We start from the raw sequence: 56477 nt of genomic DNA on the forward strand, positions 1-56477 counted from the left end.
CATCGGAATGACGATCTATTGCGACGAATCGGGCGGACTCAACGCGGGCGCGATGACCTTCTCGGCCGTCATGTTGACGCCGCAAGCCGCGACCGAAATCCACGACCGGTTCCGGGGCGTTACGGGGCTGCGCGGCGAGCTCAAAGGCAGCCGCATCAGTATCGTCGAGCGCGCCTACCTGCTTGAACTGTTCGACCGCGCCGGCGGACGAGCGTGGGTCGCGGTCGCCGAACGCGACAAGCTCGCGCGGAACCCCGGCGGTACGTTGCCGAGCGACCTTGCGCTTTATGCCGCCCTGCTCGATCTCGCGATCGGACGCTGGCTGCCCGAGACGGGCGGCGTCTGCACCGACGTCGTGATCGACGATGGACGTTACGATCCCAAGATACTCGCGGACGTCCGCGAAGAGATACAGGCAGGCCTTGGCCAATGGGGCCGCGCTTCTCTCGCCGACAGTCGTCGCAGCGACGGCGTCCAGATCGCCGATGTGATCGCGAACAGCCTGTTCAACATCGCGGTCGGCTCGCAGCGCGCGCACCGCATCCAGCGCATCCTCGACCCCATGCTGACATCGCGGGCAATCCGCGTCGCCGAACTGACGCACCTCGAATGAGAAAAGGGCCGCAGTTGCCCGCGGCCCTTTTGGGTGATCGATTGTCGGCCGCTCTTATTCGAAGTCGCCGCCACCACCGGCAGGGCTGCGCGGCGGCGCTGCGGCGGTCAAGCGAAGCGCTTCCGCCGAGCGGCTGATCGAGCTGATTTCATCGGGCGTATCGTCATCGTCGACGACAACCTTCTGCATCGAACCGACGAGCGTTTCCTGTAGCTCCTTGGGGCGAATCGTCTGCTCGGCGATCTCGCGCAGCGCGACGACGGGGTTCTTGTCGCGGTCGCGATCGATGGTCAGTTCCGAACCGCCCGAGATTTCGCGCGCGCGATGCGCGGAGAGCAGAACCAGGTCGAAGCGGTTGGGAATCTTGTCGACGCAATCTTCGACGGTAACGCGGGCCATATTGTTTCCTTAGATATCGGAGAGGCCAGCCCATGGGGCATGGCGGCAAGCGCTGCGCGCTAGCAGCCCGGCCCTTCGATGTCAATCAAACCCCGTCACCGAAGCCGCCCGCAGATGCAGCCGGAGGCCGTCAGGACAATTGCCGGATTGCTCCTAGTCGGGCGATCCCAGCGCTGGGAGGCCCGGCGCCGCGTTCCCATAAACGTCGGGCTGGGCCGGCCGCGCAGCGAGCGTCCGAGCGGTTTCCGGATACCAGGTGAACCGGTGGTTTTCCGCAAGAACGGCTTTCACGGACGTTCCGGCCGGAAGCTCGGCGCTGGTGCCGTGAATGAAAAATCCGCCGAGCGGTGAGACAAGAAGCATGGTGGCGACCGATGCGGCAGTGCCGCTCTTGCCTTCATCATAGGCCGAACCTGCCAGCCGAACCGGACCGTTGGGCGTTTCGACATAGAGCAACCGGATTTCCAGCTTCCCTTTCTTGCCGACATGGCCGTTGCGCTGCGCCCGCGCTACCTCGCCGACGACCGGAGCGCCGATCGGGATGACGGTCTTTCCGCGAAACGAGATATTTTCGGTGACCTCCAGATAAACCCGATCGCCAGGCTTGTTGTGCTTTGTCGAAAGATCGGTTCGCGTACGCAGCATCACCGGAGTGCCCATGGGCATATAATAACGCTTCGCCTCGCCCGTCGGAGGTGCCTCGGGCGCAGGCCAATAATATGTCGTTTGCGCCTGTGCTGTTCCAGCGACCATCAATGCAGCCAGCGCCGCCCCTGCTTTCCAAGCCCGCATCTAACTTCCCCTTGGTTTTCAACCCCATGGAAGCCGGGTAACGGCTAAAAGTTAAAAAATATGGGGCGGATCCGCCGCGGACCGGCATGGCATGACAGGCTGGAGCGGTTATCCCGGCACCGTTCTCCATTTCAAACGACTTCGCCGCCGACGCACTTGCGGCCGTCGCGGCCGCCCGCCTATGGACGGTCAATGAGTGACGCCTGTCCCCCCGCCGACCTGCATCAAAGTCTGTCGGCGGATGTCGCGGGCCACCGCATCGAACTGCTCTTCGACGGCAGCGACCGGTTGGCTCGCCTGCTCGACCTGATAAACGGCGCCGCGCACAGCGTCGATATCATCATGTATATTTTCGAGGGCGATGGTGCCGGCCAACGCATAGTCGATGCATTGCTGCTGGCGGCGAAGCGCGGCGTCCGCGTGCGCGCCGTTATCGACAGTTTCGGTTCGGGCGATACGCCCGACAGCCTGTTCGCCCCGCTGCGCGAGGCGGGCGGCAGCGTCACCTTTTTCTCGCGCCGCTGGCGGTCGACCTATCTGATCCGCAATCACCAGAAGCTGATCCTGATCGACGACTATATCGCGGTCACCGGTGGATTTAACATCGCCGACGACTATCTGAGCCCGCCCCGCAGCGACTGCTGGTTCGACATCGGAATGATCGTAAAGGGTCCGACTGTCGCCAACGCCGCGCGGTGGTTTGCCGAGATTCACGACTATACCGTCCACGACGACGGCAAGGTGCTGACTCTGCGGCGGCTGATCCGCGAATGGCCTGCCGATGGAGAGGCCGTCTCATGGCTCGTAGGAGGGCCAACGCAGCGCCTTTCGCCCTGGGCGCGCGCGGTACGCGCCGATCTGGAGGGCGCGCGGCAACTCGACATGGCGATGGCCTATTTTTCCCCCGGCCAAGGCATGCTGCGCCGACTTGGCCGCGTCGCACAGCGCGGGCGCGCGCGTTTCGTAATGGCCGGCAAGTCGGACAATCCGGCGACGATCGGCGCGTCTCGGCTGCTCTACGGCTATCTGCTGCGAAAGACCGCCGACGTCTGGGAATATCGGCCGTGCCGGCTGCACATGAAACTGATCGTCATTGACGATGTCGTCTATATCGGATCGGCGAATTTCGACGTTCGAAGCCTGTTCGTGAACGTCGAGGTGATGGTGCGGATCGCCGACGCGGGTTTCGCCGGAAAGATGCGCAATTTCCTCGCCGCGCTGCGGCCCGATTGCGAGATTATCACGCCGCAATCGCACAAGGCACGCGCCAGCTGGTTGACCCGGCTGCGCTGGACGCTCGCATGGTTCGTGGTCGGCGTTGTCGACTATACGGTGTCGCGGAAACTCAATTTCGGGCTCGGCGACCCCGACCCGGACGTTTAATCCTTCCAGCCCCAAAAGAGGAAGCAGGGCGGGACATTCACCCATTCGAACGCGTTGTCGATGCGTTGGAAATGCGCCGCGAGGAAGTCGCGCGCGCGCGCGCGGAACTGATAAACCAGAAAGGCGCCGCCGGGGCGAAGCACGCGATGTGTCGCGGCGGCGATCGCCGGACCGACGCCCTCCGGCAACGTCGAGAATGGCAGGCCCGAGAGGACGTAATCGGCCTGCTCGAACCCGTGCGCGCGAATGATCGCCTCGACATCGGCGGCCGAGCCATGAACCGCGATAAAGCGGCTATCGCGAATATCCTTGCTCAGATAGTCGATGAAATCCTCGTTGGTGTCGATCGCGATCAGCGTCGCGTCGCCCGCCATCCGTTCAAGGACGGGGCGGCAGAAGGTGCCGACGCCCGGGCCGTATTCGACGAAGAGTTTCGTGTTCTTCCAGTCCACCGGCTTCAGCATATGGCGGATCAGCGTCGGCGACGACGGCACGATCGATCCCACCATGACCGGATGCTTGATGAAGCCGCGCACGAACATGCCCCACGGCCCGAAAAAGCGCTTGAGGCCCACGCGCAGCCGGCGGGCCAGCGGGGCTTTCGTTTGTTGGGCCTGCGCCCGCGGATTGGTCATGATGGCTTTCGGGTTGTTGCGGTTGATCAAATGCGTGGCAAAATCGTGACGGTCGCGCAAGGAAAGAGTCTGTCTTGACTCTGGACAGACAGGCGCGCGCGTGTAGGGAAAGGCGGCGTTAACGACTGCAAACGAAGGGGGCGGACATGGCGACAAAATCGCGTTCCATCCCTCCGGATCGCATGGCGGTGCTGTTCGCGGTGATGCTCGTCGCCGCGGCAGGCAATACCGCGATGCAGTCGATCCTGCCGGCGATCGGGACCACGCTCCATATCCCCGACGTCTGGGTCAGCCTCGCCTTCAGCTGGTCGGCGCTGCTGTGGGTGCTCACCGCGCCGCATTGGGCGCGCCAATCGGACAAGCGCGGACGCAAGGCGTTGATGGCGCTTGGGGTGGTCGGCTTCCTTTCCTCGATGGCGCTCTGCGGCCTTGTCCTTTGGGCAGGGCTCAAGGGCCTGATCGGCGCCGGGGTCACCTTCATCGTCTTTGCTCTATTCCGCAGCCTATATGGTGGACTGGGCTCCGCCGCCCCGCCCGCCGTGCAAGCCTATGTCGCCTCGCGTACCGACCCCGACGAGCGAACACAGGCACTCTCGCTCGTCTCGTCGTCCTTCGGACTCGGCACCGTGATCGGGCCGGCGATCGCGCCTTATTTCATTCTCCCCGTCGTCGGCTTGGCCGGACCGATGCTCGTTTTCGCGCTCATTGGCCTGCTCGTTCTGCTCATGCTGCGCTGGCGCTTGCCGAATGACACGCCGCGCTTCGCGGCGCGCGGTGCGATCGCGCCCTACCCCTTGTCGGCGGGGCCTTCGGAACCCACTGGCGAGGAGGAGAACGAGCCCGACGCACCGCCCCAAGAGCGACTTGGGTGGCGAGATTCACGCGTGCGCCCCTGGTTGGTCGCTGGCTTTCTCGGAGGACAAGCTCAGGCCATGATGCTCGGCGTCATCGGATTCCTCATTCTCGACCGCCTGCACCTGCGCGCAGAACCCGATACCGCCGCCAGGCTGACCGGAACGGTCCTGATGGCTGGCGCCTTCGCGACCTTGCTCGCACAATGGGGATTGATCCCGCTATTCAAGCTGACCCCGCGTCCGACGGTCTTGTGGGGCTCAGCGCTCGCCATATGCGGCATATTGATGACGGGCCTCGCCGAGGATCTGCACGGGATCGTGATCGGCTTCGCACTCGGATCGCTCGGCTTTGGCCTGTTTCGTCCCGGATTTACCGCGGGCGCTTCGCTATCTGTGCCGCGCCGCGATCAGGGGAGCGTCGCGGGCATGACCGCGTCGATAAACGGATCTGCCTACATCGTCTCGCCAGCGATCGGCGTGCTGCTCTACAACTGGCACCCGATGGTCGCTTACGGCCTGATGGCAGGTTTTTGCGGATGGCTGGTCCTGTGGGGCTGGAAAGCGCTCCGTCAGGACCAGCCAACCACCTAGTCCTTAACATCGTCATGTTTGCGCTCGCGAACGGGCTTCAGCATGCCCGGCGCGAAGAAGCCGATCGGATCGACGCTCATCGCGGCCTGCTTGATCTCGCCCTGGATCCTTTCATAATCCTTCTCCATCGCTTCGGTGACGGAGGCACGGGTATCCTTGAGCGCGGTATCAAAATCCCCCATCGTCACCGTCTCGCTGTCCATCGAGCGCTTGAGCGCGGCGAGGCCTGCGCGGCGCGTCAGATCCTCTAGGTCGGCGCCGGTAAAGCGATCGGACTTTTCGGCGAGCACGCCCAAATCGACATCGTCCGCCAGCGGCATCTTCGCCGTCTGGATTTCGAGGATGCGCTGGCGCCCCTCCGCGTTGGGCACCGAGACATAGATGAGTTCGTCGAGCCGTCCCGGACGCAACAAAGCCGGATCGATCAGGTTCGGACGGTTGGTCGCGCCGATGACGACGACCGACTGCATCTCCTCGATCCCGTCCATTTCGGCGAGGATCGTGTTGACGACGCGCTCGGTCACCTGCGGTTCGCCTGACGTTCCGCTGCCGCGCGCGGGAACCAGGCTGTCGAGTTCGTCGATGAAGATGATCGTGGGCGCGACGGCGCGGGCGCGTTGGAACAGGCGCGCAATCTGCTGCTCGCTCTCGCCATACCATTTCGACAAGAGGTCCGACGATTTGATCGAGATGAAATTGGCGTCGGACTCGCGCGCGGCCGCCTTCGCGAGCAAGGTCTTGCCGGTTCCGGGCGGACCATAGAGCAAAAAACCTTTGGCCGGACGAATTCCGAGGCGCCGGAACGCAGCGGGGTTTTTCAGCGGCAGTTCGATCCATTCGATCAGCTTGTCGCGCGCAGCGTCGAGCCCGCCGATGTCGCTCCAGCGGGTCTTGGGGGCCTGCACCATCACTTCGCGCATCGCCGAGGGCTGGACGCGCTTCAGCGCATTGTTGAAATCCTCTCGCGTGACGCGCAATTCCTCGAGCACCTCTGGCGGGATAGTCCCTTCCTCAAGGTTGAGCTTGGGCATGATCCGCCGAACCGCTTCGATCGCCGCTTCGCGGGTCAGCGCCGCCATATCGGCCCCGACGAAACCGAAGGTCGTGCGCGACAGTTCGTCGAGATCGACATTTTCGCCAAGCGGCATACCGCGCGTGTGAATGCCCAATATCTCGCGGCGCCCCTTCTCGTCGGGGACGCCGATCACGATTTCGCGGTCGAAGCGGCCGGGACGGCGCAGCGCCTCGTCAATTGCATCGGGGCGGTTGGTCGCGGCGATCACGACCAGGTTCGTTCGCGGTTCAAGCCCGTCCATCAGCGTCAGAAGCTGCGCCACCAGCCGCTTTTCCGCCTCGCCCTGCACCTGTCCGCGCTTCGGCGCGATCGAATCGATCTCGTCGATGAACAGGATCGACGGCGCGGATTTCGCCGCCTGCTCGAAGATGTCGCGCAGTCGCTTTTCGGATTCGCCATAGGCGGACCCCATGATTTCCGGCCCGTTGATCAGGAAGAATTGTGCCTCGCTCTCGTTGGCGACCGCACGCGCGAGCCGAGTCTTGCCGGTTCCCGGCGGCCCGTGCAGCAGCACCCCGCGCGGCGGATCGACGCCAAGGCGGCGGAACAGTTCGGGATAGCGCAGCGGCAGTTCGACCATCTCGCGCAGTTGGTCGATCGTCTCCCCAAGGCCCCCGAGATCATCATAGGTGACGTCGGTGCGGCGCGCGTCCTGCGGCTCCTGATATTCGGGGAGTAGTTCGATTTCGGTATTCTCGTCGATGAAGACAACGCCCTTGGGGCTCGCCGACACGACGAGCAACCGCACCTCGGCGAGCGCGTAAGCCGGCGCGTTGAGCATCTGGCGAAGCTGCGGCGGCATGTCGCCCGACGGCAGTCGCTGCTGCCCCGCGGTCGCAACCGTATCGCCCGCGACGACCGGGCGGCCGAAGAAGCTGCGTTTCAGCGCGTTGGCCGAGCCTTGAAGCCGCAGATTTTCTTGCGCGGGTGCGAATACCACGCGGGTCGCGGGGCGCGTCTCGGCGCGGCTCAGAACCACCATGTCGCCCGCCCCTGCCCCGGCATTGGCGCGCTGCAGGCCGTCGAGCCGGATAACCTCGAGCCCCTCATCCTCGGCATAGGGCGCGACGACGCGCGAGGCCGTCTGCCGCTTGCCGTTGATCTCGATGATATCGCCTTCGGTCACGCCGAGTTCGGCCATGGCAGAGCGCGGGATTCGGGCGATGCCGCCGCCGCTTTCCTCGGCACGCGAATTCGCCACCTGCAGTTTCACCTGTTTTTCTTTCACCGCCGCTTCGGCCAATGCGCGTCTCCCTCAAAAGGTCAGAATGCGAAACATAGGTTGTCGTTCCCGATTTGCGACCCCGCATCCCCGTCAAATCTATGACGCACTGCACAAAATTCTGGCATGTCCGCCACGCCCATGTCATCATCGCCAACCGTTATGCCACGCCTCCCCCCTCTCAGCAGCATGGAAGCCTTTCTCGAGGTCGCGCGCCATGGCACGGTCAAGGCGGCCGCGCTCGAACTCGGTCTGTCGATGCCCGCCCTGTCGCGCCGCATTCAGACGCTCGAACATGCGGTGGGGCGTCCGCTGTTCAACAGGCACCACCACGGGCTCAGCCTCACCGAGACCGGGCGCGCTTTGCACGAGCACTTATCGCCGATTCTCGATGAACTTCGCGCGGTGATCGGCCAGGCGGGCAGCCCCGACGCGTCGCTCCGCCTCCATCTCAACGTGCTGCCGCTGTTCGCGCAGCAGCGGCTGTTCCCGCGTCTGCCCGACCTGCGGCGACAACATCCCGAACTGCATATCGATATCGACACGATGTCGCATGGCGAAGCGCGCCTTGGCGAAGGCATTGACGCGGCGATCGCCCTCGCCCGCTCGATCGATCCGATGCTCTATGCCGCGCGCCTCGATCAGGACAAGGTCTTCCCGATTGCGTCGCGGACGCTGACCGACGGCAACCGCGCGATTACGGTGCCGGAGCAGATGCAGCGGATGACGGTATTGCTTCATCGCGAAATGCCCGAAACCTTCTCCGAATGGAAAAAGGCGATCGGCATGCCCTATCTGGAGCCGGCCGGGATCGACTATTTCGATTCGGGCCCGCTGATGCTGGAGGCGGCGGCGCAGGGGATTGGTGTCGCCTTCATGCACGGCCATCATTTCGACGATGCGCACGACCCGCGGCTCGTCCGCCTGTTCGACTTCGACGTCGACAGCCCATACAGCTATTGGTTTGTCTGCCGCCCGCGCGCGCTGCGCCAGCCGGCGGTGAAGCTGTTCCACGACTGGTTGCTGGCCGCCAGGATCTGACGCGCCTGCCGTCTCGAAGTGAGGGGAAGTGGTGCTGCTGGACAGGATTGAACTGTCGACCTCGTCATTACCAATGACGCGCTCTACCACTGAGCTACAGCAGCAACCGGGATGCCCGCCAACGCATGTTCGCTGGGCAGGCGCGGCCTATGGCGGGGCGCCCCTCGCCTGTCAAGATGCGAGGCTTGACGATGCGGCGATTTCGCGGGCATGGCCTCGGCGTGAGCAAGACGCCCTCCCCCGCTGACCTCGAACGCGAACGCCGCCTCGCCGAAGCGTTGCGCGCCAATCTGCGCAAGCGCAAGGCGCAAGCCCGCGACGCGAAGGCCGAAACGCCGCCGCCTAAAGACTGACCGTCACGGTTACCTCATCGCCTTCGGCCAGGCCCTCCGCTTTGCGGACCGCGGCCTTGACCGGCAGCAGCCAGCCGCCACTCTCCTTGTGCGGGAACACCGAAGTCCGCCACCGGGTGCCGCCGATTCTCGCCTCGACGCGCGCCGAGCCGAATCCCTTTCGTCCGTCCATCCACTGGCCGGTCATTGCCGCCATGCGAATCCCGTCGGCTTCGTCGCCCGCGATCGTCACAAAGAACCAGGCGGCAGGCGCCGTCGCAGATTGCCAGCGCCAGAGCGGCGTCGTGACCGTGAAGTCCTCCACCACCCCTATTTCGCTGCGACCGGACGAACGGGAACCGGGATATTGCAGATATCGGCACCGCCTGCGGGCTGGATGAAGAAGGGATCGCGCCGGTTCGCGCGCGCATCGGCATAGCGTGCAAAACTGTCGCTTTCGGTCGACAGAAATTCGAACCGCGGCTGCTCTGCGGCCGGCAATTCGCTCGCGATGCGGATCGAGACGATCGGCGTGCGCTCGGCCTCGGTTCCATAAAAGCCAAGCGCCTCCGTCCCGCGCGGCAGGCTTGAAAGATGCTCGATCCCGCTGATGACCCGCCCGACGACGGCGATATTGCGATCAAGATGGCGCGGCGCATGGCCGATGACAGCGTAGAGTTCGGCGCCGCTGCCGGTATCGGGTGACATATTCCGTCCGACCCCGACGGCGCCGTAACAATGGATGGGCCACAATCCCGTACTGCCCGCTATCGGCCAACCGTGCGCAAAGCCTTGAAAGTCCGCATAAGGGTCAACTTTTACCCGCATATCTGGTGCATAGATCTTGGGGGGAGCCGACCGTCGCTGCTGCCTGATCAGTTCCTCGATGCGCACCTTGTTGTCGTGCATCGTCTCGATAATCGACATAAGCCGGGCATTATCCCGAACCTGATATTCGGGCTCGGGGACGGCTGCCAATCCTTGGGGCAACGCCTTCTTCTCGGTCGCATCGCCCCATTGCACGACATAATTGTCCTGCACCCGGTTGATGCTCGTCCCGTCCCACCAATGCGCGGAGGCGAGTTTGCGGATATTGCCGATCCAGCCTTGACTGAACGGCGCGGGCATCAGCTGGATGACGATGCGTCGCGGCTTGCCCCCCGCATCGGGCACGAGTTCAATCACCAACAGGTCGGATGGCGCGATCGCAATCCAGTCGCTCACCGGCGCCGCCTCGGCGATTTCTCCGGGCGACGGGATCGGCGACGACTCCAAAGCGCTGACGGGGAGGATGAGCGACGCGGCTGCGGTTGCCGCCAGCAACAGATGTTTCATGCCCGATGTCTGCCACGCCCAATCGGCTTGCGAAAGCCCCGCCAAGCGATTAGGGCGCCCCTTCCAGAGCAAATGCGGAGCGGTGGCCGAGTGGTCGAAGGCGCTCGCCTGGAAAGTGAGTATACGTCAAAAGCGTATCGAGGGTTCGAATCCCTCCCGCTCCGCCACCTCGCTTCAACATTCCGAACTTCGGTGAAGCGCGACGGAAGCTCGGGCGCTGCCTTTTCATGCCGGCCTATAATCCATGTTGCAGGCGAAGCGGCGGGAATGGGCTAATAGATGCTGCACTGACACCGGCCTAGCGACCCTGGACGGTGATGGGCATCCTCTTGCGTAGCCATATCCAAGAGGATTGAAGGGCCCTGCCGCGACGCAGGGCCCTTCTTGCTTTCCGGGCTTCCCGATCGCTAACCCGCCCGATCGGAACCTCGGACAGCGTTTACGGCAGCCGGTCCGCAACCCTCAGCGACTTTGTGACGTTCGGCAAGGTAAGGCGGGAAGGCACCGGCATTTCCGGCGCCATCGGCCGCCGGGAGAAATGGAAAGCAGAGGGATGAACACGAAATCCGAACAGCCGGGGCTGGACATTTTCCTGCGCAAGCTGCTCAGCCACAGCCCGCTTCCGGCGGAGGACCAGGCAGCCATCGCGGCGCTACCCCACAGCGTACGCCACCTCGAGCCCAACAGCTATATCCTGCGCGAAGGCGAACGATCGGGCGTATGCCCGATATTGTGCGCCGGCTTCGCTTATCGGCAGAAATCCACGCAAGAGGGCGGTCGACAGATCGTGGCGCTCAAGATTCCGGGCGACGCCCTCGATTTCCAGTCGCTGTACGTACGAACGATCGATCACAACCTTCAGGCGCTCACCACCGTCGATCTTGTCATCGTCGCGCTGTCCGATTTCGAAAAGTTGATTGCGAACCGCCCTGCGATTGCCCGTGCGATCATCGTCGACATATTGATCGAAGCATCGATCGGCCGCGAATGGCTATTGAATCTCGGCCGCCGGAACGCGCTATCGCGGCTCGCCCATCTTCTTTGCGAACTTCATTACCGCCTTCTCGATACGAAGAGCGACGGACTCGACGCACGCGATGTCCCGATGACGCAGGAACAATTGGCCGATCTTCTGGGCCTGACGCCCGTGCATATCAATCGCACCTTGAAAGAGCTCGAGCGCCGCGGCGCGGTTGCCCGCCACGGGCGCGGCGTTCGCCTTGGCGCGATTGCGACCCTGCGTTCGCTTGCCGACTTTTCCGACACCTATCTCCACCGTAGCAACCTGGCCGATTGAGAGCATCTCATTGGAGTGCGATGACATGACGCGCTATTACTTCCATACCAGCGACGGGTCGCGCCAGTATGACGACGTCGGCGTCGAACTGGCCGACGACGCCGCCGCACGGCGGGAGGCGGTGCGCTACATCGGCAGCCTGCTGCAGGATGAACCCGACATCATCGAGAACGAGCATGGTTTGCGGGTCAATGTCGTTGACGAGGCGGGACGCGTAAAATTTGCGATCGCAGTCACGGCGCTCGACCCGCGATGGGATGCCGCCGAAGAATAATCAGGTCTTTCGCGCCCTCACGGCTTCGGCCATCAATGCAAGCGCGGCGGCGACCGAATGCTCGAGCACGGCTTCGCGCCCGACCTCTCCGAAATGACATTCCTGTTCCCAAAGGCCATCGCCACGGTCTGCGCAGGCGAGGAACACCAACCCGACCTCCTCATCCTTTTCCTGCGGTCCGCAAAACCCGGTAGCGGCGATGGCGATGTCGGCCATGCTATGTCGAAGCGCACCGCGCGCCATCGCCACCGCGACCGCGCCGGATACGCCTTCGTTTCTTTCGGCCAGGGCACGCTCGACCCCCAGTTGCTCGCATTTCGCGTCGGTGGAATAGGCAACGAAGCCACGCTCCAGACGGGGTCCGAGCGCGGCGTCGCCTGCGAACACGGCGGCGATCCTGCCGCCGGTGCAACTTTCGGCGGTCACGAAGCGATCGGATCGATCAGAAAGACGACGAGCAAGCTTTGCTTTCCGCCGTTCGATCTCGACACGCGGCATCGCTACATTGTGACCAGTTCGGCAGGGGGCAGCCCAGCGGTTTCCGCCTGCCGCTTCAACTCGTCCTTGCGCGCAAGCAATCGCTCGCCGAGCGCTTCGAGGTCGACATCGGCCGCACGCGCCTGCTGGAACATATTGTCGTGCTGCTTTTCTTCCTCCTTTACGTGATGTTTGATCTCTTCCGACAGCACCGTGACCTTGGCTTCGAAAAATTCATCGTCGGGTCCCGACGCCAAAATGTCGTTTATCAGCAGCTTCGCGCCGTCGTGCTCGACATAGGCCTCTTTCAACAGATCGTCGTCGATTTTGCCTTTCAGCGCCGGGTAGAAGACCTCTTCCTCGACTTGCGCGTGGATCTTCAACTCGGTGCAAATTTTTTCGGCGATTTTCGCCTTCCTTTCGGTGCTGCTCGCCTTTTCGAATTCTTCGAACAGCGCTTCGACGGCCCGGTGATCGGCCGCCAGAATATGGGTAACGTCCTTGTCGGTCGGTTGCATTGCAGTCTCCATCCTTGCCCCCGCACCGGCTCAGCGAAAACCGGGCCGTGCCGCAAAAACGCAGCCCGACCACCAAAGTTCGACGACTTCGGCAATTCTTGCTGCACGCCGACCCGGCGCGTATCGCTCCCGTCAGACGGCCGGCGAAATCGTTCCGTCATTCGGGCGATCCAGCGGGCGATCCAGCTTGTAGGCCTCGGGCGAAAACAGCATCCGCACCCGTTCGACCAGCGCCGGCGCTTCACCCAGATGGAGATAGGTCGCATTGAACGACGCCAATGCCGCCAGCTGAGCGAAATCGGGTATTTCCAGACGCATATTACGGATTTCCACCGCACAGCGGAGGCGCAATTGCTGGACGATACGGTTCACATGGACCTGCGTCAGACCCATGGCCTCCGCGATCTGTCCTTGGGTCAGCAGAAAGTCGCAGGCCCCGCCGGCAGTGGACGGGACGTCGCGCTGGCGGACATAGATTTCGCAAAGAAGCTGCGCCACGCGCTCCAGCGCATTCCGTTGGCCGATGTTTATGGTCCATTCGCGCTGCACCGCCGTACCGACGATCGCGGCCCAGCATAGCGCCGGTGCCAGATTCGGACATTTCTCGAAAAGCCGTTGCGCTTCCCCACGGCTGATTTCCGCAACCGTCAGGCGCCGCACCGCGGCTAGCGAATGATCGGTGCGCGCGACGGTGAAGAGATCGAGGTCGCAGAGTTCGCCCGGCAGGACGACCCCCAGTATTTGCCTCCGGCCATCGGGCATCTGCTTATATTTCTGCGCCCAGCCAGCCAATATCACCCGGAGTGCGCCGGGCTTTTCGCCTTCGCGGGCGAGATCCGCACCCTTCATATAATCGCGCGCGTTGCGCGCCAGGCTGGCTTCCCAGACCAACCGCTCCCGCGAGGTCAGCAGCCCGTTCACGATTTCACCCAGCCCCATGCGTCCCCCTTGAATTAGGGGGATCAGATGCGCGTTGCGCGCCGCGCCGACATTCACCCATGTTAAGTTGCCGCAACACTGATGATCGCGCGCGGGGCGGGCATTAACCTATGTTGATGATAGCGGCCGATCTCGCGTCCGACAGAGGCCGGTCTCGCTGAAGCCGCCGGGGCCCGCAGGGGCCGCGGCTACCGCAGTTCGACCCGAATACTGTCGTTATTTGGCATTACATGCCCCGGTCCGGGGACATCGTCGTTCGACGGAAGCAGCTTCCAGACATTATCGGCCGTTTTGGTCATACGCGCCAAAAGCGCCTCGCCTTCCCAAAGTTCGACATGGACGCCGTCGATCTCGTTGCGTGCCACCTGAAAGGCATGGTCGGGACTTTCCGCCTGGAATTCGACGCGACGCGGCGCATTCGACTGATCATCAAGCATCATCATATGAAAAGAACGCATGGCTTGCTCCAAGACCGTCGGGAGCAAGCGCGACCAGGCTCTCGGTATCATCTGATCGGCTGACCCCTTCCAACGGAAAGGCGATAAAGGCTAATGCCGGAACCACGAAAAGCCGAAAAATGTGGAACCGCAGCCGTGAAGCGACAATAGCATCGAACGCTAACCCGCCCTACGCAATTCGTCGTAACATAGATCAACTTTTGGCAGTTTTCGGCCGTTTCTTCATCGACACGCGGCCGATTGCCACTGAGTCAGCGAATCACCAATCGCCGAAATACGCCCTTCCATTCCGCCATATGACAACGACGAGGAAGGAATGGCGCACCCGGAGCGATTCGAACGCCCGACCCTCAGATTCGTAGTCTGATGCTCTATCCAGCTGAGCTACGGGTGCGTGGAGAGGCGCCTTTAAGGGCCCGTGCGCGGGGGCGCAACCCCCTATTTCGGATTTGTGACCGGCGTGCAGGAAGATTGGCGCCGCGCTGCGCCCAGCGCTCCGATTTCCGAGGGATCCTTGAGCAGCAGGCGGATCAGCGCGATGCCGCGATCGTGGTTCGTGCGGACGATTTCGGCGCCCGCGGACACCGCCTGCCCTTCGCGCGCGACGATGATTCGATAGGGCTTGCCGCGCGCCTCGACATCGTTGCGGACGAAAATGACGTCGGTCGCGGCGTCGAAGATGCTGAGCGAGCTGTAGCGCCCCGCCACCGGCGCGACGTCGATCGCGATCGGGCCGGCGGACAGATCATAGGGGCAGCTCGAATATGCGAGATCGGGGCTTGGCCGCACGACCGGCTGCCGCTCGGGCGCGGCGAGGTTGCCGTGCGACATCTGGTTGACTCCGCCCTGCCCCAACCGGTCGATCGCGATATTCATCAGCCCATAGGGAATAGCGAGAGTCGCGGCATAGCCGGCCGCGGCGGCGACGATCAGGCCAAGGACGAGCGGGCCAAGCCAGCGGCGCATCTCAGCACCCCTCCTTCACGAGGCGCGGCAGCGCGGCCTTGGCCGGATCGGCGCGGAACGCCGCGCCGGGGTTGTACATCCGCAAGGTCAACTGGAAGGGCTGCCCCTTGATCCCCGGTAGCCATGCGGCGTCTTCGGGCTTTTCGGGCGAAATGGTGACGCGCCATTCCCCTTTGTCATCGAGCGGGACATTGGCGCCGTTCACCGACCAGACGCGTGCCGGATTGTCGACCAGATAGCCCCTGTCGTCATAAACGGTGACGCTCCACCACCGCGCATCGAGCGGTTTGCCCGACAGGCTGTAGCGGCAATGGCCGTCGAGCGGCTCGCCGGCAGCATCGCTCCTTGCCATCCAGTAGACGGTTTCCTTCGCGGGCAGCGCGAGCAGCCCCGATCGCGCGACCATCGCGCGCGTCAGCGGATCGGTCGCCTTGGTGCCGTAACCGAGCGACGTCGTCCACGGGCCGTTCCGGATCGCACCATCGCTGAGCCCGCCGCCCGTGAGCGCCCAGGCGCAGCCGAGCCCCACCGCCAATCCGCCCACCAAGGTGATCGCATAGCGGTGCCAGCTCTTCATGCGCCCTATCCCCTCTGCGCTTACCCCTTTTTCAGGGCTGCCTGTGCCGCCGCCAGACGTGCGATGGGCACACGGTAGGGCGAGGCGCTGACATAGTCGAGGCCGGTCTTTTCGCAGAAATGGATACTCGGCGCGTCGCCGCCATGTTCGCCGCAGATGCCCAGCTTGACGTCGGGACGCGTCTTGCGGCCGCGATCGGCTGCCAATTCGATCAGCTGGCCAACGCCTTCGACATCGAGGCTGACGAACGGGTCGGTCAGGAAGATGCCCTTGTCGACATATTGCGTCAGAAAGCGTCCCGCATCGTCGCGACTGATCCCGATCGTCGTCTGCGTCAGGTCGTTGGTGCCGAAGCTGAAGAATTCGGCTGTCTCGGCGATCTCACCCGCCATCAGCGCGGCGCGCGGGAGTTCGATCATCGTGCCGACCAGATAGGCGATCTCTCGCCCCTTTTCGGCGAACACCGCCTTCGCCTGCGCATCGACGACCGCCTTCATCAGGTCGAATTCGCGGCGGGTCGCGACGAGCGGGATCATCACTTCGGGGATCGGCGCCGCGCCGGTTTCGGCGGCGACGTCGCACGCCGCCTCGAAGATCGCACGCGCCTGCATCTCGTAGATTTCGGGATAGGTAACGCCGAGGCGGCAGCCGCGATGGCCCAGCATCGGGTTGAACTCGTGTAGCTCGTTGGCGCGCGCCTTCAGCGCCTCGATCCCCACCCCCGCGGCCGCGGCGACGTCGGCGAAATCCTCCTCGCGCGTCGGCAGGAACTCGTGGAGTGGCGGGTCGAGCAAGCGGATCGTGACCGGCAGCCCTGCCATCACCCCGAAGATCGCGGCAAAGTCGCCGCGCTGTTCGGGGAGCAGCTTGGCGAGCGCGGCACGGCGGCCATCCTCGCTGTCGGCAAGGATCATCTCGCGCACAGCAGTGATACGCGCCGCATCGAAGAACATATGCTCGGTGCGGCACAGCCCGATGCCCTCGGCGCCGAAATCGCGCGCGACCTGTGCGTCCTGCGGCGTCTCGGCGTTGGTGCGCACCTTCATCCGGCGCACCTTGTCGGCCCATGCCATCAAGGTGCCGAAATCGCCGACCAATTCGGGGAGCAGGGTCGGAACCTCGCCCGCCATCACTTCGCCGGTGGAGCCGTCGAGCGTCAATATGTCGCCCTCGCGAAGCTCGCGCCCGCCGACGCGCAACACGCGCGCCGCGCCGTCGATCGACAGCCCGCCCGCGCCCGAGACGCAGGGACGGCCCATGCCGCGCGCGACAACCGCCGCGTGTGATGTCATGCCGCCGCGCGCAGTCAGGATGCCCTTTGCCGCGTGCATGCCGTGGATATCCTCAGGCGACGTTTCGACGCGGACGAGGATCACCGCCTCGCCCATCGCCGCGGCCTTTTCGGCGCTGTCGGCGTCGAACATGATCTTGCCCGACGCGGCACCGGGACTCGCGGGAAGCCCCTTGGTCAGAACGTCGCGCGGCGCTTTCGGATCGAGCGTGGGGTGAAGCAGCTGGTCGAGCGCGCCCGGATCGACGCGGCCCACGGCCTCCTCTTCCGAAATCAGCCCCTCGGCCGCCATGTCGACGGCGATCTTCAGCGCCGCCTTCGCGGTGCGCTTGCCCGAACGGGTTTGCAGCATCCAGAGCGTCCCGCGTTCGACCGTGAACTCGATGTCCTGCATGTCGCGATAATGCGTCTCGAGCGTGTCGAAGACGCGGCCCAGCTCCTCGAACGTCTCGGGCATCGCCTCTTCCATCGACGCCGGCTTGGCGCCTGCCTTTTCGCGTGCGACCTTGGTGAGATATTGCGGCGTGCGGATGCCCGCGACGACGTCTTCGCCCTGCGCATTGATCAGCCATTCGCCGTACCAGGCGCGCTCGCCGGTCGCAGGATCGCGCGTGAACGCCACGCCAGTCGCCGACGTGTCGCCCATATTGCCAAACACCATCGCCTGCACATTGACGGCGGTGCCCCATTCGGCGGGGATCGAATTCAGGCGGCGATAGACTTTCGCGCGATCGCTTTCCCAGCTTGCGAACACGGCGCCGACCGCGCCCCACAGCTGGTCGCTCGGCTCCTGCGGGAACGGGGCGCCGGTTTCGCGTTCGACGATCGCTTGATATTCCTTGACCAGCGCTTGCCAATCTTCAGCCGACATCTCTGTGTCGAGATAAAAGCCCTTGTCTTCCTTGGCGATTTCCAGCGCCTCCTCGAACTCGGCATGGTCGAGGCCCATGACAACGTCGGCGTACATCTGGACAAAGCGGCGATAGCTGTCCCACGCAAAGCGCGGGTCGCCCGACGCTTCGGACAGGCCAATGACGGTCTTGTCATTGAGCCCGAGGTTGAGGACGGTGTCCATCATCCCCGGCATCGACACCCGCGCGCCCGAACGCACCGAAACGAGCAGCGGGTCGGCAGGGTCGCCGAACTTCTTGCCGGTGATGCCTTCGATATGCGCGATTCCGGCGGCGACCTCTTCGGTCAGGCCGGCGGGATATTGCTCGCCATTGGCATAATAAGCGGTGCAGACGTCGGTGGTGATCGTGAAACCCGGGGGCACCGGCAGGCCGATCGAGGCCATTTCGGCGAGGTTCGACCCCTTGCCGCCCAGCAATTCCTTCGAACGCTCGGCCGTCGTCGCGTCGCCGCCGAACAAATGCACCATCGTCGTCATATGTAACTCCTGCTGCCCCGGGGAGGAGGTTGCGGCTGGGTAGGTATGCAATCGCACTTCGTCGATTCAGTTTTGCTTCGTTCGTTCAAAGGGGCCGTAGGGTCAGCCCTCGATCTTCGAGAAATCCGCCACGCCATGCACCGCGCCGGTAAATCGCGCGAGCAGGCCGAGCCGATAGGCGCGGACCGCTTCGTCGGGATCGTTGACCATCACGCCGTCGAAAAAGGCGTCGATCGGGGCGCGGAGCGAAGCGAGCGCGGCCATGGCGTCGGTGAAGCGTTCGTCGGCGACCGCGGCGGAAGCGGCAGGTTCGGCGGCGTCGAGCGCGGTGAGCAAGGCTGCTTCGGCGGGATCCAATTCTCCCCTCCCGCTTGCTGGAGGGGTCGGGGGAGGGCCTGTTTCGTCGGAAGCGGCATCAGACATGCCCTCCCCTAGCCCCTCCCGCAAGCGGGAGGGGGACGCCTCGCCCGCCTGCTTAAGAATATTCGCGGCGCGCTTGTAGCCCGCGAGCAGGTTCGTGCCGTCCTCGGTCGCCATGAACGCCTGCAATGCCTTTACGCGAGCAAGCAGGCGAACAAGATCATCCTCGCCGCCGAGCGCGAACACCGCGTCGATCAGGTCGTGGCGGACACCGGCCTCGCGCTGCTGGACCTTGAGGCGGTCGACGATAAAGGCGAACGTGTCGCTAGCAATTGTCTTCGATAGAGCTTCAAGGTTCTTTTTATCCTGTTCAGCCGCATCCTCTTTGGTCATTCCATCATCAAAACCGTGACCATACAGCTTCTCGAAAACTGCAAAGTTATCGGTGCTGGGAGACAAACTCGTCAGGTTTTCAATCAGCTGCCGCAGAGACAGCCTAAGATTGTTGGTCAGAATGATTGCGATCGCGCCCAGAACGCTACGGCGAAGCGCAAAAGGATCTTTTGATCCCGTCGGCTTTTCGCCGATCGCGAAGAACGAAATGATTGTGTCGAGTTTGTCAGCCAAAGCCACGGCCACTGTTACCGGCGCCGTGGGAATTTCGTCGCCTTGGCCAACCGGTTTGTAATGATCGCGAATGGCGTCGGAGACGCTGTCAGGAAGCTCCTCCTCGTGCGCGTAATATCCCCCCATCAGACCTTGTAGCTCGGGAAACTCGCCAACCATTTCAGTAACAAGGTCAGCTTTGCTCTGCATTGCCGCGTCGAACGCCCAATTGCCGAGTTGAACCTTGGCTTGATCGGTATTTTCGGACGCTTTCACAACATCGCGTTCAACCAACCACCGAGCGAGTTTAGCGACGCGCCGCACCTTGTCTTCGACGGTGCCTAGGTCCTTGTGGAAAGTAATATTCTTCAGCTTCTCGGCGTGCTGCGCCAGCGTCTTCTTCTGATCCTGTTCCCAGAAGAAGCGCGCATCGGACAGGCGCGCTGCAAGCACCTTGCGGTTGCCCGCGACGATTTCGGCGCCGCCATCGACCGCGTCGATGTTCGCCGTGCAGACGAAGCCATTCGCCAGCTTCCCGGCCGCATCGTTCACGACGAAATATTTCTGGTTCACACGCGCCGTCAGCTGGATGACCTCGGGCGGCACTTCCAGGAACGCTTCGTCGAAGCGGCCGAGCAACGGCACCGGCCATTCGGTGAGCCCGGCATTCTCGATCACCAGCCCCTCGTCCTCGACGAGCATAAGCCCCGCGTCGGCCGCGGCCTTGGCGGCGCCGTCGCGGATGATCGCCTGCCGCTCCTCATGGTCGACGATGACATGGCAGGCGCGCAGCTTCTCGACATAATCCGACGCCGAACCGATCGTGATCTCGCCCGGGCAGTGGAAACGATGCCCGCGCGTCGCGAAACCCGCGGAAATCCCGCTCACTTCGCACGGCACAAGCTCCTCGCCGAAGATCGCGACGATCCCCGACAGCGGACGCACCCAGCGCAGGCTCTCGCTGCTCGCGCTTTCCTTGCCCCAGCGCATCGACTTGGGCCAGGCAAAGCCACGGACGATCGCGGGGATCGCTTCGGCGAGCACTTCGGCGGTCGCGCGGCCCGGCTTGTCGATCACCGCGAAATAGACCCCGTCGCGGTCTTCGAGCTGGTCCTGCGTCAGCCCGGTCTTGCGCAGAAAGCCTTCAAGCGCCTGCGGCGGCGCGCTGCTGCGCGGGCCTTTGAGTTCCTCGCTGACTGCGGCGGTCGCTTGCGGAAGGCCCTTGGCGATCAGCGCGAGGCGGCGCGGAGTCGACCAGATGGTGAGGTCGCCCGCTTCGATGCCCGCGGCGCTCATCTGGGCGCGGAACAGCTTTTCGAGTTCGGTGCGCGCGCCGGCCTGCATCCGCGCCGGGATTTCCTCGCTGCGCAGTTCGAGAAGAAAGTCGGTCACAGCGTCCACCCCGGATATTTAGCGGTCCAGCGTTCGGACTGGCTGTCGATCCACGCCTTGCAGCTGCCCTTTGCGAGGTCGCGGACGCGCGCCATATAATTGGCGCGTTCCTGCACGCTGATCACGCCGCGCGCCTGGAGCAGGTTGAACAGATGGCTCGCCTCGATCGCCTGGTCATAGGCGGCCAAGGGCACATTCGCTTCGATGGCGCGCTGGCACTCGGCCTCGGCCGCCTTGAAGCCCGCAAACAAGGTGTCGGTGTCGGCAACCTCGAAATTCCATTTCGAGAACTGCTTTTCATTCTCGAGGAACACGTCGCCATAGCTGACCGCCGCGACATCGCCGACCGCGTCGGAGAAGCGCAGGTCGTACACATTGTCGACATTCTGGATATACATGGCGAGGCGTTCGAGGCCGTAGGTCAGCTCGCCTGCGACGGGCTTGCAGTCGAAGCCGCCCATCTGCTGGAAATAGGTGAACTGGGTGACTTCCATCCCGTCGCACCAGACTTCCCAGCCCAGCCCCCACGCGCCGAGCGTCGGAGATTCCCAGTCGTCCTCGACGAAACGGATGTCGTGGAGCAGCGGGTCGATTCCGATCGCGGCCAGCGACCCCAGATATTGTTCCTGCAGGTCGGCGGGCGACGGCTTCAATATCACCTGATACTGGTAATAATGCTGGAGCCGGTTCGGGTTCTCGCCATAGCGGCCGTCGGTTGGGCGGCGGCTCGGCTGGACATAGGCAACGTTCCACGGCTCGGGGCCAAGGCTGCGCAGCGTCGTCGCGGGGTGGAAGGTTCCCGCCCCGACGCGCATGTCATAGGGCTGGAGAATCGCGCAGCCACGCGCGCTCCAATAGCTATGCAGTGTCAGGATCATGTCCTGAAAGCTGAGTGGTGTCTTGTCCGCCCCGTCGGCCACGGCCGGTATCCCTTCGCAGGTGCAAAAATCGCCGCCGCATTGGCCCAGCGGCGGCGCACGGTCAAGGCTCCGCGCCGTTCGCCACATCGCGAAAATGCGCGCGCCAGTCAGGTCTACAAGGCTTTTTGTAAGGTCTTGTTGACATAGTCAGCGAATCGCGACATATAGTCATGCATACCTGACATCCAGACAGGTGAACATGACCCATATCCAGTGATCCAAGGAGAATGCACATGAAGACCCGCGCTCTGATCCTCGCCCTCTCGCTCACCGCCGCAGTGGCGCCGGCGGGCGCGGCCGAAACCGAAAAAGCATCGGCCGAGGTTCGCATCGACGACCTGGACCTCGCCAACGCGACCGACCGCGAGCGCCTGGAGGTCCGGCTTGAGAGCGCCGCGCGCCGCCTTTGTCATTCGGGCCGTCGCGGCCTGGCCGAAAGCGCGCACCGATCGGCATGCGTTTCGGAGGCCCTCGCTGGGACCGGACCGCAAGCCGAGCGCGCAATCGCTCGGGCGCAGAATGGCAGCCGGCTCGCCCTGCTGATTATCGGCGGCGCCCGATAAGCTATGGAAATCGATGTTTCGCTCCCGCCGCACCTCCCCGGTTACGGCTGGCGACTTGGGCTGGAGCGCGCCTCCCTCCGGCGGCGGGCTCCAGTTCCTTGTCTGGCGAAGCACGATCCGCATCGTCCGCCCCGATCCAGCCATTCCGAAGGACTGGACGAAATTCCGCTTCCCCGGCATTTCGATGCGCTATGGGAAGCCCGACGATCTTGCGGACGGACATGCTGGCGAGGCGCCGATGAACAATAAACTGAAAGTGTTGCGCGCGATGCGGAACTGGAGCCAGGCGGAACTTGCCGACCGGCTCGATGTCTCGCGGCAGGCGGTGAATGCGATCGAAACGGGGAAATATGACCCGTCGCTACCGCTGGCCTTCAAGCTCGCGCGCCTGTTCGAAATGCCGATCGAGGATATCTTCGACGACGGCCATGAAGGATAAGATGATGATTGATGATTCGCCGCGCCGCCGCATCCCGGGGATAGGCTGGCCGATCGCCATCTTCATCGGCACCGCGATGCTTGCCGGCGTCTTTGCCGGATATAGCGAAGCACGTGCCGAACTTGGCCATGCAGCGCTTGCCCCCTGGGCAGGCGCAATGATCGCCATCGCGCTGGGCGCGGTCGCTTTTGCCTTTTACGTTCGCCGTCACGCCGACTGGTTCCGGCAATGGTCGCCGCGCAAACGGCTTTACTGGGTTGGCCTTGTGCTGGCGGGAACGCTCGGCCTGGTATCGGCGATCATGCTCCGAGCAAATGGGGACACCGATCTGATGAGCGACAGCGCAATGACGCCGACGCTTGCGATCGGGCTGTCGGCTCTGTGGGCGCTCGGCCTGATGGCCGCCTTGATCATCTATCACCGCACAATCGACGATCATGAACGGATGGCGTATCAAATCGGTGGGCTCGCAGGCTTCTATGCCTTCGTCATTCCTTGCCCCATATGGTGGGTCCTGGCGCGCGCCAGCCTCGCGCCGCCCGTCGAAGCGATGCCGCTCTTCGCGTTCTCGCTCACCGTCAACGCGCTGGTCTATTTCTGGTTCAAATTTCGCTGAGCCCTTGCGTCTCCGCCTCCCCCTCCCATTCGGACAAAAGCGCCGTCGAATCGAAAGGTGATTTCCCCATGAAAAGTTGGTTCAAGACGCTCGCCGCAACCTGCGCGGTCATTCCCTTCGCGCAATGCGCGCTGATCCCCGGCGGCAATTTCGCCTCCGCGGCCGAGCCCGCTGCGGCGGCGATACAGCAAGCGCCCACCGCGACCGACGCCGACCCCGCGCTGTGGGTGGTGAAGGACGAGGATACGACGATCTATCTCTTCGGCACCGTCCATGTGCTGAAGCCCGGCCTTGGCTGGTTCGACGAAGCGGTCAAGACCGCGTTCGACGAATCCGATCAGCTGATGCTCGAGATCGTGATGCCCGAGGATCAGGCCGAAGTCGCGAAGACGATGATGCCGCTGGCGATCGACCGGAGCGGCAAGACGCTGTCGTCGCGGCTCGACCCGGGGCAGCTCGCGGCCTATCAGGCCGCGATGGCGAGCGTCGGCCTGCCCGCCGCCCAATTCGACATGTTCGAACCGTGGTTCCCGGCGATCACGCTGTCGGTGCTCCCGCTCACCAAGCTCGGCTATGATCCCGAACAGGGCGCCGAAAAGCGGCTGACCGGCTTCGCCAAAACGGCGGGCAAGCCGATAGCGGGGCTCGAAACGCTTCCCGAACAGCTCGGTTTCTTCGACACCCTGCCCGAAACGCAGCAGATCGCCTTCCTCAATGCGGTGGTGAAGGACCTCGACAAGCTGGGGCCGCAACTCGACAAGATGGTCGTGCTGTGGGCCAAGGGCGACCCCGACGGCCTCGCCAACGCAATGAACGAGAGCCTGGCGGCGACGCCCGAACTCGCCAGGACGCTGCTGTGGGACCGCAACGCGCGCTGGGCCGACCAGCTCAAGGCGCGGATGGACCAGCCGGGAACCGTGTTCGTCGCGGTCGGCGCCGGGCATCTCGCGGGCGAGCATAGCGTGCAGGATTATCTGAAGGAACGCGGCCTGACCGTGGAGCGGGTCGAATATTGAGGCGGCCGGCGCATCTGGCCCGACGATGGGGTCGCCGCGCCGCAGCGGCCCTTTTGCCGCTGCTGCTGACGGGGTGCGGGACCGGCGAGCCGGGGCCGGAGGCGCGGCCAGCGATGTGGCTGGTCGCGGACGCGGATACGAAGATCTATATTCTCGGCACGATGCACGCCCTGCCGCGCGGCACCGACTGGGACGGGGCCCGGGTTGCAAGCGCGATCGCAGCGGCCGACGAGCTGATGATGGAACTCTCGCCCGCCGAACTCGCTGCCGCGGGCGAGATATTCCAGAAGCTCGCTCCGCGCGAAACCCCGCTGGCGATCGAAGAGCGCCTTTCGGGCAAGGCGCTGAGCGGCTTTCGCGCGCTCGAAGCGAGCGGCCGCAGCTTAGGCGAGGACGGGCTCGACGATTGGGCGGTAATGGTCCTGATGGGCCAGCGCGTCGCCCAAAATGCAGGCCTGTCATCGGCCGATGGCGTCGAAACGGGCCTTACGGAAAAATTCGAAGCCGCGGGTAAGCCGATCGGCGGCTTCGAGACCGCACGCGACCAGCTCATGCTATTCGAAACGCTCGATCCGCAGACGCAGCGCATCCTTCTCACGCGGGCGGCCGAGGAAGCGGGCGATGCGACACGGGAGATCGGCGCGCTGACCGCGGCATGGGGCCGCGGCGACGTCGGGGCGCTCGAGAAAGTGATCAACGAGGATATCGACAGCGTGCCCGCCGCGCGAAAGGCGATCATCACCGACCGAAACCGGCGCTGGAGCGCATGGGTGAAGCGGCGGATGGAGCGGCCGGGGACCGTATTGATGGCAGTGGGCGCAGGACATCTGGTGGGAAGCGACGGCGTTCCAGCGATGCTTCAGGCCGGCGGGATGACGGTGACGCGGGTGCAGTGATCGGGTGTCGGCTTTGGGGTGGGAAGCAGCCTGTCGGCTTCCAGGCAGCGGATGGCCGTTAGCGGTCATCATACGCCGAGCCATTCCAATCCGCCGCCAAGCTCATCCGCCGAGTAGTCGACTTGCAAAACTCGACGATTTCTTATCACGCTGGCTGCCTCGGAAGCATGCAGGATTGGTGTTGCATAAACCCACACATCACCAGCATTAGCGAGGCAGAAATAGGTGCCGCACTGGCGAACCACCTCATCATACTCACTAATTGGCACCCGTCCCACCTTATGGGAACCGGGCGCGATCAACAGCGGTGAATTGCCTGTTGGGACATCGTCGAGATGGACCCGAAGCGTTAGCATGCGGGCAAGCAGGTCGAACGGGGGCGCGACATGCTGCATACGCCCCTTAGTTGTCCATGGCCCGTAACCGTCAACTTCAATCCGCTGCTTGACGCAAATCGTGCGATCCTGATGCCATGCCAACGACCAGTTCGTTATTGCATTCTTGTCGAACAGGATCGCGCGCACGGGACGGCATCGTGGCCCAAGAAACTTCGATGCAAGAGAGCCAATCGATCCGTCGGCGGCCAATATCGGCATGAGCGGCTTGATGCCATGAATCCGGACTCCAGCCCGCTGTGTGGGAAGACCCTGCAACGCTGCTCTAATGTCTGGGAGGGCCGACAATGCAGCGGCATGAAAATGTTCCGCACCATCCTTTGCGAGGGTAAGATGGTGGACGTCTGATGAGTAGTCCATCGCATTATCTAGGGTGCCTTACCTCGTCAGGGCAACGTCTGGTTTCCCGCAACCTCAATTCGCCTTTAAACGACAAAACTTGGTCGAGCCCTGCCCTCTTCCCCGTTCCGCCCACCAACACTTGCAATTCCGCCGCTTCACCGCTAAGCGCCGCGGCTTCCGTCATGGTCATCCCTGGAGGCGTGGCGGAACTGTGTAACTGTTTCTCGGAGAAATATTATGAGCGATCAGCTGACGCTGACGGCCGAGACGCGCGAACGCGGAGGCAAGGGAGCCTCGCGTGAACTGCGTCGTGAAGGCCGTGTCCCCGCCGTTGTCTATGGCGGCAAGGAAGAACCCCTGATGATCCACGTCGAGGAAAAGCTGCTGATGAAGCAGCTGATGACGGGTCACTTCATGAATTCGGTCGTGATGATCGACGTCGGCGGCAAGAAGATTCGCACTCTGCCCAAGGACGTCGCGTTCCACCCGGTCAAGGACCGCCCGATCCACGCCGACTTCCTGCGCATCGCCAAGGACGCGACGGTTCAGGTCGCGGTCCCCGTCTCGTTCCAGAACGAAGAAGCTTCGCCCGGCCTGAAGCGCGGCGGCGTGCTGAACGTCGTTCGTCACGAGCTGGAACTCGTTTGCGACGCGGACAAGATTCCCGACGAAATCGCGATCGACGTGACCGGCTTCGACGTTGGCGATTCGATCCACATCAGCAACGTCACCCTGCCCAAGGGCGTCGAAAGCGCGATCACCGACCGCGACTTCACCATCGCCACCATCGTCGCCCCGTCGGCGCTCAAGTCGAGCGACGGCGACACGACGAAGGATGAAGGCGAAGAAGCCGCTGCCGAAGACGGCGAAGAAGCCTAAGCATTCCGGACCGCCCCTTCCCTTTGCGGAAGGGGCGTTTCCGCCGGACCCGGGAAAGGCACTTTCATGCAGCTCTGGGTCGGCCTTGGTAATCCCGGGCCCAAATATGCGATGCACCGCCACAATGTCGGCTTCATGGCCGTCGATGTCATTGCCGACCTTTACGACTTCCCCGCCCCGGCCAAGAAATTTCAGGGCTGGATCCAGGAAGGCCGTATCGGATCGCAGCGCATCCTGCTGCTCAAGCCCGGCACCTTCATGAACGAAAGCGGCCGCAGCGTGCGCGCCGCGCTCGATTTCTACAAATTGACGCCGCAGGACGTCACCGCCTTTTACGACGAGCTCGACCTCGCCCCGATGAAGGTGAAGGTCAAACAGGGCGGCGGTGCGGCGGGCCACAACGGTATCCGCAGCATGATCAGCCATATCGGCGAGGATTTCCGCCGGGTGCGCATCGGTATCGGCCATCCGGGGCACAAGGACCGCGTGACGGGCCATGTCCTCGGCAATTATCACAAAAGCGAGATGGAGCCGCTGATCGACCTGCTCGGTGCGATCGCCGCCGAGGCAAAATGGCTCGCCGACGGCGACGAGGTACGGTTCCAGAGCGATCTGGCGCTGCGATTGCAGGGCTGAAACACCCATTTGGCGGCGCATCCGAACTGAGGCATGATGGCATCCGAAAGGAGCCTTCCATGCCCGACCGTCCCAACCCCGGCCGCCGCGAGCTGATCGCCGGCGCCGCCGCGCTCGCCGCGGCCGTTCCCGCCCTGCTTCACGCCGCAGGCCCCACCGCTTCGCTCAAGGGACGGACGGTGCTGATTACCGGCTGTTCGAGCGGTTTCGGGCGCATCGGCGCACTCCACTACGCCGCGCTTGGCGCCAAGGTGATTGCAACGATGCGAAACATGCCGCGCCCCGAGGCGGACAGCCTCGCCGCAGAAGCCGCCAAGAACAGGCTCGACCTGCATATCGTAGAGATCGACGTGACCGACGACGCTTCGGTCGCGGCGGGAACCGCCAAAGCCCTCGAACTTGCGGGCGGCCGCATCGACACGCTGGTCAACAATGCCGGGGTCGGCATCACCGGGCCGGTCGAGGTGCAGGATATGGAGGCGACGAAGCTGATCTTCGAAACCAATGTCCTTGGCATCCATCGCATGCTGCGCGCGCTGCTACCCCAGATGCGCGCCGCGAAGAACGGGCAGGTCTTCAACATCTCGTCGCAGCTCGGCCGCGTCATCGTTCCCGGCGGCGGCCATTATTCAGCGACCAAATTCGCGGTCGAGGCCTTGTCCGAGCAGCTTGCCTATGAGCTGGTGCCGCACGGGATCGATGTGACGATCATCCAGCCGGGCGGTTATCCGACCAGGGTCTGGGTCAACCGCAACATCTATACCGGGGCGCTGAAGGAGCGAAGCAATCCGGCGTTGCTCGCCGCTTATGAACCCTTCACGCGCGGCATGGGGACCGAGGACGGGAGCGGGCGAAGCGCCGACCCCGCCGACGTGCCGCGCGCGATCGCCGAAATCATGGCGATGCCCGCAGGCAAGCGACCGTTGCGCCGCGCGGTCCATCCCGGCAACAAGCCGCAGGAAGCGATCAACCGCGTGTCGGCCGAAGTCCAGCTGGCGTGGCTCGGCGGTGGCGCGCTCGGACCGCTGGTCAAGGCGGTCCACGACTGAAGGTCGTCACATGACCGTCATATAAGTCATTGCATTCCGACGCTTTCAGGCCACGCGACTGAAACGAACCTCTGCAATCGGTGCGCTACCTCCAGACCGGGACGATCGAGTCCCGGAGCCAACCGAAACACAGGGGAACTGCATGTCACATCTTACCGACAAAGCCCGTGCGCCTTATCGCGGCGAAACCGGCGGCCTTCCGGGTCCCGACAGCCTCGAGGCGATCGTCGCGGAGAATCCGACACGTCGCACGCTGCTGCGGAACGGCCTCTTCGGCCTGTCGGTGATCCCGGCGATGGCGCTCGCGGCGTGTGACGATGACGGCGACCCGATCGCGACGGTGCCGCCGACGCCTACCCCGACGCCGACACCCACCCCGACCCCGCCGCCGAGCTTCGCCGTCAGCTTTGCCGCCGTTGCCGCCAACCAGGACGACCGGGTGACAGTGCCCGAGGGCTACACCGTCGACGTGCTGCTCAAGGCCGGCGATTCGGTCGAAACCGGCACGCCCTATTCGGGCAGCTTCCCCGCGAGCCCCGCAGTCGCCGAGAAATGGGCCGGCGGCAACCATGACGGCATGGAATATTTCGCGCTTCCCGACGTCGATGCCAATGTCGGCGGCCTGCTGGCGATGAACTTCGAATATCCCGACTTCAATATCCTGATGGCGGACTATGACCCCGCCACGGCGACCGCTGATCAGAAAGCGATCGCGCTCTCCGCAGTCGGCATCGGCGTCATCGAAGTCGCCAAGGGCAGCGACGGCAAATGGGGGGTCAAGGACGGATCGACTTATAACCGCCGCTACACCGGCAACGGCAGCTATCGCGCCGGCGGTCCCGCCGCAGGCCTGCTCTCGGGTTCGATCAAGGGCATGCTCAACAATTGCGCGAGCGGCCGGACGCCGTGGGACACCTATCTCACCTGCGAAGAAACCACGGACAATTATCTCGACCCTACGCAGCCCGAGAATAATTATGGCTGGGTGGTCGAAATCGACCCGTTGCGCGAACTGGCGCAGCCGACCAAGCGTACCGCGATGGGCCGTTTCAGCCATGAAAACGTCGCCTTCATGTCGAGCGGCGATCGCCGCGTCGCCTTTTACATGGGTGACGATTCGACCCCGGGCTGCATCTATAAATTCGTCCCGGACCGCGCCTGGAGCGACACCAACCGTGCGGCCAACACCGACCTGCTCGACTATGGCACGCTCTATGTGGCGCGCTTCAACGGCGACGGCACGGGCGAATGGCGCGCGTTGGTGGTCGGCGAGAACGGCCTGACCGCAGGCGCATCGGATCCGGGCAATGTCAGCCAGAGCGAAACGCCGCCGGCGCCGACGCCGGTCGATTTCAACAATCAGGCCGACGTGCTGATCAAATGCCAGCAGGCGGCGCGCGTTGCGGGCGGCACCGTGATGGATCGCCCCGAATGGCTGACCGTCGCGCCCGACAACAGCGCGATATTCTGCACGCTGACCAACAACAGCGGCCGCCGTGTCACCGATCCCGCCAACCCGCGGATCCGAAACTTGCATGGGCATATCCTGAAGTTCAGCGAAGAAGGCAATTCGCCGCTGGCGACCAGTTTCAGCTGGGAAATCTTCCTCACCGCGGGCGATCCGTCGCTGGCGGCGGGCGGCAGCAACCTCGTCGGCAATATCGACGGCGACACCTTCTCCAGTCCTGACGGCCTGCGGATCGATCCAGAGGGCCGCATGTGGGTACAGACCGACCACAGCGTTCCGGGCAATTCGGGCGTCGACGGCACCACGATCGACCAGGCGTTCGGCCACAATGCCATGTTCTACGTCGACCAGGAGAGCAAGCAGTCGAAACGCTTCCTTGTCGGACCGCTCGGCTGCGAGATCACGGGTCTGGCCTATACGCCCGACCTTACGACCTTCTTCGTCAACATCCAGCATCCGACCGGCGACTGGCCGGTTGCGGGCGAAGCGCCGCGGTCTTCGACGGTCGTGGTGCGCCGGACCGACAATCAGCCGGTCGGCAACTGATTGCGCTGGGGGTCGGTCCGCGCGGCGGGCCGACCTCCGCCCTCGTTCGGCTACTCGGCTTTGGTCGCCGCCCGCCTCGGCGGGGGCGGCGCCGAGCCATCGCGCGTCTGCGACATCAGCGTCACGCACATCGTGCGATGCACCGGGTGACGGCCGCAGGCGATCCCGGCATAGCGGTGCGTTGGACGCAGCAGGCTGTGCCGATGACCGCGACCGGGCACCCCGTCGTCGATCAGCAGCTGGTCGACGACGCCTTCGGGCGTGTGATGGCCATAGGTGATCACTTCGCTGACATAGGGGCCGCCGCCCCGCGCGCGCATCCGCTCGCCGGGACCGCTGCCGCGCGTATAATGACCCACCGCGCCCGAGCGCGACTGGACCGCGACATGGTCCGCCGCCGCGCGGGCGAGCGGGTCGCTCCACTCGAGCGTCGGGAGCGGCTTTTCGCGGCGGAGGTCGCGGATCGCTTCGTCGACCGCCGCGACGCCCTCACGCGTCATGATGTCGATCTCGCCGTCGTCGTACCCGATGAGCAGCTTGCCTTCGAAACGCGGGCGATAGTCGCTCAGATATTCGGCATAGCCGGCGGGATCGCTGCGAAAGCGGTTGAGCTCGGCGAAAACGCCTTCCTCGAAGCGGCTCTGCGCAGCGACGGCCGCGGTCACGCCAAAGGTCAGAAGGATGCCGGCTGCGAGGAGGCGGGGTTTTGTCATGACTGGCGCGATAAAACGGCAAGTCTGAACGGCGCGCAACGGCAAAGACTGGCATCGGGCGCGACTTGGCGCTAGGGGCGCTGCAACACCGGCCCTTCATCAACGGCAGCCGGGCCTCACGGAGTTTTTATGGGTTTCAAATGCGGCATCGTCGGCCTGCCCAATGTCGGCAAGTCCACCCTGTTCAACGCGCTGACGGAAACCGCGGCGGCGCAGGCGGCGAACTATCCCTTTTGCACGATCGAGCCGAATATCGGCAATGTCGCGGTGCCCGATGCGCGACTCGAAAAGCTGGCGGCAATCGCAAGCAGCAAAAAGATCATCGCGACGCAGCTCGCCTTCGTCGACATCGCGGGCCTCGTGCGCGGTGCATCGAAGGGCGAAGGGCTCGGCAACCAGTTCCTCGGCAATATCCGCGAAGTCGATGCGATCGTCCATGTGCTGCGCTGTTTCGAGGATGACGACATCCAGCATGTCGAGAACAAGGTCGATCCCGTCGCCGATGCCGAGACGGTCGAGACCGAGCTGCTGCTCTCCGACCTCGAAAGCCTGGAAAAGCGCGTTCCCGCCTTCGCCAAGAAGGCGGCGCAGGGCGACAAGGAAGCGAAGATCGCCGCGTCGGTGCTGGGCCAGGCGCTTGACCTGCTCCGCGACGGCAAGCCCGCGCGGCTGGTCGAGCCCAAGGACGACGAGGAAGTCCGCGTCCTGCGCACGGCGCAGCTCCTGACCTCGAAACCGGTGCTCTATGTCTGCAACGTCGACGAAGGCAGCGCCGCGAACGGCAACGCCTTTTCGGAAAAGGTCTTTGCCAAGGCTGCAGCCGAGGGCGCGCAGGCCGTCGTCGTCTCGGCCGCGATCGAAAGCGAACTGGTGACGATGGACATGGCCGACCGGCTCGAGTTCCTCGAAGAGATGGGCCTGCACGAAACCGGCCTCGCGCGCGTCATTCGTGCGGGTTACGAGCTGCTCCACCTGATCACCTTCTTCACCGTCGGGCCGCAGGAAGCGCGCGCGTGGACCGTCCACACCGGTGCCACCGCCCCCGAAGCCGCCGGCGAGATCCACAGCGATTTCCAGAAGGGCTTCATCCGTGCCGAGACGATCGCCTATGACGATTATGTCGCGCTGGGCGGCGAAGCGCGCGCACGCGAAGCGGGCAAGCTGCGCGCCGAGGGCAAGGCCTATGTCGTGCACGACGGTGACGTGATGCATTTTTTGCATAGCTGACAGCGCAATTGGCCAAACTTCGTCATTGCGAGGAGCGCAGCGACGAAGCAATCTCCAGCGATGCGCCCCGCACGCCCAGCCTGCCGTCTACATCGTGACCAATCGGAAAGATGGCGTGCTCTATACAGGGGTCACGTCAGATCTGATGGGCCGCGTGTGGCAGCATAGAGAAAAGCGCAACGGCTTTTCCGCACGCTATAGATGCGACAAACTGGTTTGGTTCGAAATGCATGGCGACATGTATTCGGCCATCAGTCGCGAGAAACAGATCAAGGGCGGATCGCGAGCGAGGAAGATCGCCCTTATCGAAGCGGGGAATCCGGAATGGCGAGACCTGTTTTCGGAGTTGACCGGGGAATAGGCCGATAGCTGGAGATTGCTTCGTCGCCTTCGGCTCCTCGCAATGACGTGAAGGCTAAGGCTCAAACGCCGCCAGGATCGGGCACGGCCCCTTGTCGCTCGCTGCGCATTGGTCGGCGAGCCGCGCGAGGGCGGCGCGCGTTGCGGTCATCTGCGCGATCTTTTCTTCGAGCACTTCGATCCGCTGGCGCGCGAGGGTGCGGACGCGGACGCGATCGTCGCTCGCTTCCAGTGCCAGCAATTCGGAAATCTCGTCGAGTGTGAAGCCCGATGCCTGCGCCGAGCGAATGAATTTCAGGCGGCGAACATCATTCTCTCCATAGCGCCGGACTCCCCCTCCCCAGTCGCCGCCGCTGCGCGCGGGCGTGTCGAGCAAGCCGCGGCGCTGGTAATAGCGTATGGTTTCGACCCCGACGTGGCCCGCGGCGGCTAGTTTGCCGATCGTCAATTGCATCGCTTGACTCCGTACTATGGTACGGACGCTATATGGGGGGCATGAAACGCCAAGCAACCCTCCATCGCATGGTCATGCCGGAGCACATCTGCCCCTATGGCCTTAAATCAAAACATCTGCTCGAAAGCCGCGGCTTCATAGTCGACGATCGCTGGCTGACGACGCGTGAGCAAACCGACGCGTTCAAGGCCGAGCATGGCGTCAAGACGACGCCGCAGACCTTCATCGACGGGGTACGGATCGGCGGTCATGACGACCTCCGCCGCCATTTCGGGCTGAAGGTCGCCGACCCCGACGCGACGAGCTACACGCCGGTGATCGCGCTGTTCGCGATGACCGCGCTGATGGCGCTCGCGTCGAGCTTCGCGGTCGAGGGCAGCGCCTTTACCTTGCGCGCCGCCGAATGGTTCATCTCGTTCAGCATGATCGTCCTCGCGCTGTTGAAATTGCAGGACGTCGACAAGTTCGCGACGATGTTCCTCAATTACGATCTGCTCGCGCGGCGCTGGGTGCCCTATGCAAGCATCTATCCGTTCGCCGAGGGACTCGCGGGCGTGTTGATGACCGCGCACGCCCTGCCCTGGCTGTCGATCCCGCTCGCGCTGTTCATCGGCGGCATCGGCGCGGTGTCGGTATTCAAGGCGGTCTATATCGACAAGCGCGACATCAAATGCGCGTGCGTAGGCGGCAGCAGCAAGGTGCCGCTCGGCTTCGTCTCGCTGACCGAGAATGTCATGATGGTCGCAATGGCGCTGTGGATGGCGCGGATGTGGTTTTGATCCGAGGCCCATCGGTCATTGATGTAACGCGGGGCTCGGCTATCGAGGGGCATTGATTCGCCCCACGGAGCCCCGCCATGTTCGACCGCCGCCATTTCCTTGCCGGGGCCACCCTCGCCGGCCTTGCCGCACCCGCAATCCTGCGCGCCGAGGGCGGGATCTTCCGCGAGTTCCCGTTCAGCCTGGGCGTCGCGGCGGGCGACCCTGCAAGCGACGGCTTCGTCATCTGGACGCGCCTCGCCCCCGAACCGATGGAACGCCAAGGCGGAATGCCGCTCGCGAATTTCCCTGTTGACTGGGAGGTGGCAAGCGACAGCGGCTTTCGCGACGTCGTCGCCAAGGGCACCGAACTCGCGCGGCCCGAGCTCGCGCACAGCGTCCATGTCGAGGTCGCGGGGCTGCAGCCCGATCGGCCCTATTATTACCGCTTCACCGCCGGTGGCGAACGCAGCCTGCGCGGCCGGGCGCGGACGCTGCCCGCGCCGGGCGCCAAGACCGATGCGCTGAAATTCGGCGTTGCGGGATGCCAGCATTTCGAGGCGGGCTTCTTTGGCGCCTATCGGCACCTTGCGCGCGAAGATCTCGCGTTCGTCTATCATTATGGCGACTTCATATACGAATATAGCGAGGAATATCTGTTCAACACCGGCCTGCCGACGCGGCCGGTGCGTAAGCACGCCTTTCGCAACCTCATCGACGTCAATGATTTCCGCAGCGCCTATGCGCAGCAGCTTGGCGATATCGACCTGCAGGCGGCGCGCTGCACCCATGCCTTTCTGTCGAGCTTCGACGATCACGAGATCCGCAACGACTGGGTATCGGATGTCGATAATTGGAAGCTGGGCCTCGACGGCAACGACCCCGAGGCCGCTCCGCCCGAGGTCTTCATGCTGAAGAAACAGGCGGCGATGCAGGCGTGGTATGAGCATATGCCGGTGCGCAAGGCGCTGTTGCCGCGCGGCGGCATGGTCGCGATGAACCGCGAGTTTCGGTATGGCGACCTGATGGCGATGCAATTGCTCGACACGCGCCAATATCGCAGCGACCAGCCGTGCGAGGACGGATTCAAGCCCGCCTGTCCGGGCGTTTTCGACAAGAATGCCGAGGTGCTCGGCAAGGCGCAGGAGGAATGGCTGGGCCGTAACCTGGCGAAGGGCGGCGCGACGTGGAACGCCTTTGCGCAGCAGGTCACGATGATGTCGCTCGACCGGCGGCGGAAGGCCGATGAGCCGAAGAAAATCGTCAACCTCGATAGCTGGGCGGGCTATGAAGCGCCGCGCGAGCGCATCCTGTCGCGCATGGCGGGGCTGAAGAACAATGTCGTCCTTACCGGCGACGAGCATCAGAATTTCTGCGGCGACCTGGTGCTCAAGGACAAGGTCGTCGGCGCCGAATTCGTCGCCACGTCGATTTCGAGCGGCGGCGACGGCAGCGACCGGCGCAACGGCACCGACGTGTTCCTGGGCCAGAATCCCGAACTGAAATTCGCGAACGACCAGCGCGGTTATCTGGTGTGCGACGTGGGCCGCGAGGCGTGGCAGACGCATTTCATGGTCGTCGACAAGGTGACGACGCCGGTGAACATGCTGTCGAAGCGCGCAACGGGTATCGTCGAGCGCGACATCGCCGGGATCAAGATGGCGTGACCTGTCGCCAGACGGTCACACAAGAACCATAGCCGACCGCGCATGAACCGCCTCCTCTCGCTATTGCTCGCCCTCGCCCTTCCGCTCGCCGCGCAGGCGCAGGACGCGGGCGTCCGCGACCCCGTCACGATCCTGATCTCGATCGACGGCTTTCGGGCCGATTATCTGGACCGGGGGATCACGCCCAACCTGTCGCGACTGGCGGACGAGGGCGCGCACGGCAAGCTGCGCCCGTCCTTCCCGACCAAGACCTTCCCCAACCATTATGCGATGGTCACGGGAAAGCGCCCGGACAACAATGGCATTGTCGGCAACAATATGATCGACCCGCGGCGACCCCAAGTGAAGTTCAGCCTAGGCGACCCGAAGCAATCGCTCGATCCCTTCTGGTGGGACGAGGCCGAACCCGCGTGGATCACCGCAGGCAAGGCGGGCGTGCGCACCGCCACGATGTTCTGGCCGGGCAGCGAGGTTGCGATAGGCGAGCACCGACCACCCGACTGGCTACGCTATGACGAACATGTCGGCTATGCCCAACGCGTCAATACCATCCTCGACTGGATGCGCCGCCCGGCCGATATTCGTCCCGCTTTTGCGACGCTCTATTTCGAGGCCGTAGATGACGCGGGTCACAAATTCGGCCCCGACAGCGCCGAGGTCAACGCCGCGATTTCCGAAATCGACAAGCGCATCGGCGACCTCACGGCGGGTCTCGCCGCGATGAGGCAGCGCGCGCACATATTGATCGTCGCCGACCACGGAATGCGCGCGATCGACGAAAGCCGCATTGTCCAGCTTGCCGACCTGATCGACCTTGCCAGCATCGTCGCGGTCGAAACGGGCCCCTATGCGGCGATCGAGCCCGCTGCCGGGACCGATGACCGCGTTTACGAGGCGCTGCTGAAACCGCACGATCACATGACGTGCAACCGCCGTGAGGAGCTGCCCGAACGGCTCCACTATGGTCACAATCCGCGCGTCGCCGCGATCATCTGCATCGCCGAACCCGGCTGGTCGATCATCGCGGGCACGCCGAGCTGGCCAGTCAAAGGCGGCGCGCACGGCTATGACAATCAGGACTCCGAAATGCTCGCGCTGTTCGTCGCGAGCGGCACTGGCCTGAACGGCGATGTCGGCATTGTCGACAATATCGAGGTTTATCCGCTGTTGATGCGGCTGATCGGCGTCACGCCGTTGCCGAGCGATGCAAGCGGGGTGCTGGCGAAACGCCTGCCCTGATCAGTCCCGCAGCACCGCCATCGCATGGATCGACGCCGCCGGCGCATTGACGATCTGGAGCTGGTAGCGCCCCGGCTTGACGTCGAATTCGACCATCTTGCGGATGCCCGAGCAGGCGGGGCCGTGGCCGTGCGTGACCGATTTCACCACTGCGCCATCGCGGACGAGGTCGATCCACGCGCCGGCATCGAGCGCGACGATCAGGCGTCCGGCCTTCTTCACCGCGACCGGGATCATACCGCCGAATTTATATACATCAGGCTTGCGTTCGGGCGCGACGCCGTAGCGCAGGCTTTCAAACTTGTGCAGCGGCAGGGCCGTCCGCGCCGGCCCCAGCGGCGACCAGTCGGCGCCAAGGTCGTCGCCATAGGCGTATATCGTTTTGCTCGACGCGTTGCGCGCCCAGTCGGCGAGTTCGGGCGGCAGCGCGAGCGCTTCCGGACAGGCGGGCGCGGCAAAAGCGGTCGCGGGCAGGGCCGCTGCGAGCGACATCGCAAAGATCCGGAACCCCATCCCTATTTCCTCCCGAACAATTTCTCTACATCGTCCATCGCGAGCTTCACCCACGTCGGGCGGCCATGATTGCACTGCCCCGAATGCGGCGTGACCTCCATCGTGCGCAACAGCGCGTTCATTTCGGCGACGCTCAGCGTGCGCCCCGCCCGCACCGACCCGTGGCACGCCATCGTCGCGGCGACCAGTTCGAGCCGCTCGTTGAGGCCCAGCGCTGCGTCGTAACCCGCCAGATCGTCGGCGATGTCGGTGACGAGTTTCTGGCAGTCGATCGCCCCCAGCATCGCCGGGGTCGCGCGCACCATCACCGCGGCGGGACCGAAGCGTTCGAGCTCGACGCCGAGCGCGGCGAGCTGCGGCGCGGCGGCATCGAGCCGGTCGCAAGCAGGTTCGTCGAGTTCGACGACCTCGGGCAGCAGCAGGCCTTGCGACGGCACCGCCTGCCCGCCCATGCCGCGGCGGAGTTGCTCGAGCACCAGCCGTTCGTGCGCGGCATGCTGGTCGACGATGACGAGCCCGTCCTCGGCCTCGGCGACGATATAGGTTTTCGCAATCTGGCCGCGCGCGATGCCGAGTGGGTGCGCCTCGGCCTCTGGCACAGGTGCGACGGCGACTTCGGCGCGGCCCATCGGCAAAGCATCGCGCGGCGGCGCGAAATCGACGATGCGGTCGTGGAGCAAAGCCGTCGTTGTTCCATCGTCCCCGCCGAACATCGCCCGGTTTTGGAGATGCGGCGTGGGCGCGGCGAACAAGCCCGGCGCCGGCGACTGCGGCGCCACGGGTTCCTGCTGCCACGCAGCGAGCGCCGCCTCGGCGGGCCGCTGGACGCTGCGAAAACCATGTTCGTCGAGCGCGCGGCGCAAGCCCCCGACGATCATCCCGCGGACAAGCTGCGGGTCGCGAAAGCGCACCTCGGTCTTCGCCGGATGGACGTTCACATCGACCTCGCTGGTCGGCACGTCGAGGAACAGCGCGACGACCGGGTGGCGATCGCGTGCGAGTAAATCGGCATAGGCGCCGCGCAGCGCGCCGACGAGCAGCCGGTCCTTCACCGGGCGACCGTTGACGAACAGATATTGATGGTCGGCGATGCCGCGATTGTAGGTCGGCAGGCTGATCACCCCGCCCAGATGCACGTCGCCGCGGTCGATATCGACCCCGATGTTGTTCGCGGCGAGATCGCGCTGGGTCAACGCCGCGACGCGCGTCAGCTGATCCTGCCCGCCCTGCACGTCGAGCACGCGGCGCCCGTCATGCTCGACGGTGAAGCCGATATCGGGCCGCGCCATCGCGAGCCGCCGCACGACGTCGAGGCAGGCGGCATATTCGCTGCGACCGCTGCGCAGGAACTTGCGCCGCGCCGGAACCCGCGCGAACAGATCCTCGACCATCACACGCGTGCCCTTGCCGAGCGCGGCTGGTCCCTCGGCGACGAGAACGCCATTGTCCACGACACGCTTCCAGCCGTCGCCGCCCGCCACGCGGCTTTCGAGCGTCAGCCGCGCGACGCTCGCGATCGAAGGCAAGGCTTCGCCGCGAAAGCCCATCGTCGTGACATCCTCGATCGCGTCGGTCGGCAGCTTCGATGTGGCATGGCGTTCAAGCGCGAGCGCCATGTCGGCGCCGGTCATGCCGCACCCGTCATCCTCGACCTCGAGCCGCGAAATTCCGCCCTCAGCGATTCGCACCGAAATGCGGGTCGAACCTGCATCGATAGCGTTTTCAACCAGTTCCTTGAGCGCGGCGGCGGGTCTTTCAACCACTTCACCGGCTGCGATCCGATTTACTAGCTTTTCCGGCAGGCGACGTATTGACATGGCCGCTGTCCTAGCGCAGTCGAACGCAAATCGCGACCCATCCGCACAGCCCTGATCATTTTGTCCAGCCACCCCTTGTGGACGGGCCGGAATCTCCCCCTGATTGCAGCTGTCGCCGGCGGGGCGCGCCGGTAAATCACGACAGGGGCGTGTCCGTCAGGGGCGCGGCTTCGATGACAGGAAGCAGTATCGATGTCCTTCTTTTCTCGCTGGTTCAAATTCAATTCCCAAGACATGGCTATCGATCTCGGCACCGCTAACACGGTCGTCTATGTGCGCGGCAAGGGCATCGTGCTCAACGAACCCTCGGTCGTCGCGGTCGAGACGCTGAACGGGATCAAGCGAGTGAAGGCGGTCGGCGACGACGCCAAGTTGATGATGGGCAAGACCCCCGACAGCATCGAGGCGATCCGCCCGCTGCGCGACGGCGTCATCGCCGACATCGACGTCGCCGAACAGATGATCAAGCATTTCATCACCAAGGTGCATGGCGGCAAGCCCAACGCGTTCCGCAGCCCCGAAATCGTGATCTGCGTTCCCTCGGGCTCGACCAGCGTCGAACGCCGCGCGATCCGCGACGCCGCGTCGAACGCCGGCGCGAGCGAAGTGTGGCTGATCGAGGAGCCGATGGCCGCCGCGATCGGCGCCGACATGCCCGTCACCGAGCCGATCGGTTCGATGGTCGTCGACATCGGCGGCGGCACGACCGAAGTTGCGGTGCTCAGCTTGCGCGGTCTCGCCTATACCACGTCGGTTCGCGCGGGCGGCGACAAGATGGACGAGGCGATCGTTTCCTATGTCCGCCGTCACCACAATCTGCTGATCGGCGAAGCGACCGCCGAGCGAATCAAGAAGGATTTCGGCATCGCGCGCATTCCCGCCGACGGCGTGGGCCTGACGATCCACATCAAGGGCCGCGACCTTGTGAACGGTGTGCCCAAGGAAATCTCGATCAACCAGGCACAGATCGCCGAAGCGCTGTCCGAACCGATCGGCACGATCGTCGAGGGCGTGCGCATCGCGCTCGAGAATACCGCGCCCGAACTCGCCGCCGACATTGTCGATCAGGGCATCGTCCTGACCGGCGGCGGCGCGCTGATCGCCGAGCTCGACGAGTTGCTCAAGGATGCGACCGGCCTGCCGGTCACCGTGGCCGACGACCCGCTGACCTGCGTCGCGATCGGCACCGGCCGCGCGATGGAAGACCCCGCCTTTCGCGGCGTGCTCCAGCAAGCCTGATCGGACGGTAGCGCTTCACTATGGTCCGCCCGGCACATCGACGTCCGGGGCAATCCCGAAAGGCTCAGTACAGCCTGTTCGTTGCCTATGTCATCGCGGTGACGGGGGCGGTGGCGGGACTGTTGCTGGCGATCCTGTCGGTCGTTGACCCCGTCGGCTTCGCCCAATTGCGCGTGGCGAGCCAGGAAACCACCGCACCCATCGCGCGGGGATCGCGATCGATCATCGGGTCGATCTCGGGCATCGACGACACGGTCGGCGCCTATGTCAGCGCGGGGACGCAGAACCGGCGGCTGCGCAAGGAACTCGCCGACACGCGGCGCCAACTCGTTGCGACCAGTTCGTTGCAGGAAGAGAATCGCCAGCTGAAGGCGCTGCTCAAGCTGCAGGAAACCGACAAGACCGCGCTCGCCAACGGCTATCTGCTCACCTCGACCTCGACGAGCAGCAAGCGCATCGCGCTGCTCAGCATCGGACGCAACCTCGGTGTCGCCGCGGGCCAGCCGGTGCGCGGCGCCGACGGGCTGATCGGCCGCGTGCTGTCCAGCGGACCGTCGGTGTCGCAGGTGCTGCTACTTACCGACGTCGACAATATCGTTCCCGTTCGCCGCGCGCGCGACGGCCTGCCCGCGCTCGCCAGCGGACGCGGCAACGGCGACCTCGACGTGCGCACGCTCAACATCGCGAACAACCCGTTCAAGCCGGGCGACATCCTCGTGACGTCGGGCACGGGCGGGCTCTATCCGCCGAATATCCCGGTCGCGATCGTCGTGCGGCGCCAGGACGACGGCGCGCTCGCGCGCCCGCTCGCCGATCCGGGCAAGGTCGATGCGGTGGCAGTGCTGCGTCCCTATACGCCCGACAATATCGAGGCCCAGGGCCGGCCGGCGCCCGCCCCCCTCCCTGCCCCGGCACCATGAACCAGAAGGGGCCGCGTCTCGGCGAACCGGCATCGCTGTGGCGGATGCGCATCGTACCGATCGCGAGCGTGATGTTCGCCTCGGCCTTGCCGCTGATGCTGCCGCTGATCGCCAACTCGCCCGTTCTGCCGCCGCTCGGGCTGCTGTTTTTCCTGTGTTGGCAATTGCTGCGTTCCGAGATGTGGCCGGTGTGGATCGGCCTGCCGCTGGGCCTGTGGGACGATCTGTTCAGCGGCGCGCCGATCGGAACGGCCGTAGGTTTGTGGACACTCGCCAGCATCGCGATTGCCTGGTCGTCGCAGCGCATCTATTGGCGCGGTTTTTTCCACGATTGGGCGATCGCGGCGCTGCTGGTCGCGGCCATCCAGTCGGCGGCGGCGCTGATCACCCATCCGCACGCGGACGCCGGCCGGGTGCTCGGCCTCGTCGTGCCCCAGATCATCGTTTCGGCATTGCTCGTGCCGCTGTTCATGCGCTTGACGGGCAAATTTGACAATTTCCGCCTGAAACGCCGATAGACTGGTTCCAACGCGCCGATGCCCAAGAAGAAGAGTCCGCCGATCACCGAAGCCTGGAGGGGCCTGACCTTCACCCGCCGCGCGCTCGTCGTCGGCGGGGCGCAGGCGGCTGTCGGCGTCGCGCTCGCGGCGCGCATGACCTATATTTCGGTTATCGACAATGACCGGTATGTCCTCGAATCCGAAAGCAATCGCGTCAACCTGACGCTGGTTCCGCCGCGGCGCGGCTGGATCGTCGACCGCCATGGCAAGGCGCTCGCCAACAACCGCGTTTCGCTCCGCATCGACCTCATCCCCGACCGTCTGCACAACAAGGAGATGGTGCTCGGGCAGTTGCAGACGCTTTTGCGGCTCGATGGCGACGCGATGGAGCGGATCAACCGCGACCTGAAAGCGGCATCGGGATTCCAGCCGGTGGCGGTCAAGGAAGATATGACCGAGGCCGAATATAGCTCGATCCTCGTCCGCCTGCCCGAACTGCCCGGCATCGCGCCGCAGCGTGGCTTCGCGCGTAACTACCCGACCGGCGCCGCGGTCGGCCATCTGATCGGCTATGTCGGCGCGCCGAACGCCGAGGAATATCAGAAGGTCAAGGATCCGCTCTACATCACGCCCGGCTACAAGATCGGCAAGGACGGGCTGGAAAAATATTTCCAGGAGATGCTGAAGGGCGAACCCGGCGCGCGGCGGGTCGAGGTGACGGCGCGCGGCAAGGTCGTGCGCGACCTCTCCACCCAGCCCGACGTGCAGGGCAAGACGGTTCACCTGACGATCGATGCCGACCTGCAGGAATATGTCGCGCGGCGCATGGGACGCGAATCGGGCGCCGCGGTCGTCATCGACTGTCACAATGGCGACATCCTCGCCTTCGTATCGATGCCGAGTTTCGACCCGAACAGCTTTTCCGACGGCATCAGCAACAGCGAATATGCGTGGCTGCGCGCCGACGATCACCAACCGCTGATCAACAAGGCGACGCGCGGACTCTATCCCCCCGGCTCGACGCTGAAGCCGATGGCGGCGATCGCGGCGATCGAACATGGCGTCGACCCGAGCGAGCGCCACACCTGTATCGGTGGCTACCGCCTCGGCAACCGTTTTTTCCGCTGTCTCGGCACGCATGGCAGCCTCGACATGCCATCGGCCATCATGAAAAGCTGCAACAGCTATTTCTACTGGCTCGCGCACCGGCTCGGCTATGACGCGATGGCCCCCACCGCCCGTCTGCTCGGACTTGGCGAGGAATTCCGGCTGGCGGGCAGCAATCAGCGCTATGGCACGATCCCCGACAGCGCGTGGAAGATGCGGAAATATGACCAGCAATGGTCGGCGTCGGACTCGCTGAACGCAGTCATCGGACAGGGTTATGTCAGCGTAAACCCACTTCAGCTCGCGGTGATGACCGCGCGCATCGCCTCGGGCCGCCGCCTCTATCCACGTCTGGTCAACCGCGAATTCCAGAATGAGCCCCTGCCCTTCTCGCCCGAAGCGCTCGCGGTTGCCCGCCAGGGGATGGACCTCGTCGTCAATGGTGCGGGCACCGCGGTGCGCAGCCGCCTGCCGTTGGACGGCATCACCATGGCGGGCAAGACCGGCACCGCGCAGGTGCGCGGGCTCGGCACCGGCAACGGCAAAAGCGGAACGTGGAAATTTCGCGACCACGGCCTGTTCATCGGCTTCGCGCCGGTCGACAATCCGCGCTACGCCACCGGGATCGTGATCGAGCATGGCATGGGCGGCAGCCGCGCCGCGGCTCCCGTCGCCAAGGATTTCATGACCTTTCTCTTCGACCGCGAGAAAGGCATGGAGGCGCTCGAAACCTTCGAGGCCGGCTGGGGCGGAACCATCAAGGAACGCATGGACCGCGACTATGCCGCGTGGAAATCGGGCGCGGCGAGCGACCCCGAGCCGGGAGTGCCGCAATGATCCCCGTTCCACCCGCCATCCAGCGCATCCCGTGGAAACTGATCGCCATCCTGTGCGGCATCACCGGGTTCGGCTTGCTCGTCCTCTATTCGGCGGCCGGGGGGAACTGGTCGCCCTGGGCGTGGCAACAGGGCGTGCGCTTCCTCGTCTTTCTCGGTGCGGCGCTGGTGATCGGGCGCCTTCCCCTGCGGATCTTCGAGGATTTTTCCTATATCGCCTATATCGGCGTGCTGATCCTGCTCGTCGCGGTCGAACTGTTGGGCTTCGTTGGCGGCGGCAGCCAGCGATGGCTGAACCTTGGCTTCATCAACCTCCAGCCCTCCGAATTGATGAAGGTCGCGATCGTCGTCGCGCTGGCGCGCTTCTATGCGCAACTGCCGCCCGGAAACACGCGCACTTTTACCGCGCTCTGGCCCGCACTGGTGATGATCGGCCTGCCGGCCGCCCTCGTGATGCTGCAACCCGACCTCGGCACGGCGACCGCCATCTCGATCGGCGGCGTGGTGGTGATGTTCGCCGCCGGCCTGCCGCTCTGGTGGTTCGGCAGCACCGCCGCCGCCGGCCTTGCGGCGCTGCCCATCCTCTTCTCCTTCCTGCACGATTATCAGCAGAAACGCGTGCTGATCTTCCTCGACCCCGAAAGCGATCCCTTGGGCGCCGGCTATCACATCAGCCAGTCGAAAATCGCGATCGGGTCGGGCGGCATCGGCGGCAAGGGTTTCCTCAACGGGTCGCAGAGCCATCTCGATTACCTCCCCGAGGGGCACACCGACTTCATCTTCGCCACCATGGCGGAAGAATGGGGCCTGATCGGCGGGCTGGCGCTGCTCTTCGGCTTTTTCCTGCTGCTCCGCTGGTCGACGCGCGTCGCGTTGAAGGCACGGACGCGCTTTGGCCAGCTCACCGCCGCGGGCCTCACGATGACGATCTTCTTCTACATCGCCATCAACCTGATGATGGTGATGGGCCTCGCGCCCGTAGTCGGCATTCCGCTGCCGCTCTTTTCCTATGGCGGATCGTCGATGCTGACGATCATGACGTGCGTCGGCATCATCCTCGCGATCGAAAACGACAGCAAAACCGGTAGCCGCCGCTTTCATTGACAAAAAATTTTGGCAAGACCATTGCCAAGGCTCCGGCACCATGATAGCGGGCCGCTCTCTTCACGACGCAGGACGTTTTCTTCCTGCTTCGTGAACGCCGGAAACCGGCAGTGGACGCATAGCTCAGTTGGTAGAGCAGCTGACTCTTAATCAGCGGGTCCTAGGTTCGAGCCCTAGTGCGTCCACCATTTTTACAATGACTTAGAGGTCAATCTTGAGCGGCTTCTCAACCGCCGCAAAATGCCGTGCAAGCACCGGGCAAGCACGCAATCAACGGTACACATCTGATTTAATCAAACATTATCGGTGGTTTCAGCCAATTCTCCTTGCCTAATTGCGGGTCGAAATGTCACAAAGCAGTCAGCTTTTTGATGTGTCTCCCCCATCGCTTCATCGTTTGTCGCTTCTCCTCCCGATATGGATAGCATTGATACGCGCCAACAATGCCGCTCTTCGTCCCGGAGAGATGATTGAGAACGGACTCGATGATTTCCGTTCTGATCTGCAATGCCTGCATCCCGTGGCAACGGTTCGGCGAATGTCGTGAATCCGCCAAGGAGCTAAAACGGCGCCCTCCCCCGCTGACCTCATTTCTCTGAAGATCACCGCGTCCCATTTCTCTTTAACTTTCGAGAATGCACCCAGGCGCGTTCCGTAGCTCGACAGGAACATCAAGCCGCGTGACGGCCAATCTTTCCTACCGGCGATGGCATCGAGCAGCGCGATCGCCTGTTGCCAAGTAGAACAAGATGCGGACGGCCATTCTTTGATCTTTTGGCTGGCAAGTCCCATCGATTGCCTTCACGGCGCAATTCCGACCAGTCCAGCCCGATCGCTTCGCCACGCCGCTGTCCGGCCATAAATCATCAACCGAAACGCTGGACCATATTGCCCCGGAAGCCGGAAACTCGTTTTCCAGGCGCAACGTAATTCTTCGGTTGCGAGGTACCGATTTCGGGGTTTCAGTGGCGGAGGAGCACCCAAGCCTTGGACCGGAGAATACTCCAGATCGTCTCTGCTCATTGCCCATTGGGACAATTTCGCGGCGTCGCGTATATCGCCCGTGCGACCGACGGTCGGTTGCAACCCGGCGCGCCTTCAAAGGCGAGGCGAGCCCATAAACGACGATTATAGGAAAGCTGCCGCCGCTTTCGCCGAACTTGACGGACAGGTTCCGCTCGCCGAAGGATCGTACGCTCAGGATCGAAGCAAGCAGATCGGGGCAAACGGGTCGATGAGAGGGTTATTCCGCCGCGGGCTCGCAGTGCCACAGGGCCAAGAGCCTGCCGGACCAGGGCCCGGCGCGTGACCGCTTCGGCGATCGAGGCGAATGCAGTGACCGCGGCACTTGGCGCCGACGCGCCGGCGCTTCCTCACGACGCGCCCGCCCAACCGTCGGCAAGACGCCTGCTCGGCCTCTATCTGCTGCTCGGTTTTTCGGCGGGGCTGCCTTTTTACATGTTCAACGCGGTGCTGACGCTGCGCCTTGCGCGGCACGGGGTCGACATCGTGATCATTGGCTTCTTCGCGTGGATCGCGTTGCTGCCAACCTTCAAATTCGCCTGGGCGCCATTTATCGAGCGCTATGATATACCCGGTTTTTCCCGCTTTTGGGGCCGCCGCCGCGGGTGGATCATGCTGTCGCAACTCGGCATTTTTTTCTCGATGGTCGCGATGGCGCTCACGTCGAGCGATGAAAGCTTGCCGCTCACCGCCTTGTTCGCGATCCTGCTCGCTTTCTGGACGACAACGCTCGAGGTCGCAGCCGATGGCTGGCGGATCGAACTCGCGCCTGGCCAAGCCGCACAGGCGCCGATCGTCGCCGCCAACCTGTGGGGCTATCGCAGCGCGATGGTCGCGGCGGGGAGCGGCGCGATTCTTGTCGCGGCCTGGGCCGACTGGACGATCGCCTATCTGGTCATCGCCGTCGCGGCATTTGCGCCCTTCCCCCTCCTCGCGGCGATGCGTCCCGAACGCGAAGGCGCGGGCGGCCGCGCCCTGGCGCTGGCGAGCGGGATCGGTGCCAGCCTGCTGATCCTGCTTACCGCCGCGCTGATCACTGCGGCGGCCGGCTGGGCCCTGCTGTCGGCCGCTGAGGGTATAGGGCTGTCGGCGACCACCAATGTAACGCCCGTCGTGCTGGCGATGGCACTGCTTCCCTTTGCGGCGCTGGCGCTGGCGTTGCCGCGGATCAATCGCCTTCCCGCCGGCACAGCGGCCACCCTGCCCTCCTTTGCCGCGCCCTATGTAGAGCTGTTCTGGCGCTACGGCTATGCAGTGCTCGCAATGCTCGCCTTCGTGTCGCTCTACCGCATGGGCGACGTGCTGACGCTGACGCTGTCGCATCCGCTGTGGAACGCCAAGGGCTATACGCTGCACCAGATCGGCGTCGCCGACGGCGCCGTCGCGCTGTCGGCCAGCATGGCGGGCGTCGCGCTCGGCGGCTTCCTCTCGACGCGGCTATCGCTCGGCTGGACTCTCGCCATCGGCGCGGTGACAGCGGCCGTGGGCAATTGGATCTATGTCTGGTTGTGGCACGCCGACCCGTCGGCGGTCGTCCTCTACACCTCGGTCGCGGTCGACCAGTTCGGCAACGGCTTCGCGGGCACGGTCTTCGTCGTCTATCTCTCGATGCTGGTGAGCCCGACCAATGCTGGTGCGCAATACGCCCTGCTCTCGGGCTTCGCCTTCCTGCTGCCGCGCCTGCTTGCCGGTGCCTCGGGATCGATGCAGACGCAGATCGGCTATGACGGCTTCTTCCTGCTGTCGGGTGCGCTCAGCTTCGCCGCGATCTTCCTGCTGCCGGTGATCGCGCGCGTGAAAGGACGTACGCCGGCATGAGAGTCGAAGCTGTTTGCGAGGCGGGATTCGCCCCCGTGCGCGCGGCGGTCGAAAGCGGGCGCATTCCCGGAGCAGCGCTGGGCGTGGTCGATGTCGACGGCCAGAGTGCGGTGCGCTTGGCGGGCATGGCCGCGATCATTCCCGCGCGCGAGACACTGACGCGCGACCATTGGTTCGACCTTGCCTCGCTCAGCAAGGTGATCGCAACAACGACGATGATCCTGACGCTCGCCGAGCAAGGCCGTCTCGAGCTCGACCGGCCGCTGACCGATGCGATCCCCGACCTGCGCCAATATGACGTCGCGGGCGCCTCCGAGCGCAAGCTGACCTTTCGCGATTGCCTGATGCACCGCAGCTTCCTGCCCGCGGTCGAGCCGATCTACACCTATGGTGACGATCCGGCGCGGCTGCGCGCCTTCGTGCTTCAGCGCGAGTGGCGGCATAGACCGCCCGTCTATTCCGATATCAATTTTATCCTGCTCGGCATCGCGATCGAACGCCTTACCGGCGCGACGTTGGCGGACTGGCCGCTCGGTGAGGGGCTTGGTTTCGGCCCGCCGCCGGGCCCGGCCGTCGCGACCGAATATTGCAGTTGGCGCGGGCGCGTGATGAAAGGCGAAGTGCATGACGAAAACGCCTTCGCGCTTGGCGGCGCCGCGGGACATGCAGGGATGTTCGGCACAGTCGACGGCGTGCTGGGCTTTGCGCGCGCAATGCTGCGGGGCGAAATCCTGTCGCATGGCATGATGACCGAGGTCCGCACCGCGGGCGATCGCCATCGCACCTGTGGCTGGGAACGCGCCTTTGCCGGATGGCACGGCGGCGATGCCTGTTCGGCGGAGACGATCGGCCATACCGGATTTACCGGCACCGGCCTCTGGATCGATTTCGAACGCGGCCTCGCCTGGACCCTTCTCTCCAACCGGGTGCATCCGACCCGCCACGCCGATAGCGGCATTACGACCCTGCGCCCCGCAGTGGGCGATCGGGTCATCACTGCATGGGACGACGAGACGAATTCATGAACGCATCGATCAACAAGTTCGCCCTGGCTGCCACGCTCGCGCTGTCGTTTTCGTCGGTGGCGGTGCAGGCGCAGACGGCTACGAGCCTGGCGCCTGCCCCGCTGCTGACCACTGTCGAGCAAAAACTGGCCGAGGGGCCAGCGGGTTCGCGCATCGGCATGCTGGTCGCGACGCTCGACGGCGAGGTGCTGGTGTCGATCGCCCCCGATCAGCGTTTCATCCCCGCGTCGAACACCAAAATGTTCACGACTGCGATTGCCTATACCGAACTGCCTTTGCTCCAGCGCACGGCAAAGGGCACGGGCGTGCAGCTCGAAACCGTAGCTGACGGCGAGGTGGACGTCGTGCTGCACGGCCGCGGCGACGCGATGCTGTCGAGCGCCGACAACTGCCAGACCGACTGCCTCCAGACGCTCGCCGACGCGGTCGCCGCGAAGACGGGCCACGTCCGCAACATCGTCGGCGACGATAGCTGGTTTCCCGACGAGCGCTGGAGCCCGGGAATGAGCTGGAACAATATCCAGTCGCGTTACGGCACGGGCGTATCGGCGCTGACGCTCGATGACAACGAGCTGGTGGCAAAGCTGGCGCCGGGGGCCGTCGGCGCGGCGCCGAGCGTGCAGGCGTCCGGCTATTACGAGATCGAAAATCGCGTCGTCACTGTCGCGGGCAAAGAAGACGCGATCGACGCCTACCGCATGCCGAACAGCCGGCTCCTCCGCCTGACCGGAACGGTCGGCGCCGAGGTCGCGCCTATGACGCTCCGCTACGGGATCGACGATCCCGCGCATTATGCCGCGTGGCGCTTTGGCGAACTGCTGCGCGCGCGCGGCGTGCACATCGAGGGTGGCATTACGGTGCGTCACCGGCCGCTGACCGCCGCCGACGATCCCGAAAAGCGCAGGGGCGCACCGGCCATCCTGCCCCTCGAACCCGCGATGCTCGCCGAATTGCCCGCGCCATCGCTTGCCGAAAATATGGTACGGATCAACAAGGAGAGCCAGAATCTCCACACCGAGCTGATGCTGCGGCGCGTTGCCCGACACGCAGGGAGCGGTTCGATCGCCGACGGACAGGCGGTGATGCACAGGGTCATGACCGGGGCCGGCCTGTCCGAGGCAGGCTATCACTTCGCCGACGGGTCGGGCATGTCGAGCTATAATCGCCTCAGCCCGCGCGCCGCGGTCGGCCTGCTCGGCTGGATCACACGTCAGCCATGGGGCGCGGCGTGGCGCGAGACGCTGCCAATCGCCGGACGCGACGGGACCTTGCAGAACCGGTTCAAGGGCACGATCCTCGAAGGAAGATTGTTCGCGAAGACCGGCTCGCTCAACGCATCGCGCGCGCTGTCGGGCTATCTTGTGACGCGCAGCGGAAAAACGCTCGTCTTTTCGGCGCTGGCGAACGACATGCCCGAGGACACCGACGGCCAGGCAACCGCCGCGATCGACCGCGCGCTGGTCGCTATCGCCGAGGCGCTTTAGCTGCCGGCGTGAGAATCTGACGCGCGGCGGCGTGCTGTTCAACCGCCCCCTTGCTGAACCACAGGGGCTGCATCTCGCCCGCGATCCATCTGGGATAGAAATCGCGATAGCGCGGCGAGCGCGGATCGGCCGACTGGCCGGGCAGCAACAGGAAGCGACTATTGTCCCACGCGCCGACGTCGGCGACGAAGAGGTAGCTCGCGCCGTGGGAGACGTCGAAGCCGCGCTTGGCGTTGAAACCGCGCGCCATCGGCGTGTTCCAGTCGCCACCCGAACGGCCGCCCTCGATTCGCGGGAAGGCCGCGGCGATCGCCGGGTTCGACGACGCCAGCGGATGCCCGATCGTCACGCGGTGGAGGTCGCCCCAGCGCCAGTCCGCGGGATCGGAGCCGGCCAGCTCGACCGCGCGCTTCCAACCTGCTGCCAGCGCGCCATCGATCATCGCATCGCGCGCGGCCACGGGATCGTCGCCGAGACGCTTGTCGGGTGAGCCGAGGATGCGCAGCATTTCGGACAGGTTGACCGATGGGATCAGGTCGCGCGCAGCCGCCGGAACGATCCGGTCGTAAAAGGCCGTCGACAGCGCCGCCATCACCATCTCATAGAGCAAGGTTGCGGCGCTGTCGGCCTCGATCCCACAATTCCAGCGGCGAAGCAGCGCCGCGGCGCTGGCGGCCTCGGGCGAGGGAACGGCCGGGAGCAGCTTGACGATCGCGCGCGCGGGAAGCGACTGGACGTCGTGCTGAAGCGCGATGCTGTCCTCGATCCGGTGTTTCGGCTGGGCACGCAATATCTCGGCGCAGCGATCGTACCGGAAAGGGTCGCTCCAGCTGAAGCTGATGATCCGCTCGCGATAGGGATAGCCCGCCGGCAGGTTCATCTGGTTCGCCGAGGCGAACCAGCCTTCGGGCGGGTTATAAAGGTGCGGCATATCCTCGACGGGCAGGATGCCCGTCCAGTCGAACGACCCGTCGCCGGGCGCCGGGAACAGCCCGTCATGCCTGGGCCGGCGCGGGACGAAACCGATCGTCTGCCAGCCGGTGTTGCCGTCGACATCGGCATAATGGAAATTGGTCGGCGAAACGTGCAGCTTGAATGCCTGGCGTAACGACGCCCAGTCCGTCGACAGGTTGATCGCGATGATCGCGAATCGCATGTTCGCGCCGGGCAGCATGCTGACCGTGGCGAAAGCGACCGCGCGCTCGCGCGCCGCATCCTCGGACACGATCGGGCGGCCGCCCGCATAGCGCAGGGTCACGCGCTCGGCCGGCGCACCCTTGACCGCAATCTCCTCTTCGACCGTCTCGAACGCCTTCCATTCGCCCTTGTGCCAATAGCGGCCGGGATCGTCCCTTTTGGTACGGAGGATAAAGAGGTCGGTCTGATCGATATGGAAATTGGTACGGCCGAAGGCGAAGCGGTCGGTGTGGCCCTGCATGATGCCGGGCAGCCCCGGCGCACCCGCCCCGATCACGTCGAGCCCCGGCGCGGTCAGATGGACCATGTGACGCGGGCTCGATCCGCCGATGCCGAGATGGGGGTCGTTGGCCAGAATCGGCCGGCCGGTCGCGCTGCGCGACGGCGCGACGGTCCACGCGTTGCTGCCGAGCGCGAAGCGGTCGGAACCGCGCTCGGCGCGGTCGAGCTGCGTTTCCTGGATCGGAGCGAAGCTCGCACGTCGGTTGGCCGGGTCGAGGATACCGAGATCGGCTTCGCTCACCGCCGCGACATCCAGTCCGTCGGGGACGGTGAAGGACCAGGCGGGGCGCAGCGGCATCATCAGCTGGTCGGCATCGAGCAGGCCGCGCGCCTGAAGTTGCGCTCGGCGCACCTCGTCGTCGGCGTCGCCCATGCTGATGCCGCGGTCACGCACAAGGTCGCGCACGTCCCAGCGCAGCGGACTTATCCCGAGAATGCCATATTCAAGCGGCAACTCCGCTGGATCGGCGGCCAGTTCGTCGATGCGGGCGTTGACGCCGGCGACATAGCCGCGCGCACATTCGAGCACGTCGGGAGGTAGCGCGGCGAGTTCGGCGTCGATGTCGCCGTGATAGAGGAAGAGCCGCGCCGCCTTGTCGGCCGCGACGAAACGCGGGCCGAAGGCTTCAGCCATTCGCCCCATGTCGCGGCGGTGATCCATGTCGATCTGGAACAGCCGGTCGCGCGCGACGAGGTAGCCCTGCCCGAAAAAGGCATCGTGCAGCGACGCGGCACGGACGTGTGGCACGCCCAACTCGTCCTCGACCACCTCGATCGGCGCCTGCGCGCCCGACAGCCGGACGGACCTCGCGGCCACCTTGACTCCCGTCACCTTGGGTTTCGCCATCAGGCTTGCCGGCATCGCGACAAGAGCGGCGGAAGCCAGCAGGAACGCACGGCGCTGGATCAACAGGGGCCCCTCCACTATCGAACAGGTATAACGAACGGCGACCCTATCGCACCTCGCCGTGGTGGAGCCATAACAAGCGGATCTCGTCCTATAACTGCAAGCTATCCATCTTTGCCGCCTGCGCTGCCGCGACACCATTCCTCAAGGTTATATATCCATATATTCAGGTTATTAGCGTAGTTGTTGACCTGCCGAAACCACCCTGTAACCTCCCCGTCATGAAACCGACCCTCGCCAGCCTTGTGCAGGGTAGTGGCCGGTCGGGTACGGCGCTTATCACTAAAATAAAAGGGCGGAGCAAGACCTCCGCCAGATGGTCAGGCGGACGAGAGGGCAAGCCAAGCCGGCGATGGGCCGGGACACGTCTCGGGCGGCGTGGGCTCAGGCCCTTGGGTCAAAAAGGGGACTGCTGATATGCGTGATCTTGAATATATTCGTCAGCCGCTGGGCCGTTTCGGCGCGGCGATGACCGCACTGGCGCTGGTGCAGGCTGCGCCGGCGCTGGCGCAGGAGGAGGAAGCCGCTGCCAACAGCACCGAAGCGGCGCCGACCGACCAGATCATTGTCACTGGCTCGCGCGTCGCTCGCGACGGCTTCGAGGCGCCGACCCCGCTGGTCGTGCTGACGCAACAGGACATCCAGAACACCTCGCCGTCGAACAATATCGCCGATTTCGTCAACCAGCTTCCGCAGCTCGCCGGTTCAACGCGGCCAGCCAACTCGCGCCTCAATATTTCGAACGGCTCGGCGGGTATCAACGCGCTCAACATGCGCAACCTCGGCGAAAGCCGCGTGCTCGTTCTCGTCGACGGTCGCCGTTCGGTCGGTTCCACAATCTTTGGCTGGGTCGACATCAACACCATCCCGCAGGCGCTGGTCGAACGTGTCGAGGTGGTGACCGGGGGGGCATCGTCCGCCTATGGCTCCGATGCGGTCACCGGCGTGGTCAATTTCGTTCTCAACAAGAGGATGGAGGGGCTCCGTATCGCCGGCGACATCGGTCTCACCGACAAGGGCGACGGGTTTAACTATTCGGGCAGCATCGCGGGCGGCATGTCCTTCGCCGAGGGTCGCGGCCACGCCGTCTTCAACGCCGAGATCGCGCATCAGGACGGCATTTACGAGATCGATCCCAATGATCGCCCTTGGAACCACCGCGGCTATCTGTCCTTCGCAAACCCGGCTTATGCCGTAACGGACGGGGTAGGAAACGGCGAGCCAGCGTTCATCACCTTCCGCCGCAATGCCGGGCAGACGAACCAGGCGCCCGGCGGTTTCATCACGGGTTCGGCGGGCAACAACAACGCGCTGCGCGGTCTCTATTTCGGCCAGAACGGTGAAGTCATTCCGTTCAACTATGGCTCGTTCAACTCGCCCGCGCTGAACAGCGGCTCCGCGGTAACGCGTACCGTCGGCGGCGATTGGCGGGTCAACGATTCGGGCCGCCGCATCGGCCTCAGCCCCAAGGACGATCGCTGGGGCGCCTATGGCCGCCTGAGCTATGAAATCGCCGATGGTGTCGAAATCTTCGCCGAAGGCTCGTACAACCGGCAGGAAGTCTTCTTCAACGCCGGCCCCAATTTGGGCTCGGCAACGCTCGGAACGATCGGCTGCACGACCGTTCCGGTTCCCACGACCTGCAATGCTTTCGCGCTGCAGACGCTGGGTGCCGACCGGCTTGCCGGTGTCGACAGCGTGAGCATCACGACCACGGCGGCGGACCTGCCGTTCCGCGGTATCAACAACAAACGCGAGGTCCAGCGCTACGTGATCGGCGCCGAGGGCGAGTTCGACGCGTTCGGCAAGGCGGCGCGCTGGGATGTCTATGGCCAATATAGCCGCTCGGACCTGCGCGAACAGCTTCGCAACATCATGCATGTTGCCCGGATGCGAGACGCGACCAACGCGGCCTTCGCGCCGGCCGGCAACGCGGGCGGCTATGCGACCGGTTCGATCCAGTGTCTGATCAACGTCGATGCGGACGCCAACAACAACGATCCCGACTGCGTGCCGCTCAACCGCCTGGGTATCGGCGTCGCCGACCCGGCGGCGATCGACTATGTGCTCGGCGATCCCTATCGCAAGCAGGTAATGCAGCAATATGTCGCCGGCGCCAACCTGTCGCTGACGCCGTTCGCGACATGGGCGGGCGACGTGAGCATCGCGATTGGCGGCGAATATCGTGAAGAGAAGATTCGCGGCAGCGTGCCAGAAGAATTCCAGCCCGCCCGCAACGCCGACGGGACGACGTCGAACCGGTGGTCGGTCGGCAACTATCTGCCGTTCAAGGGCAGCTATAATGTGAAGGAAGCCTATCTCGAGACCGTGGTCCCGCTGGGCCTGGGCCTCGAGTTCAACGGCGCGGTGCGCGCGACCGACTATTCGACCTCGGGCTATGTCACCACATGGAAGCTTGGCGCGACCTGGGCGCCGATCGAGGATATCCGCTTCCGCGTCACTCGGTCGCGCGACATTCGCGCGCCCAACCTCAACGAACTGTTCCAGGCGGGCACCGCCAACAGCGATTCGGTGCGCAATCCCGCGTTCGTTCAGGGCGACCCCAGCAGCGGCCCGCAATTCTTCCCTTATTCGGGCCTGACGACGGGCAATCCCGACCTGAAGCCTGAAAAGGCCGATTCGTGGAATATCGGCGCGGTGGTTACGCCGCGTTTCCTCCCCGGCTTCAGTGCTTCGGTCGATTATTTCCGCATCGATCTGGAGGATGCTATCGATACGATTTCCGCGCAGGAAATCGTCAACCGCTGCGACGAAGGACGACAGGAATATTGCGACGCGATTACCGAGGATCCGACGCGCGAACAACCCGGTCCGCCGCGCGTCCCCTATCTGCTGATCCGCAGTCAACCCTTCAACTTCGTCAGCAAGCTGGTGCGCGGCATCGACTTCGATGCTGCCTATCGCGTGCCGGTCGGCGGAGAAAGCATCATCACGCTGCGGGGTAATGCAACGCGCTATATCGAGAATCTGTCGGACACCGGGATTGCCGGCGTCACGCCCGTCAATACCGTCGGCGCGAACGGCAGCCAGTCCGCGACGCCGAAGTGGATATTCCGCGGGAGCCTCAACTACGAAACACCGGCCTTCTCGGGCACGATCACCGGTCGGGGTGTCAGTTCGGGCAAATATCTGGCGAATGCCATCGAATGCACGAGCGGCTGCCCGACTTCGACCAGCCAGGCGCCGACTTATGACAACAACCATGTCAAAGGCACCTTCTACGTCGACCTCAACCTGATGCAGAAGGTCCAGACGAAGAGCGGATCGCAGGCCGAAATCTTCTTCAACGTCACCAATTTGTTCGATGCCGATCCGCTGCTGCTGCCCGAAACCGGCCTGGCCGCGAACAGCACCTATTCGGACCTCCTCGGCCGCCAGTTCCGCGTCGGAATCCGATTCCGAACGAAGTGAGCCGATCCGCAAGGAGCCATTTGCCCCGTTTCGCGCGGCCACGGGCGACGATCGCTGCCCGTGGCCGCCACCATCCGGTTACAGGTTCTCCACGGGCGATGTCGCGGCGCCAAGGCGGATCGCCTTGCGGGGAAAGCTCGCCGGAGCGATGACGGACAAGGCACCGCATCTACAGGCTTCGTTCAACGGCCGTTCCTCCCATTTGGGATGAAACACGCCGACCACGGTCGCGATTTTGACGCCCGGGCAAGCGATGGCGACAATTTTCATTTT

The 56477-nt window shown here is 64.3% G+C and carries 52 protein-coding genes and 4 tRNA genes (1 of these 56 cut by a window edge); 32 read left to right on the top strand and 24 right to left on the bottom strand.

Going from position 1 to position 56477, the window contains the following annotated elements:
- Window positions 1-7 precede the first annotated feature (7 nt).
- Complete coding sequence (locus HDC29_RS10050) at window positions 8-613, top strand: DUF3800 domain-containing protein (RefSeq protein ID WP_179496767.1); 606 nt, start codon at window positions 8-10, stop codon at window positions 611-613.
- Window positions 614-667: 54 nt separating this feature from the next.
- Here the strand turns inward: HDC29_RS10050 and rpoZ are convergent, their stop codons facing one another.
- Entirely contained in the window at window positions 668-1012 is a 345-nt protein-coding gene (rpoZ, locus tag HDC29_RS10055; RefSeq protein ID WP_179496769.1) for a DNA-directed RNA polymerase subunit omega, read from the bottom strand.
- A gap of 153 nt (window positions 1013-1165) precedes the next feature.
- Window positions 1166-1804, bottom strand: a complete 639-nt coding sequence (locus HDC29_RS10060; RefSeq protein WP_179496771.1) for a hypothetical protein — start codon at window positions 1802-1804, stop codon at window positions 1166-1168.
- Window positions 1805-1996: 192 nt separating this feature from the next.
- Between HDC29_RS10060 and HDC29_RS10065 the strand changes: the two genes are divergently transcribed.
- On the top strand, window positions 1997-3187 hold the full coding sequence (locus HDC29_RS10065; RefSeq protein ID WP_179496773.1) for a phosphatidylserine/phosphatidylglycerophosphate/cardiolipin synthase family protein: 1191 nt from the start codon (window positions 1997-1999) through the stop codon (window positions 3185-3187).
- Here HDC29_RS10065 and HDC29_RS10070 read toward each other — a convergent pair.
- Complete coding sequence (locus HDC29_RS10070; protein ID WP_179497440.1) at window positions 3184-3822, bottom strand: class I SAM-dependent methyltransferase; 639 nt, start codon at window positions 3820-3822, stop codon at window positions 3184-3186. The genes HDC29_RS10065 and HDC29_RS10070 overlap by 4 nt on opposite strands.
- A 146-nt stretch (window positions 3823-3968) precedes the next feature.
- Here HDC29_RS10070 and HDC29_RS10075 point away from each other — a divergent pair, with 146 nt between their 5' ends.
- Complete coding sequence (locus HDC29_RS10075) at window positions 3969-5267, top strand: MFS transporter (protein WP_179496775.1); 1299 nt, start codon at window positions 3969-3971, stop codon at window positions 5265-5267.
- On the opposite strand, the gene HDC29_RS10080 is transcribed toward HDC29_RS10075, so the two are convergent.
- Complete coding sequence (locus tag HDC29_RS10080) at window positions 5264-7585, bottom strand: CDC48 family AAA ATPase (RefSeq protein WP_179496777.1); 2322 nt, start codon at window positions 7583-7585, stop codon at window positions 5264-5266. The genes HDC29_RS10075 and HDC29_RS10080 overlap by 4 nt on opposite strands.
- A 141-nt stretch (window positions 7586-7726) precedes the next feature.
- Between HDC29_RS10080 and HDC29_RS10085 the strand changes: the two genes are divergently transcribed.
- Window positions 7727-8605 carry a LysR substrate-binding domain-containing protein gene (locus HDC29_RS10085; protein ID WP_179496779.1) on the top strand — a complete coding sequence of 293 codons (879 nt, stop codon included), beginning with the start codon at window positions 7727-7729 and terminating at the stop codon, window positions 8603-8605.
- Between the two features lie 29 nt (window positions 8606-8634).
- On the opposite strand, the gene HDC29_RS10090 is transcribed toward HDC29_RS10085, so the two are convergent.
- Window positions 8635-8709 (bottom strand) — tRNA-Thr (locus HDC29_RS10090).
- A gap of 87 nt (window positions 8710-8796) precedes the next feature.
- Between HDC29_RS10090 and HDC29_RS10095 the strand changes: the two genes are divergently transcribed.
- On the top strand, window positions 8797-8958 hold the full coding sequence (locus tag HDC29_RS10095; protein ID WP_179496781.1) for a hypothetical protein: 162 nt from the start codon (window positions 8797-8799) through the stop codon (window positions 8956-8958).
- Here the strand turns inward: HDC29_RS10095 and HDC29_RS10100 are convergent.
- Window positions 8948-9262, bottom strand: coding sequence for a DUF1905 domain-containing protein (locus tag HDC29_RS10100; RefSeq protein WP_179496783.1), 315 nt, complete (start codon window positions 9260-9262; stop codon window positions 8948-8950). The two genes, HDC29_RS10095 and HDC29_RS10100, sit on opposite strands and share 11 nt — an antisense overlap.
- A gap of 5 nt (window positions 9263-9267) precedes the next feature.
- A complete protein-coding gene (locus HDC29_RS10105) occupies window positions 9268-10272 on the bottom strand; it encodes a peptidylprolyl isomerase (RefSeq protein ID WP_179496785.1) in 1005 nt (334 codons plus the stop codon).
- 76 nt (window positions 10273-10348) lie between these two features.
- On the opposite strand from HDC29_RS10105, the gene HDC29_RS10110 reads away from it, so the two are divergent.
- From HDC29_RS10110 to HDC29_RS10120, 3 genes are all read left to right on the top strand, one after another.
- A tRNA-Ser gene (locus HDC29_RS10110) sits at window positions 10349-10439 on the top strand.
- Between the two features lie 386 nt (window positions 10440-10825).
- Window positions 10826-11569, top strand: coding sequence for a Crp/Fnr family transcriptional regulator (locus HDC29_RS10115; RefSeq protein ID WP_179496787.1), 744 nt, complete (start codon window positions 10826-10828; stop codon window positions 11567-11569).
- Window positions 11570-11594: 25 nt separating this feature from the next.
- Window positions 11595-11843: a hypothetical protein gene (locus HDC29_RS10120; protein WP_179496789.1), complete on the top strand. Its 249-nt coding sequence runs from the start codon at window positions 11595-11597 to the stop codon at window positions 11841-11843.
- On the opposite strand, the gene HDC29_RS10125 is transcribed toward HDC29_RS10120, so the two are convergent.
- The 10 genes from HDC29_RS10125 to HDC29_RS10170 all read right to left on the bottom strand — a co-directional run bounded on the left by HDC29_RS10125 (window position 11844) and on the right by HDC29_RS10170 (window position 21695).
- On the bottom strand, window positions 11844-12341 hold the full coding sequence (locus tag HDC29_RS10125; RefSeq protein WP_179496791.1) for a CinA family protein: 498 nt from the start codon (window positions 12339-12341) through the stop codon (window positions 11844-11846).
- Between the two features lie 2 nt (window positions 12342-12343).
- Window positions 12344-12838: a hemerythrin domain-containing protein gene (locus HDC29_RS10130; protein ID WP_179496802.1), complete on the bottom strand. Its 495-nt coding sequence runs from the start codon at window positions 12836-12838 to the stop codon at window positions 12344-12346.
- A 132-nt stretch (window positions 12839-12970) separates the two neighbouring features.
- Window positions 12971-13834 carry a Crp/Fnr family transcriptional regulator gene (locus HDC29_RS10135; RefSeq protein ID WP_179496804.1) on the bottom strand — a complete coding sequence of 288 codons (864 nt, stop codon included), beginning with the start codon at window positions 13832-13834 and terminating at the stop codon, window positions 12971-12973.
- Window positions 13835-13965: 131 nt separating this feature from the next.
- Window positions 13966-14235, bottom strand: coding sequence for a hypothetical protein (locus HDC29_RS10140; protein WP_179496806.1), 270 nt, complete (start codon window positions 14233-14235; stop codon window positions 13966-13968).
- A gap of 317 nt (window positions 14236-14552) precedes the next feature.
- Window positions 14553-14629 (bottom strand) — tRNA-Arg (locus HDC29_RS10145).
- A gap of 44 nt (window positions 14630-14673) precedes the next feature.
- A complete protein-coding gene (locus HDC29_RS10150; protein WP_179496808.1) occupies window positions 14674-15201 on the bottom strand; it encodes a DUF1254 domain-containing protein in 528 nt (175 codons plus the stop codon).
- 1 nt (window position 15202) lies between these two features.
- Complete coding sequence (locus HDC29_RS10155) at window positions 15203-15778, bottom strand: DUF1214 domain-containing protein (protein ID WP_179496810.1); 576 nt, start codon at window positions 15776-15778, stop codon at window positions 15203-15205.
- A 20-nt stretch (window positions 15779-15798) separates the two neighbouring features.
- Window positions 15799-18459 carry a pyruvate, phosphate dikinase gene (gene ppdK / locus HDC29_RS10160; protein WP_179496812.1) on the bottom strand — a complete coding sequence of 887 codons (2661 nt, stop codon included), beginning with the start codon at window positions 18457-18459 and terminating at the stop codon, window positions 15799-15801.
- A gap of 102 nt (window positions 18460-18561) precedes the next feature.
- The gene (glyS, locus tag HDC29_RS10165) at window positions 18562-20817 is read right to left on the bottom strand and encodes a glycine--tRNA ligase subunit beta (RefSeq protein ID WP_179496814.1); all 2256 of its coding nucleotides are present in this window, start codon (window positions 20815-20817) and stop codon (window positions 18562-18564) included.
- Window positions 20814-21695, bottom strand: coding sequence for a glycine--tRNA ligase subunit alpha (locus HDC29_RS10170; RefSeq protein WP_179497442.1), 882 nt, complete (start codon window positions 21693-21695; stop codon window positions 20814-20816). Before HDC29_RS10170 ends, glyS begins: the two co-directional genes overlap by 4 nt.
- A 275-nt stretch (window positions 21696-21970) precedes the next feature.
- Between HDC29_RS10170 and HDC29_RS10175 the strand changes: the two genes are divergently transcribed.
- The 5 genes from HDC29_RS10175 (at window position 21971) to HDC29_RS10195 (ending at window position 25267) form a co-directional block, all read left to right on the top strand.
- Complete coding sequence (locus HDC29_RS10175; protein WP_179496816.1) at window positions 21971-22300, top strand: UrcA family protein; 330 nt, start codon at window positions 21971-21973, stop codon at window positions 22298-22300.
- A gap of 238 nt (window positions 22301-22538) precedes the next feature.
- Window positions 22539-22739, top strand: coding sequence for a helix-turn-helix transcriptional regulator (locus HDC29_RS10180; protein ID WP_179497444.1), 201 nt, complete (start codon window positions 22539-22541; stop codon window positions 22737-22739).
- Window position 22740: 1 nt separating this feature from the next.
- On the top strand, window positions 22741-23355 hold the full coding sequence (locus HDC29_RS10185; RefSeq protein WP_257018142.1) for a hypothetical protein: 615 nt from the start codon (window positions 22741-22743) through the stop codon (window positions 23353-23355).
- A 68-nt stretch (window positions 23356-23423) separates the two neighbouring features.
- Window positions 23424-24371: a TraB/GumN family protein gene (locus HDC29_RS10190; RefSeq protein ID WP_179496818.1), complete on the top strand. Its 948-nt coding sequence runs from the start codon at window positions 23424-23426 to the stop codon at window positions 24369-24371.
- Between the two features lie 113 nt (window positions 24372-24484).
- Window positions 24485-25267, top strand: a complete 783-nt coding sequence (locus HDC29_RS10195; protein WP_179496820.1) for a TraB/GumN family protein — start codon at window positions 24485-24487, stop codon at window positions 25265-25267.
- A 68-nt stretch (window positions 25268-25335) separates the two neighbouring features.
- Here HDC29_RS10195 and HDC29_RS10200 read toward each other — a convergent pair whose 3' ends face one another.
- Window positions 25336-26022, bottom strand: a complete 687-nt coding sequence (locus HDC29_RS10200; protein WP_179496822.1) for a phytanoyl-CoA dioxygenase family protein — start codon at window positions 26020-26022, stop codon at window positions 25336-25338.
- A 219-nt stretch (window positions 26023-26241) separates the two neighbouring features.
- Here HDC29_RS10200 and HDC29_RS10205 point away from each other — a divergent pair, with 219 nt between their 5' ends.
- From HDC29_RS10205 to HDC29_RS10220, 4 genes are all read left to right on the top strand, one after another.
- Complete coding sequence (locus tag HDC29_RS10205; RefSeq protein ID WP_179496824.1) at window positions 26242-26883, top strand: 50S ribosomal protein L25/general stress protein Ctc; 642 nt, start codon at window positions 26242-26244, stop codon at window positions 26881-26883.
- A 66-nt stretch (window positions 26884-26949) separates the two neighbouring features.
- Window positions 26950-27519: an aminoacyl-tRNA hydrolase gene (pth, locus tag HDC29_RS10210; protein ID WP_179496826.1), complete on the top strand. Its 570-nt coding sequence runs from the start codon at window positions 26950-26952 to the stop codon at window positions 27517-27519.
- A 59-nt stretch (window positions 27520-27578) separates the two neighbouring features.
- Window positions 27579-28568 (top strand): SDR family oxidoreductase, encoded by a 990-nt coding sequence (locus HDC29_RS10215; protein ID WP_179496828.1) that lies wholly within the window; start codon window positions 27579-27581, stop codon window positions 28566-28568.
- A gap of 142 nt (window positions 28569-28710) precedes the next feature.
- Window positions 28711-30582, top strand: coding sequence for a PhoX family phosphatase (locus HDC29_RS10220; protein WP_179496830.1), 1872 nt, complete (start codon window positions 28711-28713; stop codon window positions 30580-30582).
- 50 nt (window positions 30583-30632) lie between these two features.
- Here HDC29_RS10220 and HDC29_RS10225 read toward each other — a convergent pair whose 3' ends face one another.
- Window positions 30633-31295 carry a CAP domain-containing protein gene (locus HDC29_RS10225; protein ID WP_179496832.1) on the bottom strand — a complete coding sequence of 221 codons (663 nt, stop codon included), beginning with the start codon at window positions 31293-31295 and terminating at the stop codon, window positions 30633-30635.
- A gap of 129 nt (window positions 31296-31424) precedes the next feature.
- Here HDC29_RS10225 and ychF point away from each other — a divergent pair, with 129 nt between their 5' ends.
- Both ychF and HDC29_RS10235 read left to right on the top strand, forming a co-directional pair.
- Window positions 31425-32522 carry a redox-regulated ATPase YchF gene (gene ychF, locus HDC29_RS10230; protein ID WP_179496834.1) on the top strand — a complete coding sequence of 366 codons (1098 nt, stop codon included), beginning with the start codon at window positions 31425-31427 and terminating at the stop codon, window positions 32520-32522.
- A 94-nt stretch (window positions 32523-32616) separates the two neighbouring features.
- Window positions 32617-32883 (top strand): GIY-YIG nuclease family protein, encoded by a 267-nt coding sequence (locus HDC29_RS10235; protein WP_373562781.1) that lies wholly within the window; start codon window positions 32617-32619, stop codon window positions 32881-32883.
- 54 nt (window positions 32884-32937) lie between these two features.
- Here HDC29_RS10235 and HDC29_RS10240 read toward each other — a convergent pair whose 3' ends face one another.
- On the bottom strand, window positions 32938-33336 hold the full coding sequence (locus HDC29_RS10240; RefSeq protein ID WP_179496838.1) for a MerR family DNA-binding protein: 399 nt from the start codon (window positions 33334-33336) through the stop codon (window positions 32938-32940).
- A 41-nt stretch (window positions 33337-33377) separates the two neighbouring features.
- Here HDC29_RS10240 and HDC29_RS10245 point away from each other — a divergent pair, with 41 nt between their 5' ends.
- From HDC29_RS10245 to HDC29_RS10255, 3 genes are all read left to right on the top strand, one after another.
- The gene (locus HDC29_RS10245; protein ID WP_257018143.1) at window positions 33378-34115 is read left to right on the top strand and encodes a glutaredoxin family protein; all 738 of its coding nucleotides are present in this window, start codon (window positions 33378-33380) and stop codon (window positions 34113-34115) included.
- A gap of 77 nt (window positions 34116-34192) precedes the next feature.
- Entirely contained in the window at window positions 34193-35761 is a 1569-nt protein-coding gene (locus HDC29_RS10250) for an alkaline phosphatase (RefSeq protein WP_179496840.1), read from the top strand.
- A gap of 42 nt (window positions 35762-35803) precedes the next feature.
- Entirely contained in the window at window positions 35804-37000 is a 1197-nt protein-coding gene (locus HDC29_RS10255; protein ID WP_179496842.1) for a nucleotide pyrophosphatase/phosphodiesterase family protein, read from the top strand.
- Here the strand turns inward: HDC29_RS10255 and HDC29_RS10260 are convergent, their stop codons facing one another.
- Together HDC29_RS10260 and mutL are read right to left on the bottom strand one after the other, a co-directional pair.
- Entirely contained in the window at window positions 37001-37513 is a 513-nt protein-coding gene (locus HDC29_RS10260; RefSeq protein ID WP_179496844.1) for a homogentisate 1,2-dioxygenase, read from the bottom strand.
- Window positions 37514-37515: 2 nt separating this feature from the next.
- Complete coding sequence (gene mutL / locus HDC29_RS10265) at window positions 37516-39330, bottom strand: DNA mismatch repair endonuclease MutL (RefSeq protein ID WP_179496846.1); 1815 nt, start codon at window positions 39328-39330, stop codon at window positions 37516-37518.
- Window positions 39331-39522: 192 nt separating this feature from the next.
- On the opposite strand from mutL, the gene HDC29_RS10270 reads away from it, so the two are divergent.
- The 9 genes from HDC29_RS10270 (at window position 39523) to dacB (ending at window position 50386) form a co-directional block, all read left to right on the top strand.
- Entirely contained in the window at window positions 39523-40569 is a 1047-nt protein-coding gene (locus HDC29_RS10270; RefSeq protein WP_056370044.1) for a rod shape-determining protein, read from the top strand.
- A 20-nt stretch (window positions 40570-40589) separates the two neighbouring features.
- Entirely contained in the window at window positions 40590-41489 is a 900-nt protein-coding gene (mreC, locus tag HDC29_RS10275) for a rod shape-determining protein MreC (protein WP_179496848.1), read from the top strand.
- Window positions 41486-42007, top strand: coding sequence for a rod shape-determining protein MreD (locus tag HDC29_RS10280; RefSeq protein ID WP_179496850.1), 522 nt, complete (start codon window positions 41486-41488; stop codon window positions 42005-42007). The genes mreC and HDC29_RS10280 overlap by 4 nt, the downstream gene beginning before the upstream one ends.
- An 18-nt stretch (window positions 42008-42025) precedes the next feature.
- Entirely contained in the window at window positions 42026-43933 is a 1908-nt protein-coding gene (mrdA, locus tag HDC29_RS10285; protein ID WP_179496852.1) for a penicillin-binding protein 2, read from the top strand.
- Complete coding sequence (gene rodA / locus HDC29_RS10290; RefSeq protein WP_179496854.1) at window positions 43930-45036, top strand: rod shape-determining protein RodA; 1107 nt, start codon at window positions 43930-43932, stop codon at window positions 45034-45036. The genes mrdA and rodA overlap by 4 nt, the downstream gene beginning before the upstream one ends.
- A gap of 112 nt (window positions 45037-45148) precedes the next feature.
- Window positions 45149-45224 (top strand) — tRNA-Lys (locus HDC29_RS10295).
- Between the two features lie 1117 nt (window positions 45225-46341).
- Entirely contained in the window at window positions 46342-47877 is a 1536-nt protein-coding gene (locus HDC29_RS10300) for a permease (protein WP_326914637.1), read from the top strand.
- Window positions 47874-48902, top strand: coding sequence for a serine hydrolase (locus HDC29_RS10305; protein WP_179496855.1), 1029 nt, complete (start codon window positions 47874-47876; stop codon window positions 48900-48902). Before HDC29_RS10300 ends, HDC29_RS10305 begins: the two co-directional genes overlap by 4 nt.
- A complete protein-coding gene (gene dacB / locus HDC29_RS10310) occupies window positions 48899-50386 on the top strand; it encodes a D-alanyl-D-alanine carboxypeptidase/D-alanyl-D-alanine-endopeptidase (RefSeq protein ID WP_179496857.1) in 1488 nt (495 codons plus the stop codon). The genes HDC29_RS10305 and dacB overlap by 4 nt, the downstream gene beginning before the upstream one ends.
- Here the strand turns inward: dacB and HDC29_RS10315 are convergent.
- Entirely contained in the window at window positions 50367-52775 is a 2409-nt protein-coding gene (locus HDC29_RS10315; protein WP_179496859.1) for a penicillin acylase family protein, read from the bottom strand. The genes dacB and HDC29_RS10315 overlap by 20 nt on opposite strands.
- A gap of 414 nt (window positions 52776-53189) precedes the next feature.
- On the opposite strand from HDC29_RS10315, the gene HDC29_RS10320 reads away from it, so the two are divergent.
- Window positions 53190-56204, top strand: coding sequence for a TonB-dependent siderophore receptor (locus HDC29_RS10320; RefSeq protein ID WP_179496861.1), 3015 nt, complete (start codon window positions 53190-53192; stop codon window positions 56202-56204).
- 78 nt (window positions 56205-56282) lie between these two features.
- Here the strand turns inward: HDC29_RS10320 and HDC29_RS10325 are convergent, their stop codons facing one another.
- Window positions 56283-56477, bottom strand: the 3' portion of a protein-coding gene (locus tag HDC29_RS10325; RefSeq protein ID WP_179496863.1) for a hypothetical protein. It continues 189 nt past the right edge of the window; the window shows 195 of its 384 coding nt (coding positions 190-384); the start codon falls outside the window, past its right edge; its stop codon occupies window positions 56283-56285.

Source organism: Sphingopyxis sp. JAI108, assembly GCF_013410105.1.
In the GTDB taxonomy this organism is placed as follows: Bacteria; Pseudomonadota; Alphaproteobacteria; order Sphingomonadales; family Sphingomonadaceae; genus Sphingopyxis; species Sphingopyxis chilensis.

Bases quoted from the DNA above. Each gene is read 5' to 3' on its own strand.
- HDC29_RS10280 (WP_179496850.1), top strand. From the start codon at position 41,486: ATGAACCAGAAGGGGCCGCGTCTCGGCGAACCGGCATCGCTGTGGCGG.
- HDC29_RS10215 (WP_179496828.1), top strand. From the start codon at position 27,579: ATGCCCGACCGTCCCAACCCCGGCCGCCGCGAGCTGATCGCCGGCGCC.
- HDC29_RS10260 (WP_179496844.1), bottom strand. From the start codon at position 37,513: ATGGGGTTCCGGATCTTTGCGATGTCGCTCGCAGCGGCCCTGCCCGCG.
- dacB (WP_179496857.1), top strand. From the start codon at position 48,899: ATGAACGCATCGATCAACAAGTTCGCCCTGGCTGCCACGCTCGCGCTG.
- HDC29_RS10085 (WP_179496779.1), top strand. From the start codon at position 7,727: ATGCCACGCCTCCCCCCTCTCAGCAGCATGGAAGCCTTTCTCGAGGTC.
- HDC29_RS10140 (WP_179496806.1), bottom strand. From the start codon at position 14,235: ATGCGTTCTTTTCATATGATGATGCTTGATGATCAGTCGAATGCGCCG.
- HDC29_RS10060 (WP_179496771.1), bottom strand. From the start codon at position 1,804: ATGCGGGCTTGGAAAGCAGGGGCGGCGCTGGCTGCATTGATGGTCGCT.
- pth (WP_179496826.1), top strand. From the start codon at position 26,950: ATGCAGCTCTGGGTCGGCCTTGGTAATCCCGGGCCCAAATATGCGATG.
- ychF (WP_179496834.1), top strand. From the start codon at position 31,425: ATGGGTTTCAAATGCGGCATCGTCGGCCTGCCCAATGTCGGCAAGTCC.
- ppdK (WP_179496812.1), bottom strand. From the start codon at position 18,459: ATGACGACGATGGTGCATTTGTTCGGCGGCGACGCGACGACGGCCGAG.
- HDC29_RS10125 (WP_179496791.1), bottom strand. From the start codon at position 12,341: ATGCCGCGTGTCGAGATCGAACGGCGGAAAGCAAAGCTTGCTCGTCGT.
- HDC29_RS10225 (WP_179496832.1), bottom strand. From the start codon at position 31,295: ATGACAAAACCCCGCCTCCTCGCAGCCGGCATCCTTCTGACCTTTGGC.
- HDC29_RS10150 (WP_179496808.1), bottom strand. From the start codon at position 15,201: ATGCGCCGCTGGCTTGGCCCGCTCGTCCTTGGCCTGATCGTCGCCGCC.
- HDC29_RS10255 (WP_179496842.1), top strand. From the start codon at position 35,804: ATGAACCGCCTCCTCTCGCTATTGCTCGCCCTCGCCCTTCCGCTCGCC.
- HDC29_RS10105 (WP_179496785.1), bottom strand. From the start codon at position 10,272: ATGAAACATCTGTTGCTGGCGGCAACCGCAGCCGCGTCGCTCATCCTC.
- HDC29_RS10050 (WP_179496767.1), top strand. From the start codon at position 8: ATGACGATCTATTGCGACGAATCGGGCGGACTCAACGCGGGCGCGATG.
- HDC29_RS10130 (WP_179496802.1), bottom strand. From the start codon at position 12,838: ATGCAACCGACCGACAAGGACGTTACCCATATTCTGGCGGCCGATCAC.
- HDC29_RS10120 (WP_179496789.1), top strand. From the start codon at position 11,595: ATGACGCGCTATTACTTCCATACCAGCGACGGGTCGCGCCAGTATGAC.
- HDC29_RS10195 (WP_179496820.1), top strand. From the start codon at position 24,485: ATGTGGCTGGTCGCGGACGCGGATACGAAGATCTATATTCTCGGCACG.
- HDC29_RS10075 (WP_179496775.1), top strand. From the start codon at position 3,969: ATGGCGACAAAATCGCGTTCCATCCCTCCGGATCGCATGGCGGTGCTG.
- HDC29_RS10305 (WP_179496855.1), top strand. From the start codon at position 47,874: ATGAGAGTCGAAGCTGTTTGCGAGGCGGGATTCGCCCCCGTGCGCGCG.
- HDC29_RS10190 (WP_179496818.1), top strand. From the start codon at position 23,424: ATGAAAAGTTGGTTCAAGACGCTCGCCGCAACCTGCGCGGTCATTCCC.
- HDC29_RS10240 (WP_179496838.1), bottom strand. From the start codon at position 33,336: ATGCAATTGACGATCGGCAAACTAGCCGCCGCGGGCCACGTCGGGGTC.
- HDC29_RS10200 (WP_179496822.1), bottom strand. From the start codon at position 26,022: ATGGACTACTCATCAGACGTCCACCATCTTACCCTCGCAAAGGATGGT.
- HDC29_RS10245 (WP_257018143.1), top strand. From the start codon at position 33,378: ATGAAACGCCAAGCAACCCTCCATCGCATGGTCATGCCGGAGCACATC.
- HDC29_RS10155 (WP_179496810.1), bottom strand. From the start codon at position 15,778: ATGAAGAGCTGGCACCGCTATGCGATCACCTTGGTGGGCGGATTGGCG.
- HDC29_RS10065 (WP_179496773.1), top strand. From the start codon at position 1,997: ATGAGTGACGCCTGTCCCCCCGCCGACCTGCATCAAAGTCTGTCGGCG.
- HDC29_RS10250 (WP_179496840.1), top strand. From the start codon at position 34,193: ATGTTCGACCGCCGCCATTTCCTTGCCGGGGCCACCCTCGCCGGCCTT.
- mreC (WP_179496848.1), top strand. From the start codon at position 40,590: ATGGTCCGCCCGGCACATCGACGTCCGGGGCAATCCCGAAAGGCTCAG.
- HDC29_RS10180 (WP_179497444.1), top strand. From the start codon at position 22,539: ATGAACAATAAACTGAAAGTGTTGCGCGCGATGCGGAACTGGAGCCAG.
- HDC29_RS10170 (WP_179497442.1), bottom strand. From the start codon at position 21,695: ATGATCCTGACACTGCATAGCTATTGGAGCGCGCGTGGCTGCGCGATT.
- HDC29_RS10320 (WP_179496861.1), top strand. From the start codon at position 53,190: ATGCGTGATCTTGAATATATTCGTCAGCCGCTGGGCCGTTTCGGCGCG.
- rpoZ (WP_179496769.1), bottom strand. From the start codon at position 1,012: ATGGCCCGCGTTACCGTCGAAGATTGCGTCGACAAGATTCCCAACCGC.
- HDC29_RS10185 (WP_257018142.1), top strand. From the start codon at position 22,741: ATGATGATTGATGATTCGCCGCGCCGCCGCATCCCGGGGATAGGCTGG.
- HDC29_RS10095 (WP_179496781.1), top strand. From the start codon at position 8,797: ATGCGGCGATTTCGCGGGCATGGCCTCGGCGTGAGCAAGACGCCCTCC.
- HDC29_RS10270 (WP_056370044.1), top strand. From the start codon at position 39,523: ATGTCCTTCTTTTCTCGCTGGTTCAAATTCAATTCCCAAGACATGGCT.
- rodA (WP_179496854.1), top strand. From the start codon at position 43,930: ATGATCCCCGTTCCACCCGCCATCCAGCGCATCCCGTGGAAACTGATC.
- HDC29_RS10205 (WP_179496824.1), top strand. From the start codon at position 26,242: ATGAGCGATCAGCTGACGCTGACGGCCGAGACGCGCGAACGCGGAGGC.
- HDC29_RS10115 (WP_179496787.1), top strand. From the start codon at position 10,826: ATGAACACGAAATCCGAACAGCCGGGGCTGGACATTTTCCTGCGCAAG.
- mrdA (WP_179496852.1), top strand. From the start codon at position 42,026: ATGCCCAAGAAGAAGAGTCCGCCGATCACCGAAGCCTGGAGGGGCCTG.
- mutL (WP_179496846.1), bottom strand. From the start codon at position 39,330: ATGTCAATACGTCGCCTGCCGGAAAAGCTAGTAAATCGGATCGCAGCC.
- HDC29_RS10175 (WP_179496816.1), top strand. From the start codon at position 21,971: ATGAAGACCCGCGCTCTGATCCTCGCCCTCTCGCTCACCGCCGCAGTG.
- HDC29_RS10070 (WP_179497440.1), bottom strand. From the start codon at position 3,822: ATGACCAATCCGCGGGCGCAGGCCCAACAAACGAAAGCCCCGCTGGCC.
- HDC29_RS10220 (WP_179496830.1), top strand. From the start codon at position 28,711: ATGTCACATCTTACCGACAAAGCCCGTGCGCCTTATCGCGGCGAAACC.